The 55,657-nt window shown below is 72.2% G+C and carries 53 protein-coding genes and 3 pseudogenes (2 of these 56 running past the window's edge); 25 read left to right on the top strand and 31 right to left on the bottom strand.

The features are described from left to right. Positions 1–183, bottom strand: the beginning of a protein-coding gene (locus ACZ49J_RS03635) for a GNAT family N-acetyltransferase (protein WP_467447620.1). 348 nt of this gene lie to the left of the window's left edge; 183 of the gene's 531 nt are visible here — the first part of the coding sequence; it begins with the start codon at positions 181–183; its stop codon lies off the left edge, out of view. A 180-nt stretch (positions 184–363) separates the two neighbouring features. On the opposite strand from ACZ49J_RS03635, the gene ACZ49J_RS03640 reads away from it, so the two are divergent. Together ACZ49J_RS03640 and ACZ49J_RS03645 are read left to right on the top strand one after the other, a co-directional pair. After that, positions 364–1,032: a hypothetical protein gene (locus tag ACZ49J_RS03640; protein WP_467447621.1), complete on the top strand. Its 669-nt coding sequence runs from the start codon at positions 364–366 to the stop codon at positions 1,030–1,032. A 15-nt stretch (positions 1,033–1,047) separates the two neighbouring features. Next, entirely contained in the window at positions 1,048–1,578 is a 531-nt protein-coding gene (locus tag ACZ49J_RS03645; protein WP_467447622.1) for a hypothetical protein, read from the top strand. A gap of 572 nt (positions 1,579–2,150) precedes the next feature. Here the strand turns inward: ACZ49J_RS03645 and ACZ49J_RS03650 are convergent. Next, positions 2,151–2,576, bottom strand: a complete 426-nt coding sequence (locus ACZ49J_RS03650; RefSeq protein ID WP_467447623.1) for a DnaJ family domain-containing protein — start codon at positions 2,574–2,576, stop codon at positions 2,151–2,153. 150 nt (positions 2,577–2,726) lie between these two features. On the opposite strand from ACZ49J_RS03650, the gene ACZ49J_RS03655 reads away from it, so the two are divergent. Beyond that, entirely contained in the window at positions 2,727–3,122 is a 396-nt protein-coding gene (locus tag ACZ49J_RS03655; protein ID WP_467447624.1) for an FHA domain-containing protein, read from the top strand. A gap of 12 nt (positions 3,123–3,134) precedes the next feature. On the opposite strand, the gene ACZ49J_RS03660 is transcribed toward ACZ49J_RS03655, so the two are convergent. Then, the gene (locus ACZ49J_RS03660; protein WP_467447625.1) at positions 3,135–3,812 is read right to left on the bottom strand and encodes an O-methyltransferase; all 678 of its coding nucleotides are present in this window, start codon (positions 3,810–3,812) and stop codon (positions 3,135–3,137) included. A gap of 365 nt (positions 3,813–4,177) precedes the next feature. On the opposite strand from ACZ49J_RS03660, the gene ACZ49J_RS03665 reads away from it, so the two are divergent. Continuing rightward, entirely contained in the window at positions 4,178–6,199 is a 2,022-nt protein-coding gene (locus ACZ49J_RS03665) for a bifunctional glycosyltransferase 87/phosphatase PAP2 family protein (RefSeq protein ID WP_467447626.1), read from the top strand. Here ACZ49J_RS03665 and ACZ49J_RS03670 read toward each other — a convergent pair. Next, positions 6,156–7,772, bottom strand: a complete 1,617-nt coding sequence (locus tag ACZ49J_RS03670; protein ID WP_467447708.1) for a hypothetical protein — start codon at positions 7,770–7,772, stop codon at positions 6,156–6,158. The two genes, ACZ49J_RS03665 and ACZ49J_RS03670, sit on opposite strands and share 44 nt — an antisense overlap. 249 nt (positions 7,773–8,021) lie before the next feature. Further along, complete coding sequence (locus ACZ49J_RS03675) at positions 8,022–9,257, bottom strand: cytochrome P450 (protein WP_467447628.1); 1,236 nt, start codon at positions 9,255–9,257, stop codon at positions 8,022–8,024. 329 nt (positions 9,258–9,586) lie between these two features. Between ACZ49J_RS03675 and ACZ49J_RS03680 the strand changes: the two genes are divergently transcribed. Next, positions 9,587–10,756, top strand: coding sequence for a steroid 3-ketoacyl-CoA thiolase (locus ACZ49J_RS03680; RefSeq protein ID WP_467447629.1), 1,170 nt, complete (start codon positions 9,587–9,589; stop codon positions 10,754–10,756). Here ACZ49J_RS03680 and ACZ49J_RS03685 read toward each other — a convergent pair. Then, entirely contained in the window at positions 10,740–10,910 is a 171-nt protein-coding gene (locus tag ACZ49J_RS03685; protein ID WP_467447630.1) for a DUF397 domain-containing protein, read from the bottom strand. The genes ACZ49J_RS03680 and ACZ49J_RS03685 overlap by 17 nt on opposite strands. Before the next feature lie 134 nt (positions 10,911–11,044). After that, positions 11,045–11,257, bottom strand: a pseudogene (locus ACZ49J_RS03690) (Scr1 family TA system antitoxin-like transcriptional regulator); the annotation flags it as partial. Between ACZ49J_RS03690 and ACZ49J_RS03695 the strand changes: the two are divergent. Further along, entirely contained in the window at positions 11,239–13,611 is a 2,373-nt protein-coding gene (locus tag ACZ49J_RS03695) for an outer membrane protein assembly factor BamB family protein (RefSeq protein ID WP_467447632.1), read from the top strand. The pseudogene ACZ49J_RS03690 and the gene ACZ49J_RS03695 overlap by 19 nt on opposite strands. Positions 13,612–13,686: 75 nt before the next feature. On the opposite strand, the gene ACZ49J_RS03700 is transcribed toward ACZ49J_RS03695, so the two are convergent. The 7 genes from ACZ49J_RS03700 to ACZ49J_RS03730 all read right to left on the bottom strand — a co-directional run bounded on the left by ACZ49J_RS03700 (position 13,687) and on the right by ACZ49J_RS03730 (position 20,972). Next, the gene (locus ACZ49J_RS03700; protein WP_467447633.1) at positions 13,687–14,310 is read right to left on the bottom strand and encodes a hypothetical protein; all 624 of its coding nucleotides are present in this window, start codon (positions 14,308–14,310) and stop codon (positions 13,687–13,689) included. Positions 14,311–14,354: 44 nt separating this feature from the next. Continuing rightward, positions 14,355–14,774: an aggregation-promoting factor C-terminal-like domain-containing protein gene (locus ACZ49J_RS03705; protein ID WP_467447634.1), complete on the bottom strand. Its 420-nt coding sequence runs from the start codon at positions 14,772–14,774 to the stop codon at positions 14,355–14,357. A 316-nt stretch (positions 14,775–15,090) separates the two neighbouring features. Then, entirely contained in the window at positions 15,091–15,915 is an 825-nt protein-coding gene (locus ACZ49J_RS03710; RefSeq protein WP_467447636.1) for an ECF transporter S component, read from the bottom strand. A 41-nt stretch (positions 15,916–15,956) separates the two neighbouring features. Then, a complete protein-coding gene (locus ACZ49J_RS03715; RefSeq protein ID WP_467447637.1) occupies positions 15,957–17,915 on the bottom strand; it encodes an ABC transporter ATP-binding protein in 1,959 nt (652 codons plus the stop codon). Beyond that, positions 17,912–19,045, bottom strand: a complete 1,134-nt coding sequence (locus tag ACZ49J_RS03720) for a CbiQ family ECF transporter T component (protein ID WP_467447639.1) — start codon at positions 19,043–19,045, stop codon at positions 17,912–17,914. The genes ACZ49J_RS03715 and ACZ49J_RS03720 overlap by 4 nt, the downstream gene beginning before the upstream one ends. Positions 19,046–19,050: 5 nt before the next feature. Further along, positions 19,051–19,704, bottom strand: a complete 654-nt coding sequence (locus tag ACZ49J_RS03725) for an SCO2322 family protein (protein ID WP_467447640.1) — start codon at positions 19,702–19,704, stop codon at positions 19,051–19,053. Then, positions 19,701–20,972, bottom strand: a complete 1,272-nt coding sequence (locus ACZ49J_RS03730; RefSeq protein WP_467447642.1) for a prenyltransferase/squalene oxidase repeat-containing protein — start codon at positions 20,970–20,972, stop codon at positions 19,701–19,703. The genes ACZ49J_RS03725 and ACZ49J_RS03730 overlap by 4 nt, the downstream gene beginning before the upstream one ends. Before the next feature lie 315 nt (positions 20,973–21,287). On the opposite strand from ACZ49J_RS03730, the pseudogene ACZ49J_RS03735 reads away from it, so the two are divergent. After that, a pseudogene (locus ACZ49J_RS03735) lies at positions 21,288–21,963 on the top strand (phosphotransferase). Here ACZ49J_RS03735 and ACZ49J_RS03740 read toward each other — a convergent pair. Then, positions 21,957–22,371, bottom strand: a pseudogene (locus ACZ49J_RS03740) (nuclear transport factor 2 family protein). The pseudogenes ACZ49J_RS03735 and ACZ49J_RS03740 sit on opposite strands and share 7 nt — an antisense overlap. 132 nt (positions 22,372–22,503) lie before the next feature. Then, complete coding sequence (locus tag ACZ49J_RS03745; protein ID WP_467447643.1) at positions 22,504–23,538, bottom strand: MBL fold metallo-hydrolase; 1,035 nt, start codon at positions 23,536–23,538, stop codon at positions 22,504–22,506. A gap of 197 nt (positions 23,539–23,735) precedes the next feature. Here ACZ49J_RS03745 and ACZ49J_RS03750 point away from each other — a divergent pair, with 197 nt between their 5' ends. Both ACZ49J_RS03750 and ACZ49J_RS03755 read left to right on the top strand, forming a co-directional pair. Beyond that, the gene (locus ACZ49J_RS03750) at positions 23,736–25,193 is read left to right on the top strand and encodes an aldehyde dehydrogenase (protein ID WP_467447644.1); all 1,458 of its coding nucleotides are present in this window, start codon (positions 23,736–23,738) and stop codon (positions 25,191–25,193) included. Positions 25,194–25,195: 2 nt separating this feature from the next. Continuing rightward, complete coding sequence (locus tag ACZ49J_RS03755) at positions 25,196–25,429, top strand: ferredoxin (RefSeq protein WP_467447645.1); 234 nt, start codon at positions 25,196–25,198, stop codon at positions 25,427–25,429. 23 nt (positions 25,430–25,452) lie between these two features. Here the strand turns inward: ACZ49J_RS03755 and ACZ49J_RS03760 are convergent, their stop codons facing one another. The 3 genes from ACZ49J_RS03760 to ACZ49J_RS03770 are packed head-to-tail and all read right to left on the bottom strand — an operon-like array spanning position 25,453 to position 26,713. Then, the gene (locus ACZ49J_RS03760) at positions 25,453–25,830 is read right to left on the bottom strand and encodes a hypothetical protein (RefSeq protein WP_467447646.1); all 378 of its coding nucleotides are present in this window, start codon (positions 25,828–25,830) and stop codon (positions 25,453–25,455) included. After that, complete coding sequence (locus ACZ49J_RS03765) at positions 25,827–26,030, bottom strand: hypothetical protein (protein ID WP_467447647.1); 204 nt, start codon at positions 26,028–26,030, stop codon at positions 25,827–25,829. Before ACZ49J_RS03765 ends, ACZ49J_RS03760 begins: the two co-directional genes overlap by 4 nt. A 44-nt stretch (positions 26,031–26,074) precedes the next feature. Then, positions 26,075–26,713 (bottom strand): TetR family transcriptional regulator, encoded by a 639-nt coding sequence (locus tag ACZ49J_RS03770; protein ID WP_467447648.1) that lies wholly within the window; start codon positions 26,711–26,713, stop codon positions 26,075–26,077. A gap of 260 nt (positions 26,714–26,973) precedes the next feature. Here ACZ49J_RS03770 and ACZ49J_RS03775 point away from each other — a divergent pair, with 260 nt between their 5' ends. Genes ACZ49J_RS03775 through ACZ49J_RS03785 form a run of 3 tightly spaced genes read left to right on the top strand, consistent with a single transcriptional unit; the run spans position 26,974 to position 30,244 of the window. Next, positions 26,974–28,434 (top strand): glycosyltransferase family 4 protein, encoded by a 1,461-nt coding sequence (locus ACZ49J_RS03775; RefSeq protein WP_467447649.1) that lies wholly within the window; start codon positions 26,974–26,976, stop codon positions 28,432–28,434. Continuing rightward, on the top strand, positions 28,428–29,180 hold the full coding sequence (locus tag ACZ49J_RS03780) for a class I SAM-dependent methyltransferase (RefSeq protein WP_467447650.1): 753 nt from the start codon (positions 28,428–28,430) through the stop codon (positions 29,178–29,180). Before ACZ49J_RS03775 ends, ACZ49J_RS03780 begins: the two co-directional genes overlap by 7 nt. Continuing rightward, complete coding sequence (locus tag ACZ49J_RS03785; RefSeq protein WP_467447651.1) at positions 29,177–30,244, top strand: prenyltransferase/squalene oxidase repeat-containing protein; 1,068 nt, start codon at positions 29,177–29,179, stop codon at positions 30,242–30,244. The genes ACZ49J_RS03780 and ACZ49J_RS03785 overlap by 4 nt, the downstream gene beginning before the upstream one ends. A gap of 190 nt (positions 30,245–30,434) precedes the next feature. Here the strand turns inward: ACZ49J_RS03785 and ACZ49J_RS03790 are convergent, their stop codons facing one another. Then, positions 30,435–30,722, bottom strand: a complete 288-nt coding sequence (locus ACZ49J_RS03790; protein ID WP_467447709.1) for a hypothetical protein — start codon at positions 30,720–30,722, stop codon at positions 30,435–30,437. 169 nt (positions 30,723–30,891) lie between these two features. Between ACZ49J_RS03790 and ACZ49J_RS03795 the strand changes: the two genes are divergently transcribed. From ACZ49J_RS03795 to ACZ49J_RS03805, 3 genes are read left to right on the top strand one after another with little or no spacing between them, the layout of a single operon-like run. Next, on the top strand, positions 30,892–32,154 hold the full coding sequence (locus ACZ49J_RS03795; protein WP_467447652.1) for a hypothetical protein: 1,263 nt from the start codon (positions 30,892–30,894) through the stop codon (positions 32,152–32,154). Beyond that, positions 32,151–33,746: a vWA domain-containing protein gene (locus tag ACZ49J_RS03800; protein WP_467447653.1), complete on the top strand. Its 1,596-nt coding sequence runs from the start codon at positions 32,151–32,153 to the stop codon at positions 33,744–33,746. The genes ACZ49J_RS03795 and ACZ49J_RS03800 overlap by 4 nt, the downstream gene beginning before the upstream one ends. Next, positions 33,733–34,491: a hypothetical protein gene (locus tag ACZ49J_RS03805; RefSeq protein ID WP_467447654.1), complete on the top strand. Its 759-nt coding sequence runs from the start codon at positions 33,733–33,735 to the stop codon at positions 34,489–34,491. The genes ACZ49J_RS03800 and ACZ49J_RS03805 overlap by 14 nt, the downstream gene beginning before the upstream one ends. Positions 34,492–34,495: 4 nt before the next feature. Here the strand turns inward: ACZ49J_RS03805 and ACZ49J_RS03810 are convergent, their stop codons facing one another. The 5 genes from ACZ49J_RS03810 to ACZ49J_RS03830 all read right to left on the bottom strand — a co-directional run bounded on the left by ACZ49J_RS03810 (position 34,496) and on the right by ACZ49J_RS03830 (position 40,369). Continuing rightward, positions 34,496–35,506, bottom strand: a complete 1,011-nt coding sequence (locus ACZ49J_RS03810) for an LLM class F420-dependent oxidoreductase (RefSeq protein ID WP_467447655.1) — start codon at positions 35,504–35,506, stop codon at positions 34,496–34,498. 103 nt (positions 35,507–35,609) lie between these two features. Continuing rightward, positions 35,610–36,458, bottom strand: coding sequence for a hypothetical protein (locus tag ACZ49J_RS03815; RefSeq protein ID WP_467447656.1), 849 nt, complete (start codon positions 36,456–36,458; stop codon positions 35,610–35,612). 168 nt (positions 36,459–36,626) lie between these two features. Further along, a complete protein-coding gene (locus ACZ49J_RS03820; RefSeq protein ID WP_467447657.1) occupies positions 36,627–37,646 on the bottom strand; it encodes an N-acetylmuramoyl-L-alanine amidase in 1,020 nt (339 codons plus the stop codon). A gap of 111 nt (positions 37,647–37,757) precedes the next feature. Further along, positions 37,758–38,408, bottom strand: a complete 651-nt coding sequence (locus ACZ49J_RS03825) for a class I SAM-dependent methyltransferase (RefSeq protein WP_467447658.1) — start codon at positions 38,406–38,408, stop codon at positions 37,758–37,760. Positions 38,409–38,629: 221 nt separating this feature from the next. Continuing rightward, entirely contained in the window at positions 38,630–40,369 is a 1,740-nt protein-coding gene (locus tag ACZ49J_RS03830) for an MFS transporter (protein ID WP_467447659.1), read from the bottom strand. A gap of 268 nt (positions 40,370–40,637) precedes the next feature. Between ACZ49J_RS03830 and ACZ49J_RS03835 the strand changes: the two genes are divergently transcribed. The 4 genes from ACZ49J_RS03835 to ACZ49J_RS03850 all read left to right on the top strand — a co-directional run bounded on the left by ACZ49J_RS03835 (position 40,638) and on the right by ACZ49J_RS03850 (position 45,366). Continuing rightward, positions 40,638–42,065, top strand: a complete 1,428-nt coding sequence (locus ACZ49J_RS03835; protein WP_467447660.1) for an MFS transporter — start codon at positions 40,638–40,640, stop codon at positions 42,063–42,065. A gap of 301 nt (positions 42,066–42,366) precedes the next feature. Then, on the top strand, positions 42,367–43,242 hold the full coding sequence (locus tag ACZ49J_RS03840; RefSeq protein WP_467447661.1) for a MaoC/PaaZ C-terminal domain-containing protein: 876 nt from the start codon (positions 42,367–42,369) through the stop codon (positions 43,240–43,242). A 29-nt stretch (positions 43,243–43,271) separates the two neighbouring features. Continuing rightward, on the top strand, positions 43,272–44,348 hold the full coding sequence (locus ACZ49J_RS03845; RefSeq protein WP_467447663.1) for a Zn-dependent alcohol dehydrogenase: 1,077 nt from the start codon (positions 43,272–43,274) through the stop codon (positions 44,346–44,348). Positions 44,349–44,391: 43 nt separating this feature from the next. Next, positions 44,392–45,366, top strand: coding sequence for a 3-oxoacyl-ACP reductase (locus tag ACZ49J_RS03850; protein WP_467447664.1), 975 nt, complete (start codon positions 44,392–44,394; stop codon positions 45,364–45,366). Between the two features lie 151 nt (positions 45,367–45,517). On the opposite strand, the gene ACZ49J_RS03855 is transcribed toward ACZ49J_RS03850, so the two are convergent. Next, positions 45,518–45,676, bottom strand: a complete 159-nt coding sequence (locus tag ACZ49J_RS03855; protein WP_467447665.1) for a hypothetical protein — start codon at positions 45,674–45,676, stop codon at positions 45,518–45,520. 219 nt (positions 45,677–45,895) lie between these two features. Continuing rightward, positions 45,896–47,227: a hypothetical protein gene (locus ACZ49J_RS03860; RefSeq protein ID WP_467447666.1), complete on the bottom strand. Its 1,332-nt coding sequence runs from the start codon at positions 47,225–47,227 to the stop codon at positions 45,896–45,898. A gap of 320 nt (positions 47,228–47,547) precedes the next feature. Here ACZ49J_RS03860 and ACZ49J_RS03865 point away from each other — a divergent pair, with 320 nt between their 5' ends. From ACZ49J_RS03865 to ACZ49J_RS03880, 4 genes are all read left to right on the top strand, one after another. After that, positions 47,548–48,606 carry an ABC transporter substrate-binding protein gene (locus ACZ49J_RS03865; RefSeq protein ID WP_467447668.1) on the top strand — a complete coding sequence of 353 codons (1,059 nt, stop codon included), beginning with the start codon at positions 47,548–47,550 and terminating at the stop codon, positions 48,604–48,606. A gap of 113 nt (positions 48,607–48,719) precedes the next feature. Then, positions 48,720–49,574 carry a Nif3-like dinuclear metal center hexameric protein gene (locus tag ACZ49J_RS03870; RefSeq protein ID WP_467447669.1) on the top strand — a complete coding sequence of 285 codons (855 nt, stop codon included), beginning with the start codon at positions 48,720–48,722 and terminating at the stop codon, positions 49,572–49,574. Beyond that, on the top strand, positions 49,571–50,314 hold the full coding sequence (locus ACZ49J_RS03875) for a zinc ribbon domain-containing protein (RefSeq protein ID WP_467447710.1): 744 nt from the start codon (positions 49,571–49,573) through the stop codon (positions 50,312–50,314). The genes ACZ49J_RS03870 and ACZ49J_RS03875 overlap by 4 nt, the downstream gene beginning before the upstream one ends. A 36-nt stretch (positions 50,315–50,350) precedes the next feature. Continuing rightward, positions 50,351–51,532, top strand: a complete 1,182-nt coding sequence (locus ACZ49J_RS03880; protein ID WP_467447671.1) for a bifunctional RNase H/acid phosphatase — start codon at positions 50,351–50,353, stop codon at positions 51,530–51,532. A 16-nt stretch (positions 51,533–51,548) separates the two neighbouring features. On the opposite strand, the gene eda is transcribed toward ACZ49J_RS03880, so the two are convergent. The 4 genes from eda to ACZ49J_RS03900 all read right to left on the bottom strand — a co-directional run bounded on the left by eda (position 51,549) and on the right by ACZ49J_RS03900 (position 54,529). Further along, positions 51,549–52,214 (bottom strand): bifunctional 4-hydroxy-2-oxoglutarate aldolase/2-dehydro-3-deoxy-phosphogluconate aldolase, encoded by a 666-nt coding sequence (gene eda, locus ACZ49J_RS03885; RefSeq protein WP_467447672.1) that lies wholly within the window; start codon positions 52,212–52,214, stop codon positions 51,549–51,551. Between the two features lie 82 nt (positions 52,215–52,296). Next, positions 52,297–53,103, bottom strand: coding sequence for a peroxide stress protein YaaA (gene yaaA, locus ACZ49J_RS03890; protein ID WP_467447673.1), 807 nt, complete (start codon positions 53,101–53,103; stop codon positions 52,297–52,299). 41 nt (positions 53,104–53,144) lie between these two features. Further along, entirely contained in the window at positions 53,145–53,756 is a 612-nt protein-coding gene (locus ACZ49J_RS03895) for a hypothetical protein (protein WP_467447674.1), read from the bottom strand. Next, on the bottom strand, positions 53,753–54,529 hold the full coding sequence (locus ACZ49J_RS03900) for a MerR family transcriptional regulator (RefSeq protein ID WP_467447675.1): 777 nt from the start codon (positions 54,527–54,529) through the stop codon (positions 53,753–53,755). The genes ACZ49J_RS03895 and ACZ49J_RS03900 overlap by 4 nt, the downstream gene beginning before the upstream one ends. A gap of 175 nt (positions 54,530–54,704) precedes the next feature. Between ACZ49J_RS03900 and ACZ49J_RS03905 the strand changes: the two genes are divergently transcribed. Both ACZ49J_RS03905 and ACZ49J_RS03910 read left to right on the top strand, forming a co-directional pair. Beyond that, positions 54,705–55,283, top strand: coding sequence for a Uma2 family endonuclease (locus ACZ49J_RS03905; RefSeq protein WP_467447676.1), 579 nt, complete (start codon positions 54,705–54,707; stop codon positions 55,281–55,283). A gap of 57 nt (positions 55,284–55,340) precedes the next feature. Further along, positions 55,341–55,657, top strand: partial view of a helix-turn-helix domain-containing protein gene (locus ACZ49J_RS03910; RefSeq protein ID WP_467447677.1) — the start only. The gene runs 532 nt beyond the window's last position; the window shows 317 of its 849 coding nt (coding positions 1–317); its start codon is at positions 55,341–55,343; its stop codon lies beyond the right edge, outside the window.

Raw genomic sequence — 55,657 nt, forward strand, 5'->3', positions numbered from 1 at the left:
GTAGGCGCCGGTGTCCGCGGCGACCTCGCGCTCCAGCTCGTCCGGGTCCGTCCGGCGCCCCTCGTGCAGCAGGTACCAGCGGTCGCTGACCTCCGTGTAGTACGCCCGCCAGAGCGCGGCGGCGACGGGTGAGTCGTGGGGCTCGGGGGCGATGGACCAGGCGGTGGTCGTGGGGGAGGCCATGCGGGCCATTGTCGGGAGGGGGTGCCGGCCGGCCGCAAACGATTAATCACTCGCTCGCCGGCCGCCAGGGGCTGTGCATCGACACGGTGCGGCAGGAATCGTGAACAGTTTGAGAAGGGCCGTCCGGGCAACCCGGTGCTGAAACCCGACCCATCGGGTCGAAAAACCCGGAAGGCATCCATGTCCACAGGCATGATCATCACTCTGGTCGTGATCGTGGCGGTCGTGGTCGTCGTCGCGGCCGCCCTGACCCTGCGCAAGCGAAACGCCCCCGGCGGCCACGGGCTGCGGCGGCGCTTCGGGCCCGAGTACGAACGGACGCTGGCCCGGCACGACGGCGACACCAGGGCCGCGGAACACGAGCTCGCGGAGCGGGTGAGGCGGCACGGCTCACTGCGGACGCGGCCGCTGGAGCCCGCGGAACGCGAGCGGTACGAGGCCCGCTGGGCCGCGCTCCAGGAACGCTTCGTCGACTCGCCGCGGGAGGCGGTCGCCGAGGCGGACCGGCTGCTCGGTGAACTGGCGGGCGCGCGCGGCTTCCCGGACGGCGGCCGCTACGACGAGCAGCTCGACGCGCTGTCGGTGCACCACGCGCACCACGTCCACGGGTACCGGCGGGTGCACCACGCCGTGCACTCCCCGGACGGTGACGGCACCGGGGGCCGTGCGGGTACGGAGGAGATGCGCGAGGCACTGGTCGAGGCCCGCGCCCTGTTCGACGAGCTTCTGGCGCCCAACCGCCACGCGGCGAAGACGGACCGCCACTCCAGGCCGGCGGCGCCTGCGCGCGCGAACAGCCGGGCCCACCTGCCGTGGGGATTCACCAGGCGCCATGCGAAGGGGAGTTGAGGGGAGTTGAGGGGGATGGCTGACAATCCGAGGCCCGGCGAGGGCCGTGAGGGCGTTGAGCGGGTCGCGGGCGTCGAGGGCGCCACAGGTTCCCAGGGCACCAACGACCTCAGGGGCGTCGAGGGGTCGCACCGGCGGGAGCCGGCACTGACGGGACACGACGTCCCGGCGGGCCTGGCGGAGCCGGCGGGCACGTCCGGGGCCGGGGCCGGCACCAGTGGCCGGTCGGCGTCGGCGGGGGCCGTGCCCGGGTCCGTGCGGGAGACTCCGCTGCTGCCCCATGAGGAGACGGACAAGTTCTCGATGCGGCTGCAGCACGCGGTCGGTGAGTTCGTCGACGAGCCCCGGGGCGCCGTGGAGGAAGCCGACCATGTGCTGGAGGAGGTCGCGTCGCGCTTCACGGACGCCGTGACGCAGCGGCGCCGGACGCTCCGCATGTCCTGGCAGTCCATGGGGGAGGGCAAGGCCGCCGAGATGGACACGGAGCAGCTTCGGTTGGCGCTGCGGGACTATCGGGAGCTGACTGAGCGGTTGCTGCGGATTTAGTGTTGCCGCGCCTGACGTGGCAGGACGGTGAGACGTGGCAGGACGGTGACGGGCCACGGCCCCGGATCTTCCGGGGCCGTGGCCCGTCGCGTCTGCCCCGTTCGGTGCGTGGGTGGGTGCGGGTTCGTCGTGGCTGGTCGCGCAGTTCCCCGCGCCCCTTGAAAAACCGCGCAGTTCCCCGCGGCCCTGAGAGGCTGCGTGGTTCCTCGCGTCCCCTCAAAGACTGCGCGGTTCCCCGCGCCCCCTAAAGACTGCGCAGTTCCCCGCGCCTTTTGAAAGCCGCGTGGTTCCCCGCGGCCCTGAGAGGCTGCGTGGTTCCTCGCGCCCCCTCAAAGACTGCGCGGTTCCTCGCGCCCCTTAAAGACTGCGCAGTTCCCCGCGCCTATTGAAAGCCGCGTGGTTCCCCGCGGCCCTGAGAGGCTGCGTGGTTCCTCGCGTCCCCTCAAAGACTGCGCGGTTCCCCGCGCCCCTTGAAAGCCGCGTGGTTCCCCGGGCCCCCAAGAACCGCGCAGTTCCCCCGTGGCCCGGGAGTCATGGGCGCACCGTGCAGCACGATGCCCCCCTGGGCGCGTTTACTCCTCGCCCTGCCCCGCGGGCCTCCGGCCCCGGCGGTCGTGCCAGTCTCGGACCACCTGTTCCACGTCGTACGGCTTCAGGCCCAGTGGGGGGCCCGGTGGGGGCTTGAACATCATGTCGCGGATCTTCGTGTTGATCTCCGTGATGATCTTCCGTACGAGCCGCTCGGAGGGTGCCGACGCGGCGGCCGCGAGCGCGTCCTCGGCCTCCTTGCGCAGGGCGAGGGTCGGGGGCAGGACCGACATGCCCTCGCGGGCCATCTTCTGTTTGATCCACCACAGTTCGTCGTACGTCGTGCCGTCGTCGCCCAGTGGCTTCCCGGCTCCCGGGAGCGTGGCGAACTCGCCGCGCGCCTGTGCGTCGCGGATCTGTTTGTCGATGAAGGACTCGAAGCTGACACCCGGTGGCTTCCGCTCGGTCATGAGTCCATTGTGCCGGAGCGCGCCCGAGCGGCCGAGCTGGCGATTTATCATTCGGCGGCGGTACGCCGAGCGGGTGCCGCACAGCGACCATTGGACCGTCTGGACTGCGAGGCCGCGCAGACCGGAGTCCGTGACCCAGAAGGAGCGCACGTGCTCGAACTCACCATGGCCTCGGTCTCCGCGCAGGACTCCGCGGCGACGGCCGGGATGCTGATGGCCGAGGCGCCCAGCGACCCGGGCACGGTGCTGCGGGTGGGCCGCGACAAGTCCGTGTGCCGGCTCGCCACACCCGACGACTGGCTGTTCGTCTCGCGGGTCCACCTGGAGTTCCTGTGCGGCCCGGACGGGAGCTGGCAGGTGACCTGGCTGCGCGGCACGCACGCAGACCCGTCCTCCGAGGTGAGCCTGGTGTTGCTCGGCCGGCAGGCCCAGGCCCTCCCGTACGGCGGCACCGCCACGCTCCCGCAGGGCGGCTCGGGGGAGCTCGTCATCCAGGACCGCACCGCCCCCCGCAGCGTGAACGTGGGTTTCTACCACGAGCTGTGAGGCGCCGAGGCGTCAGTACAGCACCCGCGCCAGCGCGAAGCCGTCGTAGCCCTTGCCGCCCACCGTCTGCACCGCCGTGCCGCTCACCCTCGGGTGGGAGGCGATCAGCTCGAGTGCGGCCCGGGTGCCCCGGATGGCCGGGTCGTCGCTGTCGGCGTCGATGACGCGCCCGCCCCGGACGACGTTGTCGACGACGATCAGCGCGCCGGGGCGGGTGAGCCTCAGGGCCCACTCGACGTAGTGCCGGTTGTTGGCCTTGTCCGCGTCGATGAAGACGAAGTCGAACGGCTCGGGGTTCTCGTCGGCGAGCTTCGGCAGCGACTCCAGGGCGGGCCCCACCCGCACCTCCACGAGCCGGCCGAGGCCCGCGCGGTCCAGGTTGCGGCGGGCCACGTCGGCGTGGCGGGCCTCGTACTCGAAGCTGATCAGCCTGCCCTCCTCGGGGAGCGCGCGGGCCAGCCAGATCGTGCTGTAACCGCCCAGCGTGCCGAACTCCAGGATGCGGCGGGCACCCTGGATCTGCGCCAGGAGCTGGAGCAGCTTGCCCTGGTTGGGGGCGACGTTGATGGGCGGGAGCCCGGCCGCGTCGCTGTCGCGCAGCGCGGCAGCCAGCGCTTCGTCCTCCGGTGAGAGGAGGCCGGAGAAGTAGGCGTCGACGTCGTTCCAGAGCCTCGACTCGCTGCTGCTCATGCACCATGCCTTTCGTATGTCTAGTTAGGGTCGCTAACTACTTCGGCGGTTGATCGTAGTCCTGGGCGTGGCCGGTTGTCGCCCCGATATCGCGCCTTTCAGCCGATCGGGGGTGGGGTCCGGCAGGGCGGGTGCCGCGGTGCGCCCCGGTCCCTCACGTGCCTCGATGTGATCTGTGTCGCCCCTGTACGGGTGAATGCAACCCTCCACGCACTATCGTCATCCGGACTAAAGCGGGGCGGATGTCAGGTGAAGAGGGGGTTGCCTGCGTCTCACGCCTGGGGCAGTGCGAGGCTCTGAGGAAGTTCTTAGGGTGCGCATATGGGTGACATACGGGACGAACGGGGCGGGAGGGTCGACGGGGCGTGGCGAACGCGGAGCAGAGCGGGCCGGGGAGTGCCTTCGGGGCGGGCGCGGTGACGACGAGGCTGGGGGCGGTCCGGGTCGTGCTGTGGCTCGTCGCCGCCGTCCTCGCCGTGCGGCAGATCGCCGTCGTGCTCCGTACGCCCAGGGGGGACCGGCTGACGGATCTGGAGACCTGGGTCGGGCCCAACGGCGTGCTGCATGTGAAGGGTTCGCTGTACGACTCGGACCGGTTCACGGGCACACCGTTCGGCGGGCTCGTCCTCAAACCACTCACCCGTTCGGCCGAACAGGCCCTCGGCTGGGGCTGGACCTTCGGCACGCTGCTCCTGGTCGTCGCCCTGGGGCTGATCGCCGCCCGCGCCCTGCCGGGCCCCGTCTCCCGCCGCACCGCCCTGCTCGCCGCGCCCGTCGCGGTCAGCCTGCTGATGCTGTCACTGCCGGTCCGCAACACCCTGCACCTGGGGCAGACCAGCATCATCCCGGTCCTGCTCGTGCTGGCCGGGTGCTTCGCCGTCCGGGGGGAACGGACGAGCGGGGTGCTCATAGGTGTCGCGGCCGCCTTCCAGCCGACCGTGCTGCTGTTCACGGGGCTGCTGTGGTTCACCGGGCGCCGGCGGGCCGCGGCCTCCACCGGGATCACGTTCGCCGCGTGCACCGCGCTCGCCTGGGCCGCGATGCCGCACGACTCGTACACCTACTGGGTGCACCACCTCGCGGGCGTCGGCCTGGGAGGCAAGGCGGACGACCTCGCCAACCAGTCCCTGCACGGCGCGCTGCTCCGGCTCGGCCTGACCGGACCGCTGGAGATCGGGCTGTTCCTGGTGCTGGGCGCCGGCGTCGCCGTGGTCGGTGTGCGGCGGGCCGTGCGCTACGCGCGTGACGGGCAGCTGCTGCTCGCGGTCGCGATCACGGGCTGCGTCGCCATCGCGGTGTCGCCGACGACCTGGCAGCACCAGCTGCTGTGGGTGCTGCTCGCGGTGGTCGGCCGGGTGGGCGGCAAGGCCCGCGACCGGTACGTGTGGCCGGTCGCCGTCATCCTGGTGATGACGCTGCCGTCGAAGATGATGCTGCCGAACATGGCGGCCCTGTACCCGCTGCGTGACAACGTCGTCCTGCTGGCCGCGCTCGCCGCCGCCCTGGCCGTGCCGTTCCTGTCCCGCACCTCGCCGTACTACCAGTCGCCGATCCCGACGGACTACGCCGAACCGGTCGCCACGCGTTGGAGACACGTCCCGCTCCTGCCGTTCCTGCGCCGTGTCCTCACCCGCCCGAACCTGCTGCTCGAACTGCTGCTGATCCGCGTCACCTACGCCGCCTACGCGAAGGTCCGGCTCGCGGCGACCGGCGGCCGGGCCACCGCCGAGGAGCACGGGCAGCAGATCCTCGACATCGAGAAGGCCCTGTTCATCGACATCGAGCACGGGGTCAACCACGCGGTGGTGAAGGTCGACTGGCTGCGGGACTTCTTCGACTTCTACTACACGTCCTTCCACTTCGGCATCCCGCTGACCATCCTCGCCGTGCTCTACGTCCGCCGCCCCGTCGACTACCGCTGGGCGCGCTCGGCCCTGGGCTTCGCCACCCTGCTCGCGCTGCTGGGCTTCTGGCTGTACCCGCTGGCACCGCCGCGTCTGATGCCGGGCTTCGGGATCATCGACACGGTGCACGGCGTGCAGGACTTCTCCCAGCCGGACTACGGCACGCTGACCGCGCTCACGAACCAGTACGCGGCGATGCCGTCGCTGCACTTCGGATGGTCCCTGTGGTGCGGTCTGGTGATCGCGATACTGGCGCCGAAGTGGTGGATGAAGGCGCTCGGCCTGCTGCATCCGCTCTTCACGGTCTCGGCGATCGTCGCCACCGGCAACCACTGGGTCCTGGACGCCGTCGGCGGCGCTGCCGTGGTGGGCGCGGGCTTCGGGCTGACGTATGTGTTCCAGGGCCCGCGCGCCCGTACGGTGACGAAGGCCGCGGAGCTCAGCAGCGAGCGGGAGACGGCGAAGGACCGTACTCCGAGCTGATCCGGTACGCGCCCGGCTCGGTCACCGTCAGCCGCGTGAACTCGCCGTCCCGCGTCAGGCACCCGCCGTCGGCGCGCAGCCACGGCGAGTACGCCACCTTCACGGTCACCGAACCGGAGCGCGGCACCCGCAGGTCCACCTCGGCGCTCGTGGTCCGCACGACGGTCGCGGGCGCCGAGGCGAGCGGTACGGCGCCCCGCACCCGGTACACCCGCCAGTGCGCGTCCCGCCACACCGGCTCAAGCCAGTCGGGCCGGTCCTCGCGCACCAGACGGGCCTCCTCCTCGGCGAACCCGTCGGGCTTGCCCAGCGGCAGGACGACGAAGCCGACGGCCCAGCGGTCCAGCCAGGCGCGGTAGGTGTCCGCGGAGAACGTGCCGTCGTAGAAGAGGCGGCCGCGCTCCATGTCGAGCTGGCGGTTCCAGCCGCGCGCCAGGTTCACGTGCGGGGCGAGCGCGGTGGCCTCGCGGTGGTTGCGGGCGGGGACCACCTCGACGCGGGTGCGGTCGGCGCCGGCCCGCTTCAGCGCCTGGACGACGCCGTCGGTGTCGGCCGCCCACGCGGGCACGGTCGTGGACACCTCCAGGTCGTCGGCGGTCTTCTTGCCGACCCAGCCGACCGCGAACACCAGGACCGCGATCAGCAGGTTCCGGCGCAGGCCCTTCACGGTGAGCAGCGCCGCCAGCAGCACGGCGGGCGCGAACAGCTCCGCGAACCGCTCGACGTTCGTGCCGATGGGCGAGGCGACCAGGTACACGAGCACGGTCCCGGTCGCGTAGACGACCCCGGACCACCGGGCCACCCGCCAGGTCCGCGGCGCCAGCGCCGTCACCGTCAGTCCGAGCAGCACGGGTGGCCAGATCCGGTCGGGCGGCATCAGCTGCTCGCCGGTGAACGGGAAGAAGAGGGTCGTCGCCCCCACGACCGCGGCGGGCGGCACCATCAGCGCGACGGCGCGCCCCCAGTCCCGTACGACGAGGAAGCCCGCGCCCACCACCGCCAGGAACAGCCCCGCGACCGGGCTCGCCGTCGTCGCGAGCGCCGCGTACGCCGCCGCGAGGACGACCCGCCGCTCCCGGGTCAGCAGCACGCAGGCGGCGAGGCCGAACGCGGTGCCGAGCGCGAAGGTGGTGCGGCCGGAGGCGACGTTGCACCACAGCGCGAGCGACGCGAGGAGCGCCGGGCCCACGGGCCGCCGTACGCCCGCCCGTTCGACCAGGACGGCCGCCAGCCAGGACGCGGCCAGACCGGACACGACGGTGACCGCGCGCACCCCGATCGCGGCCATCAGATAGGGCGAGATCAGGCTGTAGTTGGCGGTGTGCATCCCGCCGTACCAGAAGAGGTTGTACGCCGATCCGCCGTGCCGTGACACGAACTCGGCCCACGCCTCCTGAGCCGCGAGGTCCCCGCCGCCGGTGGCGAGGAACAGGTACCAGACCGCGTACAGCGGGAGCAGGGGGGCCGTGGCCAGGAACGGCACGCGGTAGCGCTCCCACAGGGGGCGGAGGGGACGCTTCCAGCGCGTGGCCGTGGGTTCCGGCCGGACGACGGAGAGTTCGGCAGGGGCCACAGCTCGGGGTTTCCGTTCGAGGTCTTCGACTTCTTCGACTGCTTCGAGGTCTTCGAGGTCTTCGAGGTCTTCGGTATTGAGGATGCCCAATGTCATAGTCGAAGACGCTGAACGGAGGGAAATCGTTCACCGACGCGGGTGTCCGGCGCGAACTCGGGGGAGGCAGGGGCGGGGCGTAGGGGGGATGCCCCTGCCTCCCACGGGACGGGCCGGCGGAGCCGGGAGGCCGCCGGCCCGGGCATCCGGGACTCAGCCCGCGCTGACCCGGAGTTCCTTGACGCCGTTGATCCAGGCGGAACGAAGGCGCCGTGGGTCGCCCGCCAGCCGGAGGCCGGGCAGGGCGTCGGCGATCGCGTTGAAGATCAGGTCGATCTCCAGGACGGCGAGGGACTTGCCGAGGCAGAAGTGCGGGCCTCCGCCGCCGAAGCCGAGGTGGGGGTTGGGGTCCCGGGTGATGTCGAAGACGTCCGGGTTCTCGAAGACCTCGGGGTCGTGGTTGGCGGCGGCGTAGAAGAGCCCGACGCGGTCGCCCTTCCTGATCAGCTGCCCGCCGAGTTCGGTGTCCTGGGTGGCGGTGCGCTGGAAGGAGTTGACCGGGGTGGCCCAGCGGACGATCTCCTCCGCGGCCGTGGCGGGGCGCTCCCTCTTGTAGAGCTCCCACTGGCCGGGGTGGGTGAGGAAGGCGTGCATGCCGTGGGTGATGGCGTTGCGGGTCGTCTCGTTGCCCGCGACCGCCAGCATCAGCACGAAGAAGCCGAACTCGTCGGAGGCGAGGCTGCCCTCGTCCTCGGCGGCCACCAGCGTGGTCACGATGTCCTTGGCCGGGCACTGCTTGCGGTCGGCGGCCATGTTCATGGCGTACGCGATGAGTTCGGTCGCGGACTCCTGGCCGACCTCCTCGGTGATCGCGTACTCCGGGTCGTCGTACGAGATCATCTTGTTGGACCAGTCGAAGATCTTGGCGCGGTCGTCCTGCGGGATGCCGATGAGCTCGGCGATGGCCTGCAGGGGCAGTTCGCAGGCGACCTGGGTGACGAAGTCGAACGGTCCGGGCTGCGCCAGGGCGTCCTGTGCGATGCGGTGGGCGCGGGTGCGCAGGGCCTCCTCCAGGGCGCGGATGGCGCGCGGGGTGAAGACGCGCTGCACGATCTGGCGGACCCGGGTGTGCTCGGGCGGGTCCATGTTCAGCAGGATCAGCCGCTGGGCGTCGATGGCGTCGCGTTCGATGTGCTCGTTGAAGCGGATGATCGCCGTGTTGAGGTACGAGGAGAACAGCTCCGGGTGCGTGGAGACGTACTTGACGTCCGTGTGCCGGGTGACGGCCCAGTAGCCGTCGTCGTCGAAGCCGGCCAGGCCGTGCGGCTGTGCGATCCAGCGGACCGGTTCGGCCTTGCGCAGTTCGGCGTACTCCGGCAGCGGAACGCGGTGGTGCAGCAGGTCGGGGTCGGTGAAGTCGAACCCGTCGGGCAGCGCTGGACAGGGCATGGGCGACTCCCGTCGTTCTGACGGTCCATCAGTTATGGAGAATTGCCGAGACCGTAGTAACGGGTTCTACAAGTCGCAAGAGGCGTGGGCTCTCCAATTGCGTGCGAAACTCGTGCGGACTGTGCCTCCGGGGGCTGTTGGGTCGAGATGGGGCCCGTTGGGGCCCGTTGAAGCCCGCTGGAGCCTGTGCTGGTGGCTGCACGACCCTTGCGGCGGTGGACACACCGTCAGCACACTGCCAGCAGAACTAGAACGCGTACTAGTTCTGCGTGGCGGGTCGGGCCGGGACGCCCCGCGCCGCGCGGGTAACCGAGCAGAGGAGCCTCCCCATGGCCGCGGAACCCGTGATCGTCGAAGCCGTACGCACCCCCATCGGCAGGCGCGGTGGCGCGCTCGCCAACCTGCACCCCGCCTACCTCCTGGGCGAGACCTACCGTGAACTCCTCGGCCGCACCGGCATCCAGGCCGACTGCGTCGAGCAGATCGTCGGCGGCACGGTGACCCACGCCGGCGAGCAGTCCATGAACCCGGCCAGGACCGCCTGGCTGGCCATGGGCCTGCCCTACGAGACCGCCGCCACGACCGTGGACTGCCAGTGCGGCTCGTCCCAGCAGGCCTCGCACATGGTGGCCAACATGGTCGCGGCCGGCGTCATCGACGTGGGGATCAGCTGCGGCGTCGAGGCGATGTCGCGGGTGCCGCTGGGATCGGGCTCCAAGCACGGGCCGGGGAAGCCCTTCCCGGACGAGTGGAACGTGGACCTGCCGAACCAGTTCGAGGCGGCGGAGCGCATCGCCCGGCACCGCGGGCTGACGCGGGAGGCCGTGGACGCGCTGGGGCTCGCCTCCCAGGAGCGGGCGGCGGTGGCGTGGGCGGAGGAGCGCTTCAAGAGGGAGACGTTCGCCGTCCAGGTGCCGACCACGGAGGACGAGCAGCGGGCCGGGCAGGGCATGTGGCGCCTGGTCGACCGGGACGAGGGGCTGCGCGACACGTCGGCGGAGGCACTGGCGCGGCTGAAGCCGATCATGCCGACGGCTGTGCACACGGCGGGCAACTCCTCGCAGATCAGCGACGGCGCCGCCGCCATCATGTGGGCGTCGAAGCGGATGGCGCGGGCGCTGAAGCTGCGTCCGCGGGCGCGGATCGTCGCTCAGGCGCTGGTCGGCGCCGACCCCCACTTCCACCTCGACGGGCCGATCGACGCCACACGGGCCGTGCTCGGCAAGGCGGGCATGACCCTGAAGGACATCGACATCGTGGAGATCAACGAGGCGTTCGCGTCCGTGGTGCTGAGCTGGGCCCAGGTCTTCGAGCAGGACCTGACCAAGGTGAACGTGAACGGCGGTGCGATCGCGCTCGGCCACCCCGTGGGAGCGACGGGCGCCCGGCTCATCACGACCGCGCTGCACGAACTGGAGCGGACGGACAAGGAGTTCGCGCTGATCACGATGTGCGCGGGGGGCGGGCTGGCGACCGGCACGATCATTCAGCGGCTGTAGTCGTCGTCGTCCGACTGAGGAACGTGGTGAACGCCGCGGGGCCGACGGTGAGGTGCGGCCCCGCCGGGTTCTTGGCATCGCGGATGGCGATGGTGGGGTGGCGGTGCCGGGCGGCTCGGCGATCTCCACGCAATCGCCGCCCTGGTCGCTGCAATGGCGTTCCTCCGTCGTGCGTCGGATCAGCGCTGCCGAGTCCGCGTCAGGATGGGCGGTCGGATGCCCAGTCTCGTAGTCCTCGCTGTAGACGATGGTGGGATCGCTCGCGAAGTGGAAGATGTCGAAGATGCGCGGCCGTGACAGCCGCGTGGCGGTCCGCTTGTCCAGGTCGCCGTCGTCAACGGCGCTGAGTACGGCCTTGGCGTACGCCTCTGTCTGCAGCAGGCTGTGCACCAACTGGGGCTGGAACACGTGAATCGCTTTGGCCCGCGGCTCCAACTCCGCCACCTGTTGGGCCCGGGCGTGGGGCAGGGCGGGGGTCGCTGGTGGAGGCGTTCGAGGCACTGGAAGCGGGGGATCCGGAGCAGGTCGGGCGGTACCGGATCGTGGCGCGGCTGGGTGCGGGGGGAATGGGCCGGGTGTATCTGGGGCGCTCGCCCGGCGGCAGGGCGGTGGCGGTGAAGGTGGTGCGCTCCGAACTGGCCGAGGACGGCGAGTTCCGGCGCCGGTTCGCCCGGGAGGTGGCCGCCGCCCGACGAGTCAACGGGGTGTTCACCGCCGGTGTGGTGGACGCCGATCCGGACGGGTCGCCGCCCTGGCTCGCGACGGCGTACGTGCCGGGCGTCGAGTTGGGCGATGCCGTGACCGCGCACGGGCCCTGGCCGCAGGGGCCGGTGCTGGCGCTCGGCGCCGGCCTCGCCGAGGCGCTGGAGGCGATCCACGCTGCCGATGTGGTCCACCGTGACCTCAAACCGTCGAACATCCTCCTCGCGGCGGACGGACCACGGGTGATCGACTTCGGGATCTCGGTGGCTCACGAGGCCAGCGCGTTGACCCGAACCGGCATGGTGGTGGGCACGCCGGGGTTCATGTCCCCCGAGCAGCTGACCGGTAAGCCGATCGGGCCGGCCAGCGATGTCTTCTCCCTCGGGGCGGTGCTGGCGTTCACCGCAACGGGATCGGGGCCGTTCGGGACCGGCTCTGGACACGCGCTGAGCTTCCGCGTCGTCTACGAGGAACCCGACCTGCACCAACTCCCGCCCGTCCTGATGCCCCTTGTGGCCCGCTGCCTGGCCAAGCAGCCAGACCGGCGCCCGACGGTGGCGACCCTGCTGGAACAGCTGGCGGAGGCTGCCGCCGAGGAGCCAGGGGAGGCAGAGGGCGCCGGAGAGGCCGCCGCCGGGGAGGCCGTCACTCACACACCCACCCGGCCCGGCTGGCTCCCCGCACCGGTCGCCGCGACCCTGCACTCACGCACCACCACGCACGGGCCCCCGGTCCCACAAGCGCCGGCGGCAGCACCGGGGCCGGCACCAGCACCGGGACGGGTACGGCAGCCCGACCCCGCTCCCGTACCGGCTCCCACCGCGGCTCCGGCACTGGCCGAGACACCGGAATCGGAGGCGCCCGAACCCGAGGCACCCGAGCCCGAGGCACCTGAACCCGAGGCACCCGAACCCGAGCCCTCGCCCGAGAGACCGGAGACGGCGGTAACCGGTGCCGGCCCGACCGCGATCCCGGCCGGCCTGACCCGCCGGCGGGCCCTGCTCGGTCTCGGCGCTGCCGCCGCCGCAGGACTCGGCTTCGCCGGCTGGAAGTTCAGCGACGGCGACTCCTCCGCCAAAGACCCCGAGGCCCCGTCCGGTTCCAGCCGAAGACCCAGCGCGTCCCCCACGCCCACGCCAACCTCCGCCGCCCCGTCAGGCAAGGAGCGGTGGAGCTTCGTCACGGGCGGCCTCGTGTACGTGCCGCCGGTCGTCGTCGACGGCGTCGTCTACATCGGCAGCCACACCGACAGGCTGTACGCGCTGGAGGCCGAAACCGGTGTACTGCGGTGGGCGTTCACCACCGGTGCGGACGTGAGTTCGAAGCCGACTGTCGACGACGGGACGGTCTACGTGGGCAGTGCGGACAACAACCTGTACGCGGTGGACGCAGGCACCGGCAGGCAGCGGTGGAAATTCCTCACCGGCAAGAGCGGGAGCTCGTCGCCGACTGTCGCCGACGGTGTGGTGTACGTCGGCGGCGGGAGCGACTTCAGCAGGCGCATCGGCGAAGGCGTCAACGACAACGACGACGGATACGTGTACGCGGTCGACGCAGGCACCGGCAGACAGCGGTGGAAATTCACCACACGCACACGAGTCGAGGAGTCGCCGACCGTTGTCGACGGGGTGGTCTACGTCTGTGCTCTGAGCGGCACCGTGTACGGGTTGGACGCCGGCACCGGCGAACAGAGGTGGAAGTTCACCACCCGCGGCTTGCTGAACTCAGCCGCGGCAGTCGTCGACGGCGTGGTCTACGTCAGCAGCGAGGACAGCAACCTCTACGCGCTGGACGCCGCGACCGGCAAGCAGCGATGGAAGTTCCCCACCGACAGATACGTGAGCGCGCCGACTGTCGTCGACGGGACGGTCTACCTGGGCGGCGGGAACGGCCACTTGTCCGCCGTGGACGTCCGCACCGGCAAGCGGCGATGGACGTCACGCGTAGGGAAAGCCGAGTTCGTGAGCGCGCCGACCGTCGTCGACGGGACGGCCTACGTGGGCAGCGGGGACGGCAACTTGTATGCCGTGGACGCCGGCACCGGCGAACCACAGTGGAGTTTCCGTACCGGCAGCTCCGTGTCGACGCCGGCCTTCGCCGACGGAGTGGTCTACATCAGCAGCGTGAACGGCGTCGTGTACGCGGTGACGTAGAAACCGACGCCGGGGCGTGTTGCTCCAGTTGACGCCCGCCCGGTCGGTAGGGCGTCAGCACCTGGTCCGTTCCGGCTAGTACAGGAACCGGTGCAGTGGAGCCGACTCGGTCAGCAGCATGGTGACCCGGTGGGCGAGGCGCTGCCACGCGTCCTCCTGCGCGTACGTCAACCGCACGTCCTCGCCCCCGGCGGCCTCCAGCACCGCGAACAGAGCGGTGGTGTCGGCGTCGGGGGCGAGGTCGACCAGCGAGAGTACGCGCGCCAGGGCACCGACCAGGCCGACCGCGCTGTCCTCACCGGTCGCGGGGAACGCGTCACGCAGCTCCGTGACGGCACCCGGGAAACCGGGCAGGTGCGGGTCGGCCACGAGGGCCGCGGACAGCTCACGCAGCAGCGCGTACAGCAGGTCCGTGTCCCCCGTGGGTATCACGGCGATGCGCAGACCCTCGTGTTCCCAGCGGCCGTTCGGCGTCCACACCCGTGGGCCCCGCGCCACGGCGTCGGTCAGTGCCGTACGGACCCGCCGGAAGGCCGCCGGCCCGTCCACGCACAGGGCATGGCCCCCGGTTCCCCGGGCCCACGCGGCCAAGGGCGCCAGCAAGCGTTCCTCCACCCGGTCGCACTGGGCGTCGAGGTCCGGGTCGACGACGACGAGACGGGCTGTCGCGCGCTGTTCCTGTTGCTCCTGCTGCTCCATGCGGAACACACTGCCAGCCGCCTCGGACACTCGTGCGGGGTGGCTCAGTACCAGCCGTTGGCCTGCCAGAAGTTCCACGCGCCGCACGGGCTGCTGTAGCGGTTCTTCATGTACTTCAGGCCCCACCTGATCTGGGTGGCCGGGTTGGTTCTCCAGTCCGGGCCCGCGGAGGCCATCTTCGAGCCTGGCAGGGCCTGGACGAGACCGTAGGCACCGCTGTAGGGGTTGCTCGCGGTCACACGCCAGTCGGACTCGTGGTCGACGATGCTGGCGAAGCAGCGGTACTGGGCCGAGTCGTCGATCATCTCCTTCGCGATCGCCTGGGCGCGGGCGGGAGAGGCCTCCCGCGCGGCCTGCGCGGGTGTCGGAGTGAGCAGGGTGCTGACGGCGGCCGCTGCCACGGCGGCGCCGGCGAGGGCCTTCTTCGGGGTGGCGGCGGTACGGAGGACGGTGTTGGCGGACATCACAGGTGCCTTTCGCAGGGGACAGGTCTGCCGCCGGCATGCCCGCGCCGCGGACCGGGCGCACCGGAGCGGCGTGGCATGCGCCGGCGCCGTGCCCGAGGTGGGCGTGCCGGCGCCGTGCGACGTCGTCCAGAGAAGCGGGCCCGCCGGAGATCCGCGCTCTACGCCTATGGGCTAGTTACAGACGCGTGTTCAGCAACTGGCGAAGTGTCACCTGACTGTCGAAGCGCAGGTCAGAGCGGGTGCGCCGGGGATCGAACGACGGTGGGTGAGCCACGTGGTTGGTTCTTCCGGGGGCCGGACGCCCCGGGGCGGTTCATGCTTCGGGCCCGCGGCCATTCGGCTCGAATGCGACCGGAGCCTCGAACGCCGCCCGACGCGTGGCGCGGCGCAGGGCCTTGAGGACGGGCGCGCCGAGGGTGAGGGTGAGGACGACGGTGACGGCGGCCCGGCCCAGGTCCCAACCGAGGGACGTGGCCAGGCAGTAGGCGAGGAAGCGTGCCAGGTTGGAGCCGAGGTCCGCGTCCGGGGCGAAGGCCACGGAGGACGCCAGCTGGTGGAGGAAGGGCCAGCCCGCGAGGTTCATCACCGTGCCGTAGGCGAAGGCGGCCAGGAAGCCGTACGCGGCGAGGAGGGCGAGCTCGGGCCGGCCCCGGAGGCGGCCCGGGCCCGGCAGCAGCCCCGCGCCCATCGTGAACCAGCCCATGGCGAGCATCTGGAACGGCATCCAGGGACCCACCCCGCCCGTGAGCAGCGCGGACGCGAACATCGTGACCGACCCGAGGACGAAGCCGAAGCCCGGGCCGAGGACCCGGCCGCTGAGCACCATCAGGAAGAACATCGGCTCGATGCCGGCGGTCCCGGCCCCCAGCGGCCGCAGCGCCGCCCCCGCCGCGGCCAGCACCCCGAGCATGGCGACCGCCTTCGGGCCAAGACCCGACTCCGAGATCGTCGCGGCGACGACGGCCACCAGCAGGACCAGCAGGCCCGCGAAGAGCCAGGGGGCGTCCTGCGCGTGGGCGTTCAGCCCCGAGCCGGGCGGTGCGAGGAAGGGCCAGCCGAAGCCCACGACACCCACCGCGCCGACCAGGGCGAGAGCGGCCAGGGAACGAGGGCCCAGACGGACGGGGCGGGCGCTCATGACAGTGTCCTTTCGCGCCTTCATGACCGTGTCCATCCGCTTCATGCCTGTTCCTCCCGCGTCACCTGACCGGCCGCGCGCAGAGCGTTCCGTACCTGGCTGACCGTCAGCCACTTCTGCGGCGCCAGGATCTTGGCCACCTGCGGCGCGAAGGACGGCGAGGCGACCACGACCTCCGCCGCGGGGCCGTCGGCGATCACCTCGCCCTCGGCGAGCAGGACCACCCGGTGCGCGAGCTCGGCGGCCAGCTCCACGTCGTGCGTGGCCAGCACGATGGAGTGCCCCTCGGCCGCGAGAGCGCGCAGCACACCGACCAGGCGGGCCTTCGCCGCGTAGTCCAGGCCCCGGGTCGGCTCGTCGAGCAGCAGCAGGGGAGGACGGGCCGTCAGGACCACCGCCAGGGCGAGGGTGAGGCGCCCGCCCTCCGACAGGTCCCGCGGGTGCGTGTCGTCGCCGATGCCCGGGAGCAGCCCGGCGACCAGTGCCCGGCACGTGCCGGGGGCGGCGCCCGCGTCCCGGTCGGCCGCCGCGCACTCGGCGGCCACCGTGTCCGCGTACAGCAGGTCCCGGGGTTCCTGCGGTACGAGGCCGACGCGGCGGACGAGGTCGCGTGGAGGCGTGCGGTGGGGTGCCGCGCCGCCCACGCGCACGGTCCCGGCGGACGGCTCCACCAGCCCCACCAGCGCGCTGAGCAGCGTGGACTTTCCGGCCCCGTTACGGCCCATCAGGGCGATCGTCTCGCCGGGGGACACAGTGAGGCCCACGCGGTGGAGGGCCCGTACGCGGCCCCGGTGGACGGCGAGGGCGCGGACCTCCGCGGTGCGGGCGGGTTCCGGTGCCGTCTCCGTGGCCCTCCGCGAGCGCCCGCGGAAGAGACGGGGGCGACGGGACCGCTGTACGGGAGCCCCGGAGGACACCGGCGCCACACCACCCTCCGGGCCAGTCCCCGGCTCCACCCCCGCGCCGGCCGCCCGCACGCTCTCGGCGTGCGGTGCCGTCGCTCCCGCTGCCCTGGTCGCCTGTGCGTCCTCGGCGTGCGGTGCCGCCGTGGGGCGGGGGTGTGGCGTCCCGGTGTCTTCGGTGTCCGGTGCCGTGGCGCGCGTTGTGTCGGCTGCCCGTGCGCCTTCGGCGTGCGGTGCCGTCGCTCCGGCCGCCCGCATGCCCTCGGTGCCCGGCGTCGCCGTGCGGGCGAGCCGCTCCCGTAGTGCCCCCGACCGTCGCCGCGCGTCCCGTACCGTCAGGGGCAGTGGTGTCCAGCCCGCCAGTCGCCCCAGGCCCACCACCGGTGGGTACACCGGAGACACGGCCATCGCCTCGGCCGGGGTGGCCAGGACCAGGGGGGCGCCCGGAGCGGGCAGCAGGGCCACGCGGTCCGCGTACTGGAGGACGCGCTCCAGGCGGTGTTCGGCCATCAGCACGGTCGTCCCCAGGTCGTGGACGAGCCGCAGCAGGACGGCCAGCACCTCCTCCGCGGCGGCCGGGTCAAGCGCGGACGTCGGCTCGTCGAGGACCAGGACCCGGGGATGCGGGGTGAGGACCGAGCCGATCGCGACGCGCTGCTGCTGGCCGCCGGAGAGCGAGGCGAGGGGCCGGTCGCGGAGGGCGGCCAGACCGAGGAGGTCCAGGGTCTCCTCCACGCGCCGGCGCATCACGTCCGGGGCGAGGCCCAGCGACTCCATGCCGTAGGCGAGCTCGTCCTCGACCGTGTCGGTCACGAAGTGGGAGAGCGGGTCCTGGCCCACCGTGCCCACCACGTCGGCGAGTTCGCGCGGCTTGTGGGTACGGGTGTCGCGGCCCGCCACGGTCACGCGGCCCCGCAGCGTACCGCCCGTGAAGTGCGGCACGAGACCGCTCACCGCGCCCAGCACGGTCGACTTGCCGACCCCCGACGGGCCGGCCAGCAGCACGAGTTCACCCTCGGGGACCTCGAAGTCCACACCCCGGACGGCGGGCCCGGACGCTCCCTCGTACGTCACGGAGACATCCTCGAAGCGGATCATGCGGCTTCCTCGGCAGTCGGGGGTGTCGGGGGCGTCTTCGACGGGGCCTTCAGCGGGTCCTTCAGCGGCGCCGGCGCGGCGAACGCGGGCAGCAGCCCGAGCAGGACCGCCCCCGCGGGCCACAGCGGGAGCGACGGCGCCGTCAGGGGTACGACACCGGGGTGCAGCGCCGACGGCTCGTACGCGGCGGCCGTGACCAGCAGCGCCGCCACCGCGACCCCGGAGGCGGACACCAGCCACGCCCGCGCACCCCACTCGTCGGGCCGGTACCGCGTGCGCGGCGAACGGCGGCCACCCAGCCACAGCCCGGCCAGCGCGACGGCGAGCCCCGCGAGCAGGACGGGCAGTCCGTAGCTCCCGCCCTCGGCGGTGAGCACGCCGTACGTTCCCGCGCAGACGCCCAGCAGACCGCCCAGCGTGAGCGCGGCCGTGGTGCGGCGCACGGCGGGCGCCACCTGAGCCGTACGGCCGTACCCGCGCGCGTCCATCGCCGCCGCGAGAGCCACCGAACGCTCCAACGCGCCCTCCAGCACTGGCAGCACGACCTGCGCCAGCCCGCGCGGCCCCCGGTCCGGGCGCCCCCGCAGCCGCCTGGCAGCCCGCAACCGCCGCACGTCCGCGATGAGATGCGGGGCGAACGTCATGGCCACGACCACGGCCACACCCACCTCGTACAGAGCGGCCGGCAGCGACTTGAGCAGCCGCGCCGGGTTCGCGAGGGCGTTCGCCGCGCCCACGCAGAGGAGCAGAGCGGCCAGCTTCAGACCGTCGTACAGCGCGAAGACCAGGCCTTCCGCGGTGACCCGTCCGCCGACGCGCACGCCCTGCGCCCAGTGCGGGAGCGGAAGTTCGGGGAGCGTGAGGACCGTGTGGCTGCCGGGGACGGGCGAGCCCAGTACGGTGGCGAAGGCGAGACGGAGGAGCAGGACGGCCGAGGCGATCTTGAGGAAGGCGGTGTAGGAGCGGGACCAGGGGGCGTCCGTGCGATGGGTGGCCACGACGTAGCCCGCCACCGCGACGAGGAGGCCGAGCAGGAGGGGGTTGGTCGTGCGGGAGGCGGCGGTGGCCAGGCCCAGGGCCCAGACCCACCAGGCGCCGGGGTGCGGGGCCGACTGCCGGGGCGTCCGCATCGCCCTCAGCTCCTGCGGCGGCGCGCCCGCCACACCGCCGCCGCGCCCAGGAGCGCCACGGCACCGACCCCCGCGAACAGGCCGAGGGACGGGCCTTCCGCGCCGGAGGCCTCCGGGCCCGCGTCCCGCGGTGGCGCAGTCGCACCGGTGTCCGGGACCGGCTCGCCGCAGCCCTTCTCCGGATAGCCCGCGATGGCGCACAACAGGGCGTTCGTGTCGTAGCGCAGAGGTTCGGCCACGGACGCCAGGGCATCGGCGGCCGTCGCGTCCTCCGGCACGCGGGCGCAGGCCGTCCGGGGCGCCGGGGGCGTCTCACCGGACGGCGCGTCCGCGGCCGTACCGAAGTCGATGACGAGGGCCACCCGCTTGCGGCCCTCACGCGCGGGCGTCCGGGCGCAGACGGAGGCGAAGTCCGGGGCACCGCGCGGCCGCGCCGAGTCCTTCGAGTCCTCGCTGACCGCGAAGCGGAAGCCCTGGACGTCGCCGTCGGAGGGGCGGGCGGTCGACGGGCCCTGGGTGGCGTACGTCCAGGCCGGACCGCCGCCGTCCCGCTCCCAGAACGACCAGTAGCGGTAGGAGGCGGCCTGCGCCGGGCCGGCGCCCCCGACGACGACCAGTGTCAGGACCGCGAGCGCCGCGGACGTACGACGGCGCGTCACAGCTGCTGCTTCCTCGTACGACCGCTCAGCAGGAACCCGACACCGATACCGGCGACCAGGCAGGTCCCGACGACCCACCACACACCGAACACGGAGTCGTCGTCCTGGCCCTTGTCCCGGCCTTTCTCCTCCACGTCGGCGGCCGGACCGGTCGCCTTCAGCCGCTCGACGAGGTCGGCGCCGCCGAAGTCGCGCGGGTCGGTGCTCGTGGCGTGGGCGGCGAGGATGAGCTGGGCGTACGCGGCCGGGCCCGCCTTGGCCGCCCAGGCACCGGAGTTCTTCTCCAGCCAGGCGAGGGGCTCAGCCGTGCTGTCCTTCCGGCCGGCGGCGACGAGCGCGACGACCGCGTCGGCCGTGGTGCCGTGGTCGGGCTGGTCGTCGGCGCCCGCGAGGGAGGACTTCAGGTAGCCGTCGTCGGCGAGGGCGTCGGTCAGGTAGAGGGCGCCGTTGCGGGCCGCGTCCTCGGGCGCGACGTCGTCACCACCGACGCACGCGCCGGCCGCGCGGCCGGTCTGCTGAGCGGCCTTCTCACCGGCTTCCTCACCGGGCTTCGCCACGAACCCCTGACCGAGCGCGCCGAGCACCCCGGCTGCCGTGGCGTCGGCGTTCGCGGCGAGCCCGCCCTTCTTGTCGGGCTGGTAGGCGAAGGCGCCGCCGCCCTTCTCGTCGCACGGCACGGACAGCGCGCGCAGGGCCTCGTACGGGGAGTGCTCGCCCTTCTTCTGCTTCCCGGGCTCGTCACCGGCGGCCACGAACGCGCCGATCACGACGGAGGTGGAGTTCGCGTCGCTGGCGCCGCCGGGCTGGTACCCCCACCCCCCGTCCTTGTTCTGCACGCCCTTCAGCCAGCGCACGGCCCGTCCGGCCTCGTCGTCGTGCCCGCCGAGCGCGGTGAGCGCCTGGACGGCCGCCGCGGTGCTGTTGGTGTCGACCGGCGTCTTCGCGCCGCACCGCGCGGAGGCGTCCGCGCGGTACGCCGCGAACGCCCCGTTGTCGCACTGCTGCCCCACCAGCCAGTCCACCGCCTTCGCCGGGGGCTCCACCCCCACCGTGTCCAGGGCGAGCAGGGCGAGGGACTGGCGCCAGACGCCGTCGTACGTCGGGTCGGTGGACCCGTACAGGCCGCCGGGGACCGCCCGGGACGGGGAGGCGGAGGGGGAGGCGTCGTCGGCGAGGGCGACGGGTAAGAAGCCGGTGCCGAGGACGGCGACGGCCGTGGCGGCCAGTACTGACGCGCGGCGGCCCGCGGCGCTGCGGCGGACGTTCATGATCGGCGGATCTCCCCTGCGGGGAGCCGGACAGCACGGCACAGCCGGGCGGCTCGGCTCCGTATGCCTCGACGGTGCCGTCACCGACGGGTTGCCGGTGACGCGAGCCGGTCACGTCCGCATGGGGCAATCCGGCTTACCGACCCTGGGCCGGGCCTGTTCACGATAGGGGCCTCCCCGGTTCGAGCGAAGCCGAGAATTGGGGAAGGGTCAGCGCCGGATTTGCACCGGCTTCCCCCCGTACGGGCGCGATGACGACCCGGCTACTCTACCGGCCCGTAACGAAGGCCCGAGAACCGCCGTAGCTTCATCCGCATGCGAACGGGGAGACTGCTCGGCTCGGGCCGCACGGCCGACGTGTACGAACTGGCGGGCGACGAGCGGTGGGTGCTGCGGCGGTACAGGGACGGCTACGGGGACGCGGCGGCCGAGGCGGCGGTGATGGAGCACGCGCGCGGGCACGGCTACCCGGTGCCCGCCGTACGGGCGGCGGACGGTATCGGCATGGTGGTGGAGCGGCTGTCCGGTCCGACCATGCGGGGAGCGCTCGGCCGGGGGCTGCTCGCCCCCGCGGAGAGCGGCCGGACGCTGGCCCGGCTGCTCCGTGCTTTGCACGCGCTGCCGCCGCGCACGGCCACCGACCCCACCGCCCGCGTCCTGGCACCTGGACCTCCACCCGGAGAACGTGATCGTCACGCCCGGCGGCCCGACGGTCATCGACTGGGCCAACGCCGAGGAGGGCCCGCCCGGACTCGACTGGGGCATGTCGGCGGTGATCCTCGCTCAGGTCGCCGTCGCCGACGACCCGCTCGCCGAGGCGGCACGCGAGATCCTCGCCGCGCTGCTGGCCCACCAGGGCGACGGGTCCGCCCTCACGGAACCGGGCCTGGCGGAGGCGAGGAGACGCCGCGCCGCCGATGTGACGATGAGCGAGCGGGAGGTCCGACTCCTCGGCCCGGCCGTGGAGTTGATCCGCGCCCTGGATCACTGACGGGGCGTGGGGCCGCCGAAGGGAAGGTGCAGGGTGCGGGAGGTGAGCAGCCACTGTCCGTCGACACGGCGGAAGGTGTCCTCGATGGCGGTCCCCCCCGCTCGAGCGAAGCCGAGAGTGGGGGAGGCCGACCTGGACGGGTGGGCCGGCCGGCACCATGCCGCCCGTCCAGCCTTCGATTCGGTACGTCGTGAAGTACGACGTGGCCTCGGCCGTTTCCGCCGAGCTCACCGTGACCCGGATGTTGGACATGATCCGCCGCGAGAGCTTGTCCGCCGGCCGGGAACCGAAGTACTGCCGCAGTGCCTCCCGGCCCTCGGACCTCCGCCCGTCCCCCGGAGGCGGCCACTCCCACCAGCCGTCCTCGGTGAACAACTCGGCGACGGAGTCCGGTTTCCCCAGATCCAGACGGTGGACGAAGTCGAGGACGACGCGCTCTCAGGCGCGTTCGGCGAGGAGTTGCTCGATGGGGTCCATGACCCTTGGTAGCAGGAAGGGCCCCACGGCCACGACCGGTTTACCCGGCCACGTACGACACCGTCACACGCTCACGTACGTCACCGGATCACTCCCCGGTACCGCCTCCGCGCGGCCCAGCTTGACCAGGCGGCGCAGGTGGGCCTCCGCCTCCGCGATCGCGATGTTCCTGGACCCGTAGGGGATGTCGGCCCACGGACGGTTCCACTCCATGCGCTCGGCGAGCTGCCATGGGGTGAGGGGCTCGGAGAGGAGGGCGCTCAGGCCGGTGAGGCGGGTCTCGTGGTGGGACAGCAACTCGCCCACGCGGGACGCGGCGTCGGTGAAGGCGTACTGGTGTGCCGGGAGGATCTCGGCGGGGGCCAGGCGGCCGACGCGCTCCAGGGAGTCGAGGTAGTCGCCGAGGGGATCGGTGACCGTGGTGTCGTCCGGGTCCTCGTACAGGCCGATGTGCGGGGAGATCTCCGGGAGCAGGTGGTCGCCGGAGAACAGGCGGCCGTGGCCGGGGAGTCGCGCGGGGTGGGACTCCTCCAGGTGGAGGCAGACGTGGCCCGGGGTGTGGCCCGGGGTCCAGATCGCGCGGAGGCGGCGGCCGGGGAGGTCGAGGAGTTCGCCGGGGACGATCTCGCGGTCGGGGAGGGCGGGGGAGAGGCCGGGCAGTGCGCGCGGCTCGGCGGTGCGCAGGGGTGCCACGTGCTCCTCGGGGGCGCCCGCGGCCGTGAGCTTGGCCGTCATGTAGGTGAACCAGCGGCCGGGCCGGGTCTCGCGGGTCCTGCGGACGATCGCGAGGTCCGCCTCGTGCATCGCCACCCAGGCGCCGGAGGCCTCGCGCACCCGCCCCGACAGGCCGTGGTGGTCGGGGTGGTGGTGGGTGACGACCACGCCGAACAGCTCGCCGACGGACGTACCGCAGGCGGTCAGGCCCTCGGTGAGCGTGTCCCAGGAGGCCGGGTCGTCCCAGCCCGCGTCGATCAGAACCGGCCCGCGGTCGGTGTCGACCACGTACACGAGCGTGAACCCGAGGGGGTTGTCCGGGATGGGCACCTGGATGCCCCACACGCCCCCGCCGTGATCGGTCACCTGCGTCCTCGCCGCCATGGGCTCCCCAATCGCCGTGTCCGGGGACCACTATAACTAGAACAGGTTTCGATAAGAGCCCGAGTCGACCATCCGCGGGCCTGTCTCATCCGTGGACTCCTCCCGCTGGAACTGGTATCAGTTCCCTGTCCGATGGATCTGATGGTCCGTCAGGAAGCAGGGGCAGAGAACGTACGTACCCGGGGAGGCAGTCGACCATGGCCGAGCTCGTGGAACACGGACAGCTGTTCATCGGCGGGGCGTTGACCGACCCCCTCGGCAAGGACGTCATCGAGGTGGTCTCGCCGCACACCGAGGAGGTCATCGGCAGGGTGCCGCACGCCTCGCGGGCGGACGTCGACAGGGCGGTGGCCGTCGCGCGCAGGGCGTTCGACGAGGGACCGTGGCCACGCACGACGCTCGACGAGCGCATTGAGGTCGTCACCCGGATCAAGGACGCGATCGCCGTACGCCACGAGGAGCTCGCGCGCGTCATCTCCGCCGAGAACGGCACCCCGTACACCTCGTCCGTGATGGTGCAGGCGCTCGCCTCGATGATGGTGTGGGACGCGGCGATCACCACCGCGCGCGGCTTCACGTACGAGGAGAAGCGGGACGGTGTCCTCGGCAAGCTGCTCGTGCGCCGGGAGCCCGTCGGGGTCGTCGCGGCCGTCGTGCCGTGGAACGTGCCGCAGTTCACCGCCGCCGCCAAGCTGGCGCCCGCGCTGCTCGCCGGCTGCACCGCCGTCCTGAAGGTGTCGCCCGAGACCCCGCTGGACGCGTACCTGCTGGCCGAGATCGCCGCCGAGGCCGGGCTGCCCGAGGGCGTGCTGTCGATCCTGCCCGCCGACCGTGAGGTCAGCGAGTACCTGGTGGGGCACGAGGGTGTCGACAAGGTGTCCTTCACTGGGTCGGTCGCCGCCGGAAAGCGGGTCATGGAGGTCTGCGCGCGCAACCTGACCCGCGTCACCCTCGAACTGGGCGGCAAGTCGGCGGCGGTGATCCTGCCGGACGCCGACGCGCAGACCGCCGTCGCCGGGATCGCGCCCTTCGCCTGGATGATCAACGGCCAGGCGTGCGTGGCCCAGACCCGCATCCTCGTCCCGCGCACCCGCTACTCCGAGTTCGCGGAGGCGTTCGCCGCCGTCGCGAGCGGACTGAAGGTCGGCGACCCCCTCGACCCGGCCACGGAACTCGGCCCCCTGGTCGCCCGCCGCCAGCAGCAGCGCTCCCTCGACTACATCCGCGTCGGCCAGGAGGAGGGCGCCAAACTCCTCACCGGCGGCGGGCGCCCGGCCGGCTTCGAGAAGGGCTGGTACGTCGAGCCGACCCTGTTCGGCGACGTCGACAACTCCATGCGCATCGCCCGCGAGGAGATCTTCGGGCCGGTCATCTGCCTCATCCCGTACGGCGACGAGAGCGAGGCCGTGAAGATCGCGAACGACTCGGAGTACGGGCTGAGCGGCAGCGTGTGGACCGCCGACGTGGAGCGCGGCATCGAGGTCGCCCGGCAGGTCCGCACCGGCACCTACTCGGTCAACACCTTCAGCCTCGACATGCTCGGCCCGTTCGGCGGCTACAAGAACTCCGGCCTGGGGCGGGAGTTCGGGCCGGAGGGCTACGGCGAGTACTTCGAGCACAAGATGATCCACCTGCCCGCCGGCTGGGAGGGGTGAGGATGGGCGACCGCTGGCACGTCGAGGTCGACCGCTCCCTGTGCATCGGCTCGGCCCAGTGCGTGCACCACGCCCCGAACGGCTTCCACCTCGACACGGGCCGCCAGTCCCACCCGTCCGATCCGGACACCGACGCGAACGAGAAGATCCTGGAGGCGGCGGAGAGCTGCCCGGTGGAGGCGATCGTGATCACGCTGGTGGGGAGCGGGGAGGCGGTGTTTCCGCCCGAGGAGTAGGGCTTGCTCGGGCGGGCGGCTGTTTATCGCCAGGATGCGATGGAGCGGGCCACGTCCCGTAGGTCGGCTTCCTGGGCGCGGATGGCTCCAGCCAGAAGGTGCACGTCGTCCCGCTTGGGGTCGACCGGCTGGCCGGAAGCGGTCATGTAGAGCGAGGCGCAGGCCCAGCCGATGACGCCGTTGTAGTCGGCGAACGGTCGGAGCAGCAGGGCGGTGTGGAAGAACGTGGCGGCGCGCGCGGCCGGCTCCTCGTAGTAGAGCTGGCCATGCGGCTGCTCGAAGAGGTGGCGTGTGGCCATGGAGTCGAGGGCACCCCAGTCCGCGATGGGGGTGTTGACGGGCGAGACGCGGGTCTGGATTTCCAGAATCCAGCCCGCGTCCACGCGAATGACCGGGTTCAACGCTGGCCCTCCGGCATGTCCCTGAAGACATCCATGGCGAAGGCGACAGCCGTGTCGGCGTCTCTCAGGAACGCCGCCCGCTGCACGTCCGCGAGGATTATGTCGTGCGCGTGAGCCCGCATGGACTTGCCGAGCGAGGCCGCGTGCGCCTTGGCCACGGCGAGTTCTTCATCGGTGAATTCCACAGTGATCATCGGCATGCGAGCAATGATACCGGCGATGAAATCGTTGGCGATAGCATCCGTCAATCGTCAGTTGACGTCAGATCGATCAACCGGCACACCGTCTCGATGTCGATCTTCACCTGGGCGATGGACGCGCGGCCCGAGAGCCAGGTGATGAGGGCCGAGTGCCAGGTGTGTTCGATGACGCGGACGGCGGAGAGCTGGTCGGGGGTCGGGTTCTCCAGGCCCATCGCGTCGAGGATGATCGCCGTGGTCTGACGGGAGACCTGGTCGCCCTCCGGGCTGACGCTGCGGTCCGCGAACGTCAGGGCGCGGACCATGGCGTCGGCGAGGTGCGGCTCGCGCTGCAGGGCGCGGAAGGCGCGCATCAAGGTCTCCGCCACCCGCTCCGCCGCCGTCTCGCCCGCCGGCGGCTTCTTCCGCAGCGTGCCGTGCATGTGCTCCAGCTGGCTCTGCATCGTGGCGACCAGCAGATGGACCTTCGACGGGAAGTAGCGGTACAGCGTGCCGAGCGCCACCTGGGAGGACTCCGCGACCTCGCGCATCTGTACGGCGTCGAACCCGCCCCGGCTGGCCAGCTGCGCGCTCGCGTGCAGGATGCGGCGCCGGCGCGCCTCCTGCCGCTCGGTGAGGGGAGGGGTGTCGGACGGCGCCACTGATCGCGCGATACTGGCTTCCACCTTGGCTTCCGCAGGCATGGGTCCCGTTCCGTGACAGTTCGGCGGTTCGGTGAGAGGGGGCGACGCATCAGCATGGCAGCGCACCCGGCGCCGCGCGAATCGGGTGGAACACGTGATTCCCGCCACCCCGTCGTGGCGCGAATCACCTGATGCACCGCCCACGACGGGGCTACCTGCCGGTAGATTCTAAGCCTCTTGAACGATCAACTCTGAAACTTGTTCTAGATTACCGTCCCGGCGTACCCTCGCGGGAAAGTGCAGGGAGAAGGGGGCCAAGAGTGACCGCTGAGGCCAGGGAGGCGGGCTCTCCGGACGAGTCCGCCGCCGACGGCGAGCGACCGCTCAACATCGCGCTCCTCACCTATAAAGGGAACCCGTTCTGCGGCGGCCAGGGCGTCTACGTACGCCACCTCTCGCGCGAGCTGGCCCGGCTCGGCCATCGCGTCGAGGTCATCGGCGCCCAGCCGTACCCCGTGCTCGACGAGGCCCCGGCCGACGGCCCCGGCGCACTCTCCCTCACCGAGCTGCCCAGCCTCGACCTGTACCGCCACCCCGACCCCTTCCGCACCCCCGGGCGGGACGAGTACCGCGACTGGGTCGACGCCCTGGAGGTCGCCACGATGTGGACCGGCGGCTTCCCCGAGCCGCTGACCTTCTCCCTGCGCGCCCGCCGCCATCTGCGCGCCCGGCGCGGCGAGTTCGACGTCGTGCACGACAACCAGACCCTCGGGTACGGACTGCTGGGCGACATCGGCGCCCCGCTCGTCACCACCATCCACCACCCCATCACCGTCGACCGGCAGCTGGAGCTGGACGCGGCCGAGGGCTGGCGGCGCCGGGCCTCGGTACGGCGCTGGTACGGGTTCACGCGCATGCAGAAGCGGGTGTCACGCCGCCTGCCCTCCGTGCTCACCGTGTCGGGCACCTCCCGCCAGGAGATCGTCGACCACCTCGGTGTCGCCGGGCCCCGTATCCACGTCGTCCACATCGGTGCCGACACGGACCTCTTCTCACCCGACCCGTCGGTCCCACAGGTACCCGGCCGGATCGTCACCACCTCCAGCGCCGACGTCCCCCTCAAGGGCCTGGTCTTCCTCGTCGAGGCGCTGGCGAAAGTGCGGACCGAGCATCCCCGCGCGCACCTCGTCGTCGTCGGCAGGCGCGCCGAGGACGGGCCCGTCGCGCAGGCCATCGAGCGGTACGGCCTCGAAGGCGCCGTCGAGTTCGTCAAGGGCATCTCCGACGCCGAACTGGTCGACCTCGTGCGGTCGGCCGAGGTGGCGTGCGTGCCGTCGCTGTACGAGGGCTTCTCGCTGCCGGCCGCCGAGGCGATGGCCACGGGAACGCCACTGGTCGCCACCACCGGCGGCGCGATACCGGAGGTCGCCGGTCCCGACGGGGAGACCTGCCTCGCGGTGCCGCCCGGCGACGCGGGCGCGCTGGCCGCCGGGCTGAGCCGGCTGCTGGGCGACCCGGAGCTGCGCGCACGCCTCGGCGCGGCCGGCCGGGAGCGCGTGCTGTCCCGCTTCACCTGGGCCAGGGCGGCCGAGGGCACGGTGGCCCACTACCGCGAGGCCATAGCCCGGGCAGAGGGCCGGGACGCGCCCGCCACGGCCGCACCGGCCGGCGGAGCGGGCACGGCCAACGGGGCCACAGCCTCCGCCCCGGCAACAGGAGCATCAGCAGCCGCAGCAGTCGAAGTAGTTGACCCCGATCCCGAAAGCAGGGCCACGTGCTGACCGTCGACTTCTCCCGGTTCCCGCTCGCCCCGGGGGACCGTGTCCTGGACCTCGGCTGCGGCGCGGGACGGCACGCCTTCGAGTGCTACCGGCGGGGCGCCCAGGTGGTGGCGCTCGACCAGAACGGCGAGGAGATCCGCGAGGTCGCCAAGTGGTTCGCGGCGATGAAGGAGGCGGGCGAGGCCCCCGAGGGCGCCACCGCGACGGCCATGGAGGGCGACGCCCTCGCGCTCCCCTTCCCGGACGAGTCCTTCGACGTCGTGATCATCTCCGAGGTCATGGAGCACATCCCCGACGACAAGGGCGTGCTCGCGGAGATGGTGCGGGTGCTCAAGCCCGGCGGCCGCATAGCCGTCACCGTCCCGCGCTACGGACCCGAGAAGGTCTGCTGGGCGCTCTCCGACGCGTACCACGAGGTCGAGGGCGGCCACATCCGCATCTACCGGGCGGACGAGCTGCTGGCGAGGATGCGTGAGGCCGGCCTGAAGCCCTACGGCACCCACCACGCCCACGCCCTGCACTCGCCGTACTGGTGGCTGAAGTGCGCGTTCGGCGTCGACAACGACAAGGCGCTGCCGGTGCGGGCGTACCACAAGCTGCTCGTCTGGGACATCATGAAGAAGCCGCTGGCCACCCGCGTCGCCGAGCAGGCGCTGAACCCGCTGATCGGCAAGAGCTTCGTGGCGTACGCGACCAAGCCGCACCTGCCCCGCCTCTCCGGGAAGACCGAGGCGGTCGCCGAGTGACCACCCCCCGGACAGAACACCTCGTCCTGCCCGGGGTCCTCACCGCGCAGGAGGCCACCGAGACCGTCCGCGGCATCCTCGCCGTGCAGCGGGAGGACGGCGCCATCCCGTGGTTCCGCGGACACCACCTCGACCCGTGGGACCACACCGAGGCCGCCATGGCCCTGGACGCGGCGGGGGAACACGACGCCGCCGAGCGGGCCTACGAGTGGCTGCGCCGGCACCAGAACGAGGACGGCTCCTGGTACGCGGCCTACGCCGACGGCGACCCGGACGACGTCACGGACCGCAGCCGGGAGACGAACTTCGTCGCGTACGTGGCCGTGGGCGTCTGGCACCACTACCTGTCCACGGGCGACGACGCGTTCCTGGACCGCATGTGGCCGACGGTGTACTCGGCGGTCGAGTTCGTACTGGGCCTGCAGCAGGCCGGCGGACAGATCGGCTGGCGGCAGGACGACGACGGCACGCCCACCGCCGACGCGCTCCTGACCGGCTCGTCCTCCATCCACCACGCTCTGCGCTGCGCCCTCGCCATCGCGGAGCAGCGGGAGGAGCCGCAGCCCGACTGGGAGTTGGCGGCGGGCGCCCTGCGGCACGCGATACGGCGCCACCCCGAGCGGTTCCTGAACAAGGACCGCTACTCGATGGACTGGTACTACCCGGTGCTGGGCGGGGCGTTGACCGGCCCGGAGGCCAAGTCCCGCATGGAGGAGGGCTGGGACCGTTTCGTCGTCCCGGGTCTCGGCGTCCGCTGCGTCGTCCCCAACCCGTGGGTGACCGGCGGTGAGTCGGCCGAACTCGCCCTGGCCCTCTGGGCGATGGGCGAGTCCGACCGCGCGCTGGAGATCCTCCAGTCCATCCAGCACCTGCGCGACCCGCGGACCGGTCTGTACTGGACGGGGTACGTCTTCCAGGACGGCGCGATCTGGCCGGAGGAACTCACCACGTGGACCGCGGGGTCGCTGCTGCTCGCTGTCGCGGCCTTGGGCGGGGACGAGCCGACGTGTGCGGTGTTTGGTGGAGAGCGCCTGCCGCGCGGGCTCGACGCGGAGTGCTGCTAGGCGCCGTTGGGGTTTGTGTCCTTGTCGGGCGCGGGTTCGTTGGGGCTGGTCGCGCCCACGCGGCGGAGCCGCAGATTCAACACAGCCCCGCGCCCCTTACGGGGCGCGGGAGCGGGTTTTTCAGGGGCGCGGGGAACTGCGCGACCAGCCCCCACCGGCCCGCAGGTTCACCGTGATTCCAGCGGAGCGCTCAGTGCCGGTAGATGCGGTTGGCGATCGTGTGGCCCACCAGCAGGTAGACGACCGCCGCGAGCCCGTAGCCCGCGACCACGCGTGCCCAGGCCTCGTCGAAGGTGAACAGGTCGTGGGACCAGCCCGCCAGCCAGCGGGCCGTGTCGTGGACGAACTGCACGAAGTCGTTCGCGCGGTTCGCGTCCAGCAGGTACATCAGAATCCACAGACCCAGGATGAAGGCCATGATGTCCGCGATGATCGCGATGATCCTCCCGGCCTGGGTGGAGCGATAATGAGGGGACATGCCCTCCGGGTTGCCCTGGAAGCGCGGTTGAAACCACATGGGCGTAGTGCAGCGGTGATCACGGGTGCTCCACCGTCAGTTGACTTACTTTCATGGGGTGTTGGCCCGCAGGCCCTCTTGACGTAACCCCCGTCACCGACGATCCTGCCCCACCCTGGGGGAGGTGCCGGTGCCCGCGAACAGACCTGGTCAGGAAGAACCCCGTCTCACCGTACTCAGACCCACGCGCGGCCGGTTGCTCCGGACCCTCGCGTTCACGCTGCCCGTCCCGGTGATCGGCCTGGTCCTCCTCATGGCCTCGGGAAACCTGCTGCTGCCGCTGGACCGCGTCGTCACGATCGAGGCCAAGATGGCCTCCAAACGGGACTTCTTCCAGGACCCGGAGGTCGAACGGCTGCTGATGAAGCACGGCTTCCGCGTGCACATCACGAACATGGGCTCCCGTGAGATCGCCGTCCAGGACGTCGAGGGCTACGACGTCGTCTTCCCGTCGGGCCAGCCCGCCGCCGACCTGATCACCCGCGAGCGCGCCCGGGCGAACCATCCGGCGCTCACCTACCGTCCGTTCGTCAGCCCCATCGTGCTGGCCACCTACCGGGACTACGCGGAGGCCCTGGTGGACACCGAGGTGGACGGCGAACAGGTCGCGGCCCCGCAGCCAGGCTCCGGTGACCGGCCGCTGTACTACACGCTCGACATCGCCCGGTTCCTGAAGCTGACGAAGGGCGACCCGCTCACCAAGGCCGGCACGGGGCGCGAGGGCGGCTACCGCTGGAACGACATCGACCCCGGCAACAAGCACGTCCGCAACGGCAACAAGATCCTCGCCCAGACGCCCGACATCTGCGAGGCCAACTCCGCCGGCACCTACCTCGGCCTCGTCGCCTTCGTCAGGAACGACAACGACGCCCCCGACGACACGGAGACGGCCGACAAGGTCGCCCGCGAGATCAAACCCCTCCTCGTCGAACAGGGCCTGCCCTCCGCCGAGCGCGCCGAGACGTACCTGTCCGCCGACGGCCAGAGCATCGCCCCGGTCTCCGTCATCTACGAGCACCAGTTCCTCGCCCACCAGATCCGCCACCAGGCGGAGAAGGGGACGACGGACGACGAACGCGTCCTGCTCTACCCGTCGACCCGCTTCGTCACCGAACCCCAGCTCGTCGCGCTCACCAAGGACGGCGCCCGGCTCGGCGAACTGGTCCGCGACGACCCCGAACTCCAGCACCGCGCCCTGGAACTGGGCTTCCGCGGCCGGGACGCCCGGCACGACGCGACCAGCGACCAGCTCGCCGAGTTCCTCACCGACCGCGGCATCCCGGTGCCCGTCACCTCCTCCGACGACACCCGGGCGGTGCTGCCCCGGCTGTCCCTGCTGGAGCGGATGATCCAGCGCGTCGGCGACTGCCCGCCCGCCGGGGGCCGCAAGTGAGCGGCGGAAGACGCGGCCCGGCCGCCCTGTGCCTGGTGCTGTCCCTGGCCCTGCTCGCCGCGCTCACCGCCTGCTCCGGCGGCAGGGACGGCGACGACCCGGTCACCCTGCGCGTGCTCGCCGCCCCCGACCTCGCCGTCCTCGCCCCGCTGCTGGACGAGTTGAAGGACGCGACCGGCGTCGAACTCGACATGGACTACCGGGCCACGGCCGAGCGGGAGATCCCCGCCAACGCCGGATACGACCTCGCCTGGCTCTCCGACGACCGCTACCTGCGGCTGAGCGACCGCGACCGGGTCGAGCGGCTCCAGCGGACACCGACCATGACCTCCCCGGTCGTCGTCGGCCTGAAGCCGGACGCGGCACGCAGACTACGGGCGGGAGTGCCCGGCGGCCGGCTCACCTGGGCGGACATCGCGGACGCCGCCGCCACCGGCACCGTGCGCTTCGGCATGGCAGACCCCCGGCGCACCGGCAGCGGGCTCGCCGCGCTCGTCGGAGTCGCCACCGCGGCGGCGGGCACCGGAGGCGCCCTGCGCGCCCGGGACGTCTCCTGCGACCGGCTGCGCGGCTTCCGCTCCGGCCAGGCGCTCACCGCGTCCACCGGCCCCGACCTGCTCGACGCCTACGTCGAACGCCAGGACGGCGCCGCCGAGCCCGACACGCCCAACGCGCTCATCACCTACGAGTCCGACCTGCTCGCCCTCAACGCCTCCGGCCGCCTGGGGGACGACCTGGACGTCGTACGCCCCGAGGACGGCATGGTCCTCTCCGACTTCCCGCTGCTCCTGCTCGACCCCGGCCGCCGCGCCGCCTACGACCGGGTCACCGAGTGGGTCCGACGGGACTCGGTGCAGGAGGAGATCATGCGGCGGACGCTGCGCCGCCCGGTGAAGGCGACCGTCACCCGGTCCGCGCGGCTGCGCGCCCCGGTCGGCAACGCGCTGTACTTCCCCGGCGAACCCGCCGTCCTGAGACGGCTGCTGGACGACTACGGCGACCCGGAGCGGCGCGTCGCCGGCCAGGTCGTGTTCCTCCTCGACTTCTCCGGGTCGATGCGCGGCGCCCGCATGGCCGAACTCCGCGCGGCCTTCGCCGGACTGAGCGGCGCGGACTCCTCGGCCACCGGCAAGTTCACGCGGTTCCACCAGGGTGAGCGGCTGACCGTGGTGCGGTTCGGCGGGCGGGTCCTGGAGGAGCGGACCGTCACCGTGCGCGGCGAGGACGACCTGGGGGCCCTCGCCGACACCGTCGCCCGCGGCGGCTACGGCGACGCCACCGCCGTATGGACCGCTCTCGACCACGGCTACCACACCGCGGCGCGCACGCTCGCCGACGAGCCCGGCCGGGCCGTGTCCCTGGTGCTGATGACGGACGGCGAGAACAACGCGGGCCTCACCTATGAGGAGTTCGTACGCCGTTACGAGGCGCTGCCCGACCGGGCGCGCGCCGTCCACACCTACCCCGTGCACTTCGGCGACGCCGACGCCGGCGAACTGCGGCGCGCCGCGAAGAAGACCGGCGGGCACATGGTGGACGCCGGCCAGTCGTCCCTTTCCGAGGCGTTCAAGGAGATCCGTGGCTGTCGTTGACGGACTGTGGTGGAGAGCGTGGTGGCCGTGGATGACGGTCTGGCTGGTGACGGCCGCCTCGGTCGCGATTCTCACCGCCGTGCTGGTGCGCCATGCCCGTGAGCGGCGCGGACGCACGAACAGGACCCCGTACAGCATCTGCTTCTTCCTGGACGAGCAGTCCGTGATGGACCTCTACCGGAGCAACTACGGGACGGCCCTCGAACAGGCGGTGGAGCACCGCACCAACGTCAACACGAGCGTCGGCCTGCTCGGCAGGCTCCTGCCGTGGACGGTCAAGGCGAACAGGGACGTCACCCAGGAGAAGTTCACCTCCTACGTGCAGAAGAACGAGCCCATCACCGTGATCGGGATGCTGATGGACGCCTTCGAGCGGGAGGACGCCATCGTCCACGCCGACCTGCGCGGCGGAACGATTCGCCCCAACCGGGCCCTCGCCGACGCCCTGGGCGGCGACGGCAGCGTGGCGCTGAGCGACATCGAGGAGTTCGTGTCGGTCCGGGGCCGCTTCCTCATGGACCCGGACACCTCGCAGGGCATCGTCCTGCGCGCCTCGTACGGCGACGATCAGGGGTCGGTCGACGGCCAGGCGTCACCGTACCTACGGGTCGTCGGCGCGCGGGAGGGCCTGCGCCGCGAGACGATCCCCGACGGCACCTTCCGGGCCCGCTGCCTGGGCAAGATGACCGGCTGGCACCCGGACTCCGGGGAGGTCACCCTGGAGGCCATCGCCATCTTCCGCTGACCGCTCAGGAGTTGAGCTCCGCCAGCACCCGCAGCGTGGTCCGGTCCGGGGCCAGAAGGAGCAGGTCCGTCACCGGGCCCTTGCGCCACGACTCCAGACGCTCGGCGATGCGTTCCCTCGGGCCGACCAGGGAGATCTCGTCGGCGAAGGCGTCCGGGACGGCGAGGACGGCCTCCTCACGCCGGCCCTCCAGGAACAGCCGCTGGATCCGCCGCGCCTCCTCCTCGTACCCCATACGGGCCATGAGGTCGGCGTGGAAGTTCCGCTTGGCGTGCCCCATGCCCCCGATGTAGAAGCCGAGCATCGTCTTCACGGGCAGCAGCCCCTCGGCCACGTCGTCGCAGACCTGGGCGCGGGCCATCGGGGCGATGAGGAAGTCATCGGGCGCGTCGGCGAGGGACGCCTCGTACACCTCCGTGCGCGTCGGCGACCAGTACAGCGGCAGCCAGCCGTCCGCGATGCGCGTCGTCTGCGCGATGTTCTTCGGGCCCTCCGCGCCCAGCAGGACCGGCAGGCCGGAGCGGAGGGGGTGCGTGATCGGCTTCAGGGGCTTGCCGAGGCCGGTGCCGTCCTCGCCGCGGTAGGGGTGGGAGTGGAAGCGCCCGTCCAGCTCGACGGGGGCCTCCCGCCTGAGCACCTGGCGTACGACGTCGACGTACTCCCTGGTCGCGGTGAGCGGCGACGACGGGAACGGACGCCCGTACCAGCCCTCGACGACCTGCGGGCCGGAGAGCCCGAGACCCAGCATCATCCGGCCGCCGGAGAGGTGGTCGAGGGTGAGGGCGTGCATCGCGGTGGTCGTGGGGGAGCGGGCCGCCATCTGGGCGACCGCCGTGCCCAGCCTGATCCTCGACGTGTGGGCCGCGATCCAGGTCAGCGGGGTGAAGACGTCCGAGCCCCACGACTCCGCCGTCCACACGGAGTGGTAGCCGAGCCGCTCGGCCTCCTGCGCGAGCGGGACGTGGTCGGGGGAGGGGCCGCGGCCCCAGTAGCCGAGTGCGAGACCGAGCCGCATGCCTGCCTCCTGACGATCCGTCAGATCGCTTCCACCGGTGGGTGACTGTACGACAACGGCCCCCCGCCCGGAAGGGCGAGGGGCCGCACGTGCCTGGGTGTGCTCAGCCGCGCTGGATACCGCTCGTGTCCTGCAGGACACCCCGGCGGCCGTCCTGCGTCTGCGCGACCAGCGCCGGACCGCGCTGCTCGACGGCCAGGTACCAGGTGCCCGGCGCCAGCTCGGCGATCGTCGCCTGCGAGCCGTCCTCCGCGAACAGCGGACGCGGTACCGGCACCGCGAACCAGAACGGCGAGAAGTCGCTCGCCGGCGGCTGCTGCGCCTGCGGGGCCTGCGCCTGCTGCGGCTGGGCACCGCCGTACGGCTGGCCCTGCTGGGGCTGACCGCCGAAGGGCTGACCCGGCTGGCCCGGACCCGGCTGCTGGGCGCCCGGGTAGCCGTAGCCACCGGGCGGCTGCGCGCCGTACGGCTGCGGGGCCTGGGGGCGCGGGGCGGGGACGAGGGCGCCCTTGAGGGCGGGGACGAGGGGGGTGGCGACGGCCGCGGCGGCCATGACCAGGGTGGCGACGAGAGCGAGGATGATTCCGGTGCCGGGGTCGGGACCGTTGCTCGTCGAGTCGCCGACGTTGTCCGTGCCGCCGGCCACGTCGAAGACGTTGCCGAGCGCGCTCCACGCGGCGAAGACCGTGAAGGCGATACCGAACTGGCCGAGGTCGATGCCCGCGACCTTGGGGACCTGGGGCAGGCCCCGGGAGACGACGACGAGCGCGGCGCCGATGATCCCCGCCAGCACGACGCTGAAGACGACCGGCCCGCTGCCCCAGAGGTTCGGGAGGTCGATGCTGTCGGGAACCCCGTCGATCGAGTAGTTGTCGAGGAACGACGCGATGAACAGCAATACCGCTGCTCCGATCACCACGCCGTCGCCTCTAGTGAGGGAGCGGATATTCACTTCAGGTCCTTCGTCAGTCGTCACGTCATCGGTGGAGGCGTCGCTGACACCATGTCGCCGTGCGGCCGTGGTGCGAAGCGCAGGGGTGGCCCCTCATCGTAGGGACGACACTATCGTCCGACCGGTGAGGGTGTCCGCCGGGACCGGTCCGCTGAGCACGGCTCCCCGTCACCCCCGCAGAAAGCTCACAATTCCCTCGGAGATCCCCTGCGCCGCCTTCTGCCGCCAGGCGCCGCTGGTGAGGAGTGCCGCGTCCTTGCTATCGCGCATGTTGCCGCACTCGATGAACACCTTGGGAACCGTTGACAGATTGAGACCGCCCAGGTCCTTACGTGTGACGAGACCGGTGCCGCCGCCGACGTAGTTCGACGGAGGGCTGCCCGTGTTGCGGACGAACCTGCCCGCGATCCGCTCGCCCAGGTCGCGGGAGGGGGCGACGATCGGTCGGGTGTCGGCGCCGCCGGAGTTCACGGCGCCCGGAAGAATCACATGGAACCCGCGGTTCCCGGCGCCCGAGCCGTCCGCGTGGATGGACACGACGGCGTCGGCCTTCGCCTCGTTCCCGATGCGGGCCCGCTCGTCGATGCACGGACCCCACGCCCGGTTCCCGTCCTGCGTGAACTTCACCGTGGCGCCCTCCGCTTCGAGGATCTTCCGCGCCCGCCGCGCCACGTCGAGCGTGAAGTCGGCCTCCCGGTAACCGGAGTTGGTGGACGTCCCCGTCGTATCGCATTCCTTCCAGTTCGTCCCGATGTTCACCTTGCGGTTGATCTCGGTCGTGTGCTGGAAGTTGCCGGGGTTGTGGCCCGGGTCGATGACGACGACCTTGCCCTTCAGGGGGCCGGAGGGGGCGGGGCCGGAGCTCGAACGGGAGTCCGAGCGGGAGGTCGAGGGTGAGGCGGCCGAAGGGCTGGGAGCCTTGTCGTCGTCGCCCGGCCCGGCGGCGGAGGTGGACTTCTCCGAAGGCGGGGCCGTCTTCACCGAGTTGCCGGGCGAGCCCGCCGAGGGCGACGCCACGGCCGCCGTGCTGCCGGACCCGCCCCCGTCCCCCGAACTCCCCGTGGCCTGCCACAGCAGCCACCCTGCCAGCGCCCCCGGCACCAACGCGGCGGCGGCGACCACCAGTGGGCGGCGCAGCGGTGAACGGCGGGGCTGGGGCGGATCGAATTCCGGGCCTACGTACGACACGCCTGCCACCTTACGGGTCGGCCCCGGGGGCCGCAGGTCGCCGGCACCACTCGGGTGAACCCGGCGCGAAAGCTGCCCGGGGCGCGCCCCGGCCGACGTCCGGACGCGCCGTCAGATCCCTGTCCCCGTCCGCCGCAGCACCCGCAGCGAGCCGGTCGCCGAGACCTCCGTGAAGGCGCCGGACCCCAGGGCCCTCACGTAGACGCGGTACGGGGCCTGACCGGTGAACTCGTCCGCCGGGTCGGGGAACACGTCGTGGATGAGGAGCAGGCCGCCCTCGGCCACGTGGGGTGCCCAGCCCTCGTAATCGGCGCTCGCGTGCTCGTCGGTGTGGCCGCCGTCGACGAAGACGAGGGCTAGGGGGGTGCCCCAGATCTTCGCGATCTGCGGGGAACGGCCGACCAGGGCGACGACGTGGTCCTCCAGACCGGCCCGGTGCAGGGTGCGCCGGAAGGTGGGGAGCGTGTCCATGAGGCCCAGTTCGGGGTCCACGGTGGACGGGTCGTGGTAGTCCCAGCCGGGCTGCTGCTCCTCGCTGCCACGGTGGTGGTCGACGGTCAGCGCGGTGACCCCGGCGGCCCGGGCCGCGTCGGCGAGCAGGATCGTGGACCGTCCGCAGTACGTGCCGACCTCCAGCAGGGGCAGCCCGAGGCGGCCCGCCTCCATGGCCGCCGCGTACAGGGCGAGGCCCTCGTCCATGGGCATGAACCCCTTCGCGGCCTCGAACGCGGCGAGTGTCTCGGGCTTGGGTGCCGCGGTCATGGGGGCTCCTTCAAGTCGTCGTACGAGTGTCCGGGCGCCTCATGCTGCCGTATCCCCGAGCCGGGGGAGGGCCGGGGGGACGGGGCGGGCTCGGCGAATCCCACAGGGCGCGACCAATTGGCTTCTCAGTCCCAGGGAGACGCGGTGAATCCGGCGTGTCGCTGGGGCTTCCGAACCAATTGGCGACCTGCGACGGGCGCCGACAGCGGTTGGGGCTTCGGTCAGGCCTTCACTGCGGTGGTGGGCAGCGGCAGGTCCACGTCGACCGTGTTCTCGCCGCCCGTGTGGGTCGCGGACGAGGCGAGGGGGCCGTGGCCGGGGGCACGGGCCGCCAGGACGTAGGTGCCCGAGGTGGGGACCGCGAGGGCGTACGAGCCGTCCTCGGAGGTGACCGCCGCGCCCGCCCGGCGTCCACGTCGGTCGATCAGCGTGACCCGGGCGCGGGCCACCGGGGTGCCGTCGGCGTCGAGGACGCGGCCGCGGAAGCCGCCCAGCACCTCGGTGGCGCGCCGCAGGGCCGCGTCCTCCTCGCTGCTCGCGCGCAGCTGCGGCCTGGCCGCGGGGCGGCGGCCCGGCAGGAGCAGGGCGAAGACCAGCCCCAGGGCGACCGCGGCCGTGGCGATGAGGAACGAGACCCGGAAGCCGTGCATGGTCGGGATCGCGACGCCGTTCACGTTGTTCGCGGTGTTGGCGAGGACCATGCCGATGACGGCGCTCGACACGGATGTGCCGATGGACCGCATCAGGGTGTTGAGGCCGTTGGCCGCGCCCGTCTCCGAGGCCGGGACCGCGCCGATGATGAGCGCGGGCAGCGAGGAGTAGGCGAGGCCGATGCCGGCGCCCAGGACCACCGCGATGACGAGGCTCTGCCAGGGGGCGCTCATCAGCCCGAGGCCGGCGCCGTAGCCGATCGCGATGATCAGCATGCCGAGGATCAGGGTGACCTTGGGGCCGTACTTGGCCGACAGGCGGGCGTAGACAGGCGCCGTGAACATCATCGTCAGGCCGAGCGGTGCCACGATCAGGCCCGCGACGACCATCGACTGGCCGAGGCCGTAGCCGGTGGACGCCGGCAGCTGGAGCAACTGGGGCAGGACCAGCGAGACGACGTAGAAGGAGACGCCGACCATGATCGAGGCGAGGTTGGTGAAGAGCACCGCGGGGCGGGCCGTGGTGCGCAGGTCGACGAGGGGCGCCTCGGTGCGCAGCTCGTAGAGGCCCCACAGGAGCAGGACGACGGCGGACGCGGCGAACAGGCCGAGCGTGGCGCCCGAGGTCCAGCCCCAGTCGCTGCCCTTGGTGATCGGCAGGAGGAAGAGGACGAGCCCCGTGGAGAGGCCGAGCGCGCCCGGCAGGTCGAAGGAGCCCTCGGCGCGCAGCGGGGACTCCGGTACGACGAGGAGGGTGAGGACGATCGAGAGGATGCCGATGCCGGCGGCGCCGTAGAAGAGGGCGTGCCAGTCGGTGTGCTGGGCGACCAGGGCCGCGGCGGGCAGGGCGAGGCCGCCGCCGACGCCGATCGAGGAACTCATCAGGGCCATCGCCGAGCCCAGCCGCTCACGGGGCAGCATGTCGCGCATCAGGCCGATGCCCAGCGGGATCGCACCCATGGCGAAGCCCTGGAGGGTGCGGCCGGCGATCATCGGGAGCAGTGTGCTGGTGAGCGCGCTGACCAGGGCGCCGGCGACCATCACGGCGAGGCTGAGGACCAGCAGGCGCCGCTTGCCGTAGAGGTCGCCGAGGCGGCCCATGATCGGCGTGGCCACGGCGCCGGAGAGCAACGTGGAGGTCAGGACCCAGGTGGCGTTGCTCGGGGTGGTGTCCAGCAGCGTCGGCAGGTCCTTGATGACCGGTACGAGCAGGGTCTGCATCACCGCGACCACGATCCCCGCGAAGGCAAGGACCGGAACGACGGCTCCGCTCGCTCTCCGGGTGGGTCGGTCTGCGGTCGTGTGCGTCATTGAGGGGGGCCTCCAGGCCGGGTGTGCGGTGCGGGGTCGTGCGTGACGTGGGTGCGGAACCCGTATACGTGAATGGTGAACCCCGTGTGCCTGGGCAACTATTCCGATGCTTCGAGTCGCTAACGAATTCTTGACCTTCCCATGGGTTTCTGATGCTGCGTCAAGGTGCCTCGTACGTACATGGAGAGTCCGCGCACGCGGCGTAGGTCCCACGCCCGATGCGGACCGGCGCGAAATACCGATGCCGTCGCGCCGGGTGGTTGGGACCATGAGCCTCATGCTCAGAGCCGCTCCAGACACCCGCGCATCCGGCCGTACCGCGCCGTCCACCTGGCTCCTCGTCGCGCTCGCGTGCGCCGGGCAGTTCCTCGTCGTCCTCGACGTGTCCGTCGTCAACGTGGCGCTGCCGTCGATGCGGACCGACCTCGGGCTCGGCGTGACGGGACTGCAGTGGGTGGTGAACGCGTACACCATCGCCTTCGCCGGCTTCATGCTGCTGGGCGGGCGGGCCGGTGACCTGTACGGCCGCAAGCGGATGTTCCTGACGGGGCTCGCCCTCTTCACGCTGGCCTCGCTCGCCGGCGGCGTCGCCCAGGACGGCTGGCAGCTGCTTCTCGCGCGGACCGTTCAGGGCCTCGGGGCCGCGGTGCTCGCGCCGTCGACGCTGACCATCGTCACCTCGGCCGTACCGGAGGGGCCCGCCCGCGCACGGGCCATCGCCACCTGGATGGCGGTCGGCGCCGGCGGGGGAGCGGCGGGCGGACTGGTCGGCGGGCTGCTGGTGGACGCCCTGTCGTGGCGGTGGGTGCTCCTCATCAACGTGCCCGTGGGCGCCGTGGTGCTGGCGGGCGCGGCGTGGCGGCTCGTCGAGAGCAGGGCGGGGGACGGGCGCCGGCTCGACCTGCCGGGCGCGGTCCTGGTGACGGCGGGCCTCGCGAGCCTCGCCTACGGCATCGTGCAGACGGAGGCCGAGGGATGGTCGGCGGCCGCGACGCTGGTACCGCTGCTCGCCGGACTGGCCCTGATCGGCGCCTTCCTGGCCGTCGAGGCGCGGACGCGGGCGCCGCTGATGCCGCCGAAGCTGCTGCGGCTGCGGTCGGTGGCGTCGGCGAACGCGGCGATGTTCCTGTGCGGTGCGGTGATGTTCTGCACCTGGTACTTCATGACCCTGTACGCGCAGACCGTGCTGGGCTACGACCCGCTGGCCGCCGGGCTCGCCCTGGCGCCGAGTTCGCTCGCGGTGGTGCTCGGCGCCCAGCTCGCGCCGCGGCTCATGCGGGTGCTCGGGGCGCGCCATGTCGTCGTGCTCGGGGTGCTGGTGGCCGCCGCGGGCTTCGGGTGGCAGTCGACGATGACGGCGGACGGCCCGTACCTGACCGCGATCATGATCCCGGGCATTCTGATGATGGCCGGCGGCGGCCTGTCGGCGACCCCGCTGGCCGCGCTGGCCATGTCCGGGGCGGCCCCCCAGGACGCCGGTCTGGTGTCCGGGCTCGTCAACACCTCGCGCACGATGGGTGGTTCACTCGGCCTCGCCGCCATGTCGACGATCGCGGCGGCCCGGACGGCGGGCGGCACCTCGCCGGAGGCCCTGACGGCCGGGTACGCCCTGGTGTTCCGCACGGGCGGGATCGTGCTCCTCGTGGCGGCGGTGCTGATGCTGGCGTGGCTGCCGGGGAGGACGCAGGCGGACTGACACCCGGTGACGGGCGGCCTCTGATCGGGCAGCGGTGAGCGGCGCCTGAACGCGCAGCGCCGCGGGGGAGAGCCGGCGCGGCGCACCACGCGCGCTCTGCCGTACCCCACACGCTCAAGCCCGACCCGCGCATCTGACGTGCCGTCAGGAGACTTCACAAGTACACGCGGCTCGGCTATACAGGGGTCGCCGGACTGGAACGCGTTCTAGGGAGGGCGGGTTCCGCGGCCTCGTGACGACCTCGGTACGGCCGACGGTGCGGACGGTCGTGCCGAGGTCTCTTCCGTGAGTCAGGAGCCTCATGCCCATCGACGCAGCCTTGGCCCTCGCCGCCGAGCCCCGGTCCGGGGAGCTCTCCTGGACCCCGAAGGACGTCCAGCTCTACCACCTCGGCGTGGGCGCCGCCGCCAACCCTGACAAACAGAACCCCGCCACCGACCCCGACGAACTGCGCTACACCCTGGAGACCCGGCTGCACGTCCTGCCCAGCTTCGCCACCGTCGCGGGCGCCGGTTCGCCCGGAGTGATCAGCGGCCTGTCCATGCCCGGCGTCGACGTCGACCTCGCCCGCGTCCTGCACGGCGGCCAGACCGTCCGGGTGCACCGCCCCATCCCCGCCGAGGGCGCCGCGACCGCCACCTCGCGCATCGCCGCCGTGTACGACAAGGGCAAGGCGGCCGTCCTCGTCATGCGTACCGAGGTCACCGACGCCGAGGGCCCGTTGTGGACGAACGAAGCCCAGATCTTCGTACGCGGGGAGGGCGGCTGGGGCGGGGACCGCGGACCGTCCGCCCGCCTCGAACCGCCCGCCGGTGACCCCGACAAGGTCGTCGAGCGCCCGATCCGCGAGGACCAGGCACTGCTCTACCGCCTCTCCGGCGACTGGAACCCCCTGCACGCCGACCCGGAGTTCGCCAAGCTCGCCGGGTTCGAACGGCCGATCCTGCACGGGCTGTGCACCTACGGCATCACCCTCAAGGCCGTCGTCGACACGCTGCTCGGCGGCGACGTCAGCCGCGTGCGCTCGTACGCCACGCGCTTCGCCGGGGTCGTGTATCCGGGGGAGACGCTGCGCGTCAGCATGTGGCGCGGCGACGGCAGGGTCCAGGTGTCGGTGACGTGCGTCGACCGTGACGACGCGCCCGTCCTCGCCGACACCCTCGTCGAACACTCCTGAGACCACCCACAGTTGAGGGGAGCCGCACCATGCGCGCAGCCGTACTGCACGAGATCGGCCAGGACAAGCTCGAGGTCCTCGACGACGTCGAGGCGGTGGGGTTCGGCCCCGGCAGGGTGAGGATCCGGGTACGGGCCACGGGCCTGTGCCACTCCGACCTGTCCGCGATGGCCGGGGTCCTGCCGCAGCCCGGGCCGTTCGTGCCCGGCCACGAGGGGGCGGGCGAGATCGTCGAAGTCGGCGAGGGCGTCGGCCACCTGAAGGCGGGCGACCGGGTCGTCGTCTGCTGGCTCCCGGCCTGCGGCGCCTGCCCCGCCTGCAAACGCGGCCAGACCGAGCTGTGCCTGGCCGGGTTCATGAACGCGGGCACCCCCAACTTCAGGCGGCCCGGCGGGGACGTGTTCGGCTTCGCGGGCACCGGCACCTTCGCCGAGGAGGTCGTCGTCGACGCGGGCTGCGCCGTACCGATCCCGGACGACGTGCCCTTCGACATCGCCGCCCTCATCGGCTGCGGCGTCACCACCGGGCTCGGCGCCGCGCTCAACACGGCGGACGTGGAGGCCGGTTCGTCGGTCGCCGTCATCGGCTGCGGCGGCGTCGGCATCTCGGCGATCCAGGGCGCGCGGCTCAAGGGCGCCGCCGAGATCGTCGCCGTCGACCCGGTCGCCTCCCGGCGGGAGTCCGCGCTCAAGTTCGGCGCGACGAGGGCGGTCGCGCCGGAGGAACTGGCCGACGCCAAGCAGTCGGTGACGGCCGGCGAGGGCTTCGACTACGTCTTCGAAGTGGTCGGCAAGTCCGCCACGGCACGGACGGCCTACGAGACGACGCGGCGCGGCGGCACGCTCGTCATCGTCGGCGCGGGCGCCATGGACGACTTCCTCCAGCTCAACATGTTCGAGCTGTTCTTCGACGAGAAGCGCATCCTGCCGTCGATGTACGGCGGCGGGGACGTGCTGCGGTCGTACGAGCGGACCATCGCGCTGTGGCGAGCCGGGCGCATCGACCTCTCCGGCCTGATCACCCACCGGGTACCCCTGTCCGACGTCAACGAGGCGCTGGACCAGATGCGGACGGGCACGGCGCTGCGGACGTGCGTCGAGATCTGAGCCCGGCGGGCCTCTCCTCCTGACCTGCTGCGAAGGGACCTTGATGTCACTGCCACTTGAGGGCCGGTCCGCGATCGTCACGGGCGCGGGCCGCGGGCTGGGCCGGGCCGAGGCGCTGGAACTCGCCCGGCTGGGCGCGGCCGTCGTCGTCAACGACTACGGGCAACCCGGCCGCGACGGCTCGGGAGAGGCGTCCGCCGGACCGGCCGAGGAGGTCGTGGCGGAGATCCGGGCTGCGGGCGGCACGGCCGTGGCCCACACGGGAGACGTGGCCGACCACGAACAGTCCCGAGAACTGGTCGAGTTGGCGATCAAACGATTCGGGAAGCTGGACATCCTCGTCAACAACGCGGGCATCCTGCGCGACCGGATGGTCTTCTCCATGTCCGAGGAGGAGTGGGACGCGGTCATCCGCGTCCACCTGAAGGGCCACTTCAACACGACGCACTTCGCGGCGGCGCACTGGCGGGCGCGCAGCAAGGCGGAAGGCGGGCGCCCGGTGTACGGGCGGATCGTCAACACATCGTCGGAGGCGTTCCTGGCGGGTTCGGCGGGGCAGCCCAACTACGCGGCGGCGAAAGGCGGAATCGTCGGCCTGACGACGTCCACGGCCATCGCCCTCGCCAAGTACGGCGTGACGGCGAACGCGATCTGCCCGCGAGCGCGGACGAGGATGACGGCGGACGTGTTCGCCGGCGTGGAGAGCGCCGCGGAGGGCGGGGAGGGCGGTGGTGTGGGACTGGACCCCCTGGCCCCCGAGCATGTCGCGCCGCTCGTCGGGTACCTCGCCTCGCCTGCGGCGGCGCACGTGAACGGTCAGCTGCTGGTCGTGCACGGGGGGATGGTCGCGGTCGTCGAAAGGCCCCGGGTGGCGGCCCGGTTCGACTCCAAGCAGGAGACCTTCACGTACGACGAGCTGGACGCTCTGCTCAGCCCGTACTACGCCGAGCGGCCGACGGGCGAGACGTTCGCGGCGGCGGAGGTGCTGGGGCTGAGGAGGGGGCGCGACGCTCTCTAGGCGCAGGGGACGGCCCCGCCGGTCGTGGACCGGCGGGGCCGTGTGTGTTCCGTTGTCTGCCGGCCCGACTGACCGACTGGTACGGCCGACTGGTACGGCCGAGGTGCGACCGACTGGTCGGCTTGACGTTTCGGCAGAGCCGCGGATCGGGTCAGGCAGCCGTTTCGGTCTGCTCGGCCGGCTTGCGGTGCCGACCCCGAGGGGTCACCTCGGCGTCGTTCGCGGAGACCGGTCCGCGGTGCTTGCCATGGCCGGAGGCCTCCTGGGCGGCGGCTTCGGCGGGCAGTTCCATGGTCTGTGCGTCGCTCATGTGGATGTATTCACCCCGTCAGCAAGATCTTCGTACGAGCGGTGAGTCTAACGGGCCGGTGTGACAACTGTGACGGCGGCCACGGCCGTTGCCACCGCCCGCCCGGGACACGCTCCTTGTGCCCACAGATCGGGGTTGCATTCCCAGGTTTTCGTTTTCCGGGGTGCGCCGCGGTCGTTCGTGTCCGGGGTTGCGTTCCCGGTTTTCGTGCGGCAGCCCTCAGGGGACGGGAAGGGGCACGGGCGGCGGGGGCGAGGAATCCTGGTCGGCGGCCGACGACGTCCGCTCACCCCCCGCCCGCCCGCTCAACGGCGCCTCCCCCAACGGCACCGGCCGCGCCGCGACAGACTCCGGCGCCTCCGGGAGAGTCAACGGCTGCGGCGGGGACGTCTCGGACGTAGCACCGGACGTGGATGGGGGAGCAGTTCCAGTCCGAGCCCCAGTCCCGGACTCAGCTCCTTCAGACCCACTTCCACCCCCACACCCTGACGCGGGCCGGAACCCATCCGCCGAGACACCGGACGCACTCCCCGGCACCTCCACCCGCACCACCCCGCACGGCACCATCCCCGTGGCGTACGGCAGCTGAAGCACGCCCTCCCTGCTCCACCGTCCCGCCCCCACCAACCACCCCTCAGGCGCGGCGAGATGATGGACCTGCCGCTCGGCAGGGCGCCAGACACCCACCCAGCTGCTCCCCGCCCCGTCCACCCGAAGGGCCACCGCACAGCTCTCCGGCGTCAACATCTGCCCGGGCTGGATGGCGAACGGCGTCACCAAACAGTCCCGCAACCGCAGGCACTCGGGAAAACGCACCGGCAGTGTGCTGCCCAACACCCCCCACCCCAGCCGCCCGTCCCCGGGCGAAGGCGCGTCCGAGCGGATCAGCAGCAACCCGCTGTCGGGATCCGCGAGCAGCAGCCGATCGTCACTGTCCTCGGCGATCTGGAGGAGCGGAGACACCGCCCCGCCCCCTTCCAGATCCACCACCACCGTCTTCGTCCGCCCACCCAGGGACCGGTCCAGGGCGAGCATCCGCCCCGTACCGTCCAGCCACACACCTCCCGAGCACCGCCCCGGCACCTCCGCCAAGCGCTCCGGCCCGGCCGCCCCGCCCGCCACCAGCCACACCACGCTCGAACTCGGCCCCACGGCAAGGGCGTACGCGCAGTCCCCGCCCGGCGCCGGCGGCAGCAACCGCACCCGAACCGCCGCGTCCGGGCACTCGACCGCCCCGAGCGGCAGCTCACCGGTTCCCGGGCCTGTCGGATAGAGGAGTGAGAACAGATGCCGTCCGCCCGCGACCCGGTGGATCAGCACCCGCCCGTCACTCATCGGGAGCACCTCGGTACCGGGCTCCTCGGGCTGGTTCCCGGGCAGCGGCACCGCGTACGGCTCGGGGCCGCCCAGGGTCCAGCGCTCCGGGAACCAGGACTCGCCGGCGAGGGCGAGACGTGCGGCGTACGTCCCGTCGGCGGTGATCACGCACCCGGGCCGTGGGGCTCCGCCGTCGTCGTTCCCCCCGGCCAACTCGGTGGCACAGACCGTCATTCTTCGGTCACCTCCGGCGACGAAGGTAGTTTTCGTACGCACAGACGTGACACCGCCGGGCCGCCGCTTCACACATAAGGGTGTTCGTCACGCGGTTCGCCTGAGGGAACGGGGGCGGGTGTGCTGCAGGGGAGCGGGCGGTTTAAGGTTAGGTTCGCCTAAGCGTGTCCTGTGGGTGACTTGTGCGGTGACCGGGCGGTGCCGTGTCCGGGCGCCATGGCGCTGCGGCGCCGCGGCGAACGGGGCCGTGACGCCGTACGCGGCACGCTCCCGCGCCCAACTCCCCCCAGCGCCGCCAGTACGAACCCCAGGAGCCCCCCATGCCCCTCCGCCGCCGCCACCGCGGTACCACCGCCGTCAGCATCGCCCTCGCCGCCGCGCTCGCCCTCGCGGGCTGCGGAGCCGAGTCCGGATCAGGGTCCGGAAACGGCGGTTCGGGATCGGGGAAGGACAACGGCAGTGGCAGCAAGTCCGTCGCCCAGGGCGGCGAGGACTTCGCCAAGGCGGCCGAGGAGACGGCGAAGATGGGGACCACCGCCAAGGCCGGCGAGTTCCCGCGGACCATCAAGCACGCCATGGGCGAGACCGAACTGAAGTCGCGCCCCGAGCGGGTCGTCGTCCTCGACGTCGGCGAGCTCGACAACGTCGTCTCGCTCGGCGTGAAGCCCGTCGGGTACGCGCCCACCGAGGGCTCGGTCGCCCTCCCCTCGTACCTGAGGAAGGACGCGGGCAACCCCAAGAACGTCGGCACGATCAACTCCCTCAACCTGGAGGCGATCGCGAACCTCCAGCCCGACCTGATCCTCGGCAGCGAGCTGCGCGCCGCGAAGCTGTACCCGCAGCTCTCCCAGATCGCCCCGACCGTGTTCTCCATCCGCCCGGGCTTCACCTGGAAGGAGAACTACCTCCTCAACGCCGCCGCCCTGGACCGGACGGCCGAGGCGAAGGCCGAGCTCGACGCGTACGAGAAGAAGGCGCAGCGGCTCGGTGAGGACCTCGGCGCCGACAAGCCGACCGTGACCATGCTCCGGTACATGCCGGGCATGATCCGCCTCTACGCGAAGGCGTCGTTCATCGGCACGGTCCTCCAGGACGTCGGCATCCCGCGCCCCAGGAACCAGCAGATCAACGACCTCGCGGTGGAAATCAGCCCGGAGCGGATCGACGAGGCCGACGCCGACTGGATCTTCACGGGCGTGTACGGCGACGCCAAGAAGACGGACCGTTCGAGCGTCGAGGGCAACCCGCTCTGGAAGAAGCTGGACGCCGTGAAGAACGGCAGGGCCGAGAACGTGCCGGACGAGACCTGGTACCTCGGTCTGGGCGTCACCGCCGCGGACAAGGTCCTCGACGACCTCAGGACCCGCCTGCTCAAGTGACCGCCCGCCAGTGGCGTCAGCGGAGATCACCGGGTGATCACCGGGTGGTCACCCGCTGATCAAGTGCCCCGCAGCCGGTGGGGCACGGACGCGGGGCAGGTAGCCTTTTGTTCGTGCCCCGTCTGTCTGAAGTCATCGCCGCGCTCGACGCCCTCTGGCCTCCCCGAAGGGCCGAGGGATGGGACGCGGTCGGGACGGTCTGCGGAGACCCCGGCCAGGAGGTCTCGCGGGTCCTGTTCGCCGTCGACCCCGTCCAGGACATCGTGGACGAGGCGGTGAAACTCGACGCCGACCTGCTGGTCACCCACCACCCGCTCTATCTGCGCGGTACGACGACGGTGGCGGCCTCCACCTTCAAGGGCCGTGTCGTGCACACCCTCATCAAGCACGACATCGCGCTGCACGTCGCCCACACCAACGCCGACACCGCCGACCCCGGAGTGAGCGACGCCCTGGCCGGGGCGCTGGACCTGAGGGTCGTACGCCCCCTCGTGCCGGACCCCTCCGACCCCGACGGCCGCCGTGGCCTCGGCCGCGTCTGCGAGCTGGACCACCCGCTGACCGTACGGGAGTTCGCGGCCCGCGCGGCCGAGCGGCTGCCCGCCACCGCGCAGGGCATCCGCGTGGCCGGCGACCCCGAGGCACTCGTCCGCACCGTCGCCGTGAGCGGTGGCAGCGGTGACAGCCTCTTCGACGACGTGCGCGCCGCCGGAGTCGACGCCTTCCTCACCGCGGACCTGCGCCACCACCCGGCCTCCGAGGCCCGCGCCCACAGTCCTCTCGCGCTGCTCGACGCGGCGCACTGGGCCACCGAGTGGCCCTGGTGCGAGCTGGCCGCCGCCCAGCTCGACGAGATCTCCGACCGGAAGGGATGGGACCTGAGGGTCCACGTCTCGAAGACGGTCACCGACCCCTGGACCGCCCACGCGGCGTCCGCCCCTTCTGACCCCCCGGGAGCCCCCAACTGAACGCCGCGCCCGCCGACCAGATCCGACTCCTCGACGTCCAGGACCTCGACGTACGCCTGCAGCAGCTCGCGCACAAGCGGAGGTCGCTGCCCGAGCACGCCGAGATCGAGTCGCTGACCAAGGACCTCACGCAGCTGCGCGACCTGCTGGTGGCCGCGCAGACCGAGGAGAGCGACACCGCCCGCGAGCAGACCAAGGCCGAGCAGGACGTGGACCAGGTGCGCCAGCGCGCGGCCCGCGACCAGCAGCGCCTGGACTCGGGCGCGATCACCTCTCCGAAGGACCTGGAGAACCTCCAGCGCGAGATCGCCTCCCTCGCCAAGCGGCAGGGTGACCTGGAGGACATCGTCCTGGAGGTCATGGAGCGCCGGGAGTCCGCGCAGGAGCGGGTGGCCGAGCTGACCGAGCGGGTCGGGTCGGTGCAGTCGAAGATCGACGACGCCACCGCGCGCCGGGACGCCGCGTTCGAGACGATCGACGGCGAGGTGGCGTCGGTGACGAAGGAGCGCGAGGTCATCGCCGCCTCCGTCCCCGCGGACCTGCTGAAGCTCTACGAGAAGCTGCGCGAGCAGCAGGGCGGCATCGGCGCGGCCAAGCTGTACCAGCGGACCTGCCAGGGCTGCCGCCAGGAGCTGGCGATCACCGAGCTCAACGAGGTCCGCGCGGCGGCCCCCGACACGGTGCTGCGCTGCGAGAACTGCCGCCGCATCCTGGTCCGCACGTCCGAGTCGGGCCTGTAGGCAGCGAGGGACTTCGGAGACTCGAGGACTGACGTCGTGCGGGAGTTGATCGTCGAGGCCGACGGAGGGTCCCGGGGCAACCCGGGGCCCGCGGGCTACGGCGCGGTCGTCATCGACGCGGCGTCGGGCGAGACGCTGGTGGAGACGGCCGAGTACATCGGTGTCGCGACGAACAACGTGGCCGAGTACCAGGGCCTGCTCGCCGGCCTCAAGGCGGCCCTCGAACTCGACCCCACCGGCTCCGTCCACGTCCGCGTCCGCATGGACTCCAAGCTCGTCGTGGAACAGATGTCGGGCCGCTGGAAGATCAAACACCCCGACCTGCGGCCCCTGGCGACGGAGGCGGCCACCATCCTCCCCGCCTCACAGGTCACGTACGAGTGGATCCCCCGGGACCAGAACAAACACGCGGACCGCCTGGCCAACGAGGCGATGGACGCGGGGCGACGGGGCGAACAGTGGTCCCCGTCGACATCGACGGCCGAACTGGACGCGCGTTCGATGAAGTCCGGGACGCCCGAGCCGCCCGGCCCGGCGAAGGCCGAGGCGGATCTGCGGGCCGCGCGGAACGTGGCTGCGGCCGGGCCCGATCTCGGGGCGCCCGCCACCCTCGTACTGCTGCGGCACGGGGAGACGCCGCTGACGCCGCACAAGCGGTTCTCGGGAAGCGGCGGATCGGACCCGGCGCTGTCCGACGTCGGGCGGTACCAGGCGGAGCGTGCCGCCGCCGCCCTGGCCGCCCGCGGCACCGTCCAGGCGATCGTGTCGTCGCCGCTCGCCCGCTGCCGCGAGACCGCCGGGATCGTCGCGGCCCGGCTCGGACTCCAGGTGGCCGTCGAGGACGGTCTGCGGGAGACCGACTTCGGCGCCTGGGAAGGGCTGACCTTCGGCGAGGTGCGCGAGCGCCACCCCGAGGACCTGGGCGCCTGGCTGGGCTCAACCGGAGCGCGGCCCACCGGCGGCGGCGAGAGCTTCGACGCGGTGGCCCAGCGCGTCGCCGCGGCCCGGGACAGGCTCGTCGAGGCGTACGCGGGCCGCACCGTCCTGCTCGTCAGCCACGTCACCCCGATCAAGACCCTCGTGCGGCTGGCCCTCGGCGCGCCCCCGGAGTCCCTGTTCCGCATGGAACTGTCCGCCGCCTCCCTGTCGGCGGTGGCGTACTACGCCGACGGGAACGCCTCGCTCCGGCTCCTCAACGAGACGTCCCACCTGCGCTGACCCCTCTGGGCGGGCGTCAGGCCCGCAGCGCCGCCGCCTCCCGCGCCAGCCTCTCGACCCGCTCCCAGTCCCGTGCCGCCAGCGCGTCCTCGGGCACCAGCCAGGTCCCGCCGACACACGGCACGTTGGGCAGGGCCAGGTACTCCGGCGCCGTCGCCGGCCTGATCCCCCCGGTCGGGCAGAAGCGCGCCTGCGGCAACGGTCCGGCCAGCGACTTCAGGTACGCCGTACCGCCCGCCGCCTCCGCGGGGAAGAACTTCATCTCCCGCACCCCGCGCTCCAGCAGCGCCACCACCTCGGAGGTGGTCGACACCCCTGGCAGGTACGGCACCCCGGCCCCTCGCATCGCCTCCAGCAGCACGTCCGTCCAGCCGGGACTGACCAGGAACCGGGCGCCCGCTGCCACCGACTCCGTGACGTGCTCCGGCGAGATGACCGTGCCCGCCCCGACCAGCGCCTCCGGCACCTCGGCGGCGATCGCCCGGATCGCGTCGAGGGCCGCCGGCGTCCGCAGCGTCACCTCGATCGCGGGCAGCCCACCCGCGACCAGGGCCCGCGCGAGCGGCACGGCGTCGTCGGCGTCCGCCACGACCACCACGGGGATGACGGGGGCGAGATCCAGCACGGAGGCAGGCAGGGACGGAGGAGGCGGGGACGACGAGGAAGGCCGGGACGCAGTCATGGCGTCATCCTGCCCAGTGACAGCAGTATGCGCAAAGGTCGTTGCGCATACTGCAATGCGCTCGCGCCTGCCGGCGGAAGCCTCAGTGGATCTCCGACACCACCACGTCCAGCGCCCACGCCTTCCCCGCCCGAGCAGGGGCCTCCGCCTCCACCACGTACCCCAGGTCCCGCAACGCCTCGACGAGCTCCGCCGGATCCTTGGGCGCCGCACCGGCCTCCAGCAGGGACCGTACGATCCGGCCCTTCGTCGCCTTGTTGAAGTGGCTGACGACCGACCTCTTCTCGACCCCCGTCGCCTCGTCGACCTGCGCGTGCAGCACACGGACGGTCGCCGTCCGCCCCGCGACCTCACCCTTCGGCTTCCACGCGGCCGCGTACGCCGACGAGCGCAGATCGAGGACGAGCCCGTCGCCGGCCGCCTCGGGCAGCGCCGCGGCCATCGGCTCCCGCCAGAACGCGGCCAGCGCCCCGAGGCCGGGCAGCTTCACCCCCATCGAGCAGCGGTACGAGGGGATGCGGTCGGTCACGCGGACGGCGCCCCACAGGCCGGAGAAGACCAGCAGCGAGCGCCCGGCCCGCCGTTTCGCGGCGGTGTCCAGGGACGACAGGTCCAGCGCGTCGTACAGCACACCGGTGTAGATCTCCCCGGCGGGCCGCGCCCCTGCCGTCCGCAGCCCGGCGTTCTTGACGACCTCGCCGCGCAGACCCTCGCTCAGGCCGAGCACCTCGCGTGCCTTGTCCTCGTCGTCCGCGCACAGCTCGACCAGCGCACCGAGGACGGTCTCGCGCGCCTGTGCGAGCGCCGGCAGCGACAGCGACTCCACCTTCACCGGGGCGCCGCGGCCGGAGGCGGCCTTGCCTTCGGAGGGCGGCAGCAGGACGAGCATGGTTCTCCTAGCGAGTACGTGCGGTGAGGGCTCGCGCCAGGTTACGCGGTGGGTGCCGGGCGCATCCGCCTGACCTCCGCCACCAGCACGTCCGGCTCGTCCGCGTGGAAACGCACCAGCCGTACGCTCCGGCGCCGCCCGAAGAAGGTCAGGTACGTGACGGGCTCGGCCAGTTCGAGCGCGATGGACGTCTGCGCCCCCACCACGAGATCGAGCTCGCCCTCGCGCTTCTCGTGCGTCGTACGCGTCTCGCGGCGCACGGCGGCGACGGAGGCGAGCGGCACGCACAGGTCGACGGTGGCGAACCGGCGCAGCCGCAGGGTGGTGGCGGTCAGGACGTGCGGACGGGTCACCGAGGACGCGTGCAGCCCGACGACGATCAGGATCGTGTAGAGGTCGAGGACCAGGAAGACCTGGTGCAGGAGCGGGAAGCCGCGCAGCAGCACGGACAGGGCCACCGTCTCGATCGCGCACACGAAGCCGAAGCCGAACATCACGGCCCCCTGCCCGCGCGCGTACCCGAACGCCCGCCGCCCGTCACCGAGCCCGTGCGGACGCCGCCCCACCCACCGCACGATGCTCGTCAGCAACAGCAGCTCATGCCGTACGAGGGCCCGGACGGGGACGAACGCGACGCGCGCCCCGGCCCTCACGACCGCCCCTCCACGACGATCAGCAGCGCGCGCCGGACGGCCTCCGCCTGGGCCGGGGCGAAGTCGGCGTAGAGGGCGCGCAGGAAGCCGCTGTCCTCGTCGATGCCGCCGCCGTCGCCCGGGACCAGTGCCTCGGGGATCGAACCGGCGAGCAACCGGGCCGCCTCCTCCACCCGGGGATCGCCGGTGTCCGCGTCGGCGAGGGCGTCCAGCGACGCGTACACCCGGTGCGCGCGCTCCACCGCGCCCGGCGCCTCGAACGCGGCCCGCAGCGAGGCCAGCATGCTCTCCCGCACCTCCGGCGATGCCGCGGTCTCGATGAACGCGAGCACCTCGCGGTCCTTGACGGCCATGGCGGACGCGTGACCCTCGCCGCCCCCTCCGGCCATCTCCCGGAACAGGGCGGCGAGTTCGGGCGACACGGGCCCTTCCTCGGGCAGCCGCCCGTGCCCGGCCTCGTCCCTGAGCGCGCGCAGCCGCTCCCGCCGCTCCCGGATCGCGGTCTCCTGCCGCGCCAGGTCCTCGTCCAGCTCGGCCAGCACCTCGGCGAGGTCCCGCCCCGCGTCGTCCGCGAGCACGTCCCGCACCTCGGCGAGCCCGAGCCCCAGCTCGGTCAGCCGCCGGATCCGCGCGAGCACGACCGCGTGCCGCAGCGAGTAGTCCCGATACCCGTTCGACAGCCGCTCCGGCTCCGGTAACAGCCCCAGATGGTGGTAATGCCGCACCGTCCGCGTGGTGACACCGACGGCCGTGGCCAGCTCTCCGATTCTCATGCCCTCAGTAGAGACGTTGACGTCGCGGCAGGGTCAAGGGAGGGGCGCGCGGGGGAGGGCGAACCCTGACGATGGCTGTGATCGTGTGCCACGATCGAGGGAACGGTTCTCGATCTCACGGACAGGTGATCCGGCGATGTCCGAGTCTGGCGAGCGACACAAGGAGGGGCGTGACATGACTGCCATGGCCCACGAGCCGCTCACGCAGGAAGAGGTCCTGCTGGAGGGCTTCCTCGCCCTGGACACCCCGGAGGGTTTCCGGGCGGAGCTGATCGAGGGGGAGATCGTTGTGACGCCGCCGCCGGACGGGGACCACGAGGACTACATCAATCTGATCATGAAGCAGGTGGTCAGGCGGTCCCGGACCGACATGGACTTCTCCGGGAACAAGGGCCTGAAGCTGGCGAGCGGGGGCGGTTGCCCGAAGGACCACGCGATCCCGGACGGCACCTTCGCCCCCACGAAGCTGCGGCTCTACCGTGGCGCCGACTCCTGGATGCCCTGCGACGGCGTCGCCATGGTCCTGGAGGTGACCTCCACAAAGCCCAACGCCGACCGCGAGGCCAAACGCCGCTGCTACGCCCGTGGCGGCATCCCGCTCTACCTGCTCGTCGACCGCGAGGCATCCTCGATCACGCTGTTCAGGGACCCGGAGAAGGACGACTACCGCGAGCACTGCACGCGCCCCCTCGGCAAGCCGATCGCCCTCCCGGAACCCTTCGCCTTCGACCTGGAGACCGCGGACTTCCTGTAAGCCTTTCTTCCGGCCCGCCGGGCGTAGCCTGGGGGCGGCCGGTGGAAGGGGTACGAGGTGAACGGACCCGGGGGACGCGTGGGACGCGGCGGGCGCGAACAGACCAACTGGACCCGAGCCACCCTCGGCCGCGACGGCGCCCCCCTCGACCTCCTCACCGCACGCTTCACCCACCACCGCTACGCCCCGCACACGCACGAGGAGTTCAGCGTGGGCGTCTGCGTGACGGGCACGTCGTTCATCGACTACCGGGGAGGCGGCGTCCAAGCGGGCCCCGGCGCGATCATCGTCCTGGCCCCCGGCGAGGCACACACCGGCATCTCCGACCCGCACGGCTACGCGTACCGCGCCCTCTACCCGGCCCCCGCCCTCCT

The organism is Streptomyces sp. NPDC030840, from assembly GCF_055572015.1.

What these genes read in the sequence shown, in the direction of transcription:
- ACZ49J_RS03810 (WP_467447655.1), bottom strand. Translation starts at nt 35,506, where the DNA reads ATGCGGCTCGGTCTCGCACTCGGCTACTGGGGCCGCGGCCCCTCCCCC.
- ACZ49J_RS03745 (WP_467447643.1), bottom strand. Translation starts at nt 23,538, where the DNA reads ATGGCGGCGAGGACGCAGGTGACCGATCACGGCGGGGGCGTGTGGGGC.
- ACZ49J_RS03855 (WP_467447665.1), bottom strand. Translation starts at nt 45,676, where the DNA reads ATGAGCGACGCACAGACCATGGAACTGCCCGCCGAAGCCGCCGCCCAG.
- ACZ49J_RS03790 (WP_467447709.1), bottom strand. Translation starts at nt 30,722, where the DNA reads ATGTCCCCTCATTATCGCTCCACCCAGGCCGGGAGGATCATCGCGATC.
- ACZ49J_RS03700 (WP_467447633.1), bottom strand. Translation starts at nt 14,310, where the DNA reads ATGGAGCAGCAGGAGCAACAGGAACAGCGCGCGACAGCCCGTCTCGTC.
- ACZ49J_RS03770 (WP_467447648.1), bottom strand. Translation starts at nt 26,713, where the DNA reads ATGCCTGCGGAAGCCAAGGTGGAAGCCAGTATCGCGCGATCAGTGGCG.
- ACZ49J_RS03710 (WP_467447636.1), bottom strand. Translation starts at nt 15,915, where the DNA reads ATGAGCGCCCGCCCCGTCCGTCTGGGCCCTCGTTCCCTGGCCGCTCTC.
- ACZ49J_RS03715 (WP_467447637.1), bottom strand. Translation starts at nt 17,915, where the DNA reads ATGATCCGCTTCGAGGATGTCTCCGTGACGTACGAGGGAGCGTCCGGG.
- ACZ49J_RS03905 (WP_467447676.1), top strand. Translation starts at nt 54,705, where the DNA reads ATGACTGCCATGGCCCACGAGCCGCTCACGCAGGAAGAGGTCCTGCTG.
- yaaA (WP_467447673.1), bottom strand. Translation starts at nt 53,103, where the DNA reads ATGCTCGTCCTGCTGCCGCCCTCCGAAGGCAAGGCCGCCTCCGGCCGC.
- ACZ49J_RS03675 (WP_467447628.1), bottom strand. Translation starts at nt 9,257, where the DNA reads ATGCCCTGTCCAGCGCTGCCCGACGGGTTCGACTTCACCGACCCCGAC.
- ACZ49J_RS03850 (WP_467447664.1), top strand. Translation starts at nt 44,392, where the DNA reads ATGTCACTGCCACTTGAGGGCCGGTCCGCGATCGTCACGGGCGCGGGC.
- ACZ49J_RS03825 (WP_467447658.1), bottom strand. Translation starts at nt 38,408, where the DNA reads ATGACCGCGGCACCCAAGCCCGAGACACTCGCCGCGTTCGAGGCCGCG.
- ACZ49J_RS03865 (WP_467447668.1), top strand. Translation starts at nt 47,548, where the DNA reads ATGCCCCTCCGCCGCCGCCACCGCGGTACCACCGCCGTCAGCATCGCC.
- ACZ49J_RS03645 (WP_467447622.1), top strand. Translation starts at nt 1,048, where the DNA reads ATGGCTGACAATCCGAGGCCCGGCGAGGGCCGTGAGGGCGTTGAGCGG.
- ACZ49J_RS03840 (WP_467447661.1), top strand. Translation starts at nt 42,367, where the DNA reads ATGCCCATCGACGCAGCCTTGGCCCTCGCCGCCGAGCCCCGGTCCGGG.
- ACZ49J_RS03845 (WP_467447663.1), top strand. Translation starts at nt 43,272, where the DNA reads ATGCGCGCAGCCGTACTGCACGAGATCGGCCAGGACAAGCTCGAGGTC.
- ACZ49J_RS03730 (WP_467447642.1), bottom strand. Translation starts at nt 20,972, where the DNA reads ATGAACGTCCGCCGCAGCGCCGCGGGCCGCCGCGCGTCAGTACTGGCC.
- ACZ49J_RS03755 (WP_467447645.1), top strand. Translation starts at nt 25,196, where the DNA reads ATGGGCGACCGCTGGCACGTCGAGGTCGACCGCTCCCTGTGCATCGGC.
- ACZ49J_RS03720 (WP_467447639.1), bottom strand. Translation starts at nt 19,045, where the DNA reads ATGCGGACGCCCCGGCAGTCGGCCCCGCACCCCGGCGCCTGGTGGGTC.
- eda (WP_467447672.1), bottom strand. Translation starts at nt 52,214, where the DNA reads ATGACTGCGTCCCGGCCTTCCTCGTCGTCCCCGCCTCCTCCGTCCCTG.
- ACZ49J_RS03860 (WP_467447666.1), bottom strand. Translation starts at nt 47,227, where the DNA reads ATGACGGTCTGTGCCACCGAGTTGGCCGGGGGGAACGACGACGGCGGA.
- ACZ49J_RS03660 (WP_467447625.1), bottom strand. Translation starts at nt 3,812, where the DNA reads ATGAGCAGCAGCGAGTCGAGGCTCTGGAACGACGTCGACGCCTACTTC.
- ACZ49J_RS03900 (WP_467447675.1), bottom strand. Translation starts at nt 54,529, where the DNA reads ATGAGAATCGGAGAGCTGGCCACGGCCGTCGGTGTCACCACGCGGACG.
- ACZ49J_RS03835 (WP_467447660.1), top strand. Translation starts at nt 40,638, where the DNA reads ATGAGCCTCATGCTCAGAGCCGCTCCAGACACCCGCGCATCCGGCCGT.
- ACZ49J_RS03705 (WP_467447634.1), bottom strand. Translation starts at nt 14,774, where the DNA reads ATGTCCGCCAACACCGTCCTCCGTACCGCCGCCACCCCGAAGAAGGCC.
- ACZ49J_RS03650 (WP_467447623.1), bottom strand. Translation starts at nt 2,576, where the DNA reads ATGACCGAGCGGAAGCCACCGGGTGTCAGCTTCGAGTCCTTCATCGAC.
- ACZ49J_RS03765 (WP_467447647.1), bottom strand. Translation starts at nt 26,030, where the DNA reads ATGCCGATGATCACTGTGGAATTCACCGATGAAGAACTCGCCGTGGCC.
- ACZ49J_RS03640 (WP_467447621.1), top strand. Translation starts at nt 364, where the DNA reads ATGTCCACAGGCATGATCATCACTCTGGTCGTGATCGTGGCGGTCGTG.
- ACZ49J_RS03830 (WP_467447659.1), bottom strand. Translation starts at nt 40,369, where the DNA reads ATGACGCACACGACCGCAGACCGACCCACCCGGAGAGCGAGCGGAGCC.
- ACZ49J_RS03750 (WP_467447644.1), top strand. Translation starts at nt 23,736, where the DNA reads ATGGCCGAGCTCGTGGAACACGGACAGCTGTTCATCGGCGGGGCGTTG.
- ACZ49J_RS03680 (WP_467447629.1), top strand. Translation starts at nt 9,587, where the DNA reads ATGGCCGCGGAACCCGTGATCGTCGAAGCCGTACGCACCCCCATCGGC.